This is a genomic window from Kitasatospora sp. RG8, from assembly GCF_017813315.1.
Lineage (GTDB): Bacteria > Actinomycetota > Actinomycetes > Streptomycetales > Streptomycetaceae > Kitasatospora.
In genome coordinates this window covers 1-57174 of record NZ_JAGIYX010000043.1, presented here as the reverse complement: position 1 = coordinate 57174, position 57174 = coordinate 1, and the positions used below count along the sequence as shown (strand labels likewise).

The 57174-nt window shown below is 73.6% G+C and carries 46 protein-coding genes and 1 pseudogene (1 of these 47 only partly in view); 21 read left to right on the top strand and 26 right to left on the bottom strand.

What is annotated here, in order from left to right; translation table 11 throughout:
- Both J5Y04_RS37675 and J5Y04_RS37670 read right to left on the bottom strand, forming a co-directional pair.
- Positions 1-807, bottom strand: the 5' portion of a protein-coding gene (locus J5Y04_RS37675; protein ID WP_209417044.1) for a carbohydrate ABC transporter permease. The gene continues 177 nt to the left of window position 1, outside the view; 807 of the gene's 984 nt are visible here — the first part of the coding sequence; it begins with the start codon at positions 805-807; its stop codon lies beyond the left edge, outside the window.
- Positions 804-2150, bottom strand: a complete 1347-nt coding sequence (locus J5Y04_RS37670; protein ID WP_209417043.1) for an ABC transporter substrate-binding protein — start codon at positions 2148-2150, stop codon at positions 804-806. Before J5Y04_RS37670 ends, J5Y04_RS37675 begins: the two co-directional genes overlap by 4 nt.
- 340 nt (positions 2151-2490) lie before the next feature.
- Between J5Y04_RS37670 and J5Y04_RS37665 the strand changes: the two genes are divergently transcribed.
- The gene (locus J5Y04_RS37665) at positions 2491-4461 is read left to right on the top strand and encodes a DUF2264 domain-containing protein (protein WP_209417042.1); all 1971 of its coding nucleotides are present in this window, start codon (positions 2491-2493) and stop codon (positions 4459-4461) included.
- Between the two features lie 9 nt (positions 4462-4470).
- Positions 4471-5256: a sugar phosphate isomerase/epimerase gene (locus J5Y04_RS37660; RefSeq protein WP_209417041.1), complete on the top strand. Its 786-nt coding sequence runs from the start codon at positions 4471-4473 to the stop codon at positions 5254-5256.
- A gap of 168 nt (positions 5257-5424) precedes the next feature.
- Here the strand turns inward: J5Y04_RS37660 and J5Y04_RS37655 are convergent, their stop codons facing one another.
- Both J5Y04_RS37655 and J5Y04_RS37650 read right to left on the bottom strand, forming a co-directional pair.
- The gene (locus tag J5Y04_RS37655; RefSeq protein WP_209417040.1) at positions 5425-6576 is read right to left on the bottom strand and encodes a substrate-binding domain-containing protein; all 1152 of its coding nucleotides are present in this window, start codon (positions 6574-6576) and stop codon (positions 5425-5427) included.
- Between the two features lie 273 nt (positions 6577-6849).
- A complete protein-coding gene (locus tag J5Y04_RS37650; RefSeq protein ID WP_307853511.1) occupies positions 6850-7521 on the bottom strand; it encodes a TetR/AcrR family transcriptional regulator in 672 nt (223 codons plus the stop codon).
- A gap of 97 nt (positions 7522-7618) precedes the next feature.
- On the opposite strand from J5Y04_RS37650, the gene J5Y04_RS37645 reads away from it, so the two are divergent.
- The 4 genes from J5Y04_RS37645 to J5Y04_RS37630 all read left to right on the top strand — a co-directional run bounded on the left by J5Y04_RS37645 (position 7619) and on the right by J5Y04_RS37630 (position 13182).
- Positions 7619-8440 (top strand): SDR family oxidoreductase, encoded by an 822-nt coding sequence (locus J5Y04_RS37645; RefSeq protein WP_209417039.1) that lies wholly within the window; start codon positions 7619-7621, stop codon positions 8438-8440.
- Positions 8441-8539: 99 nt separating this feature from the next.
- Positions 8540-9406, top strand: coding sequence for a haloalkane dehalogenase (locus J5Y04_RS37640; RefSeq protein WP_209417038.1), 867 nt, complete (start codon positions 8540-8542; stop codon positions 9404-9406).
- Between the two features lie 255 nt (positions 9407-9661).
- Positions 9662-10603 carry a carbohydrate kinase family protein gene (locus J5Y04_RS37635; protein WP_307853510.1) on the top strand — a complete coding sequence of 314 codons (942 nt, stop codon included), beginning with the start codon at positions 9662-9664 and terminating at the stop codon, positions 10601-10603.
- 296 nt (positions 10604-10899) lie between these two features.
- Positions 10900-13182, top strand: coding sequence for a trehalose-6-phosphate synthase (locus J5Y04_RS37630; protein ID WP_209417037.1), 2283 nt, complete (start codon positions 10900-10902; stop codon positions 13180-13182).
- 52 nt (positions 13183-13234) lie between these two features.
- Here the strand turns inward: J5Y04_RS37630 and J5Y04_RS37625 are convergent, their stop codons facing one another.
- Together J5Y04_RS37625 and J5Y04_RS37620 are read right to left on the bottom strand one after the other, a co-directional pair.
- Complete coding sequence (locus tag J5Y04_RS37625; protein WP_209417036.1) at positions 13235-14029, bottom strand: alpha/beta fold hydrolase; 795 nt, start codon at positions 14027-14029, stop codon at positions 13235-13237.
- A gap of 287 nt (positions 14030-14316) precedes the next feature.
- A complete protein-coding gene (locus tag J5Y04_RS37620; RefSeq protein ID WP_209417035.1) occupies positions 14317-15078 on the bottom strand; it encodes an SOS response-associated peptidase in 762 nt (253 codons plus the stop codon).
- A gap of 197 nt (positions 15079-15275) precedes the next feature.
- On the opposite strand from J5Y04_RS37620, the gene J5Y04_RS37615 reads away from it, so the two are divergent.
- The 4 genes and pseudogenes from J5Y04_RS37615 to J5Y04_RS44085 form a co-directional block, all read left to right on the top strand.
- Positions 15276-17660 carry a tetratricopeptide repeat protein gene (locus J5Y04_RS37615; RefSeq protein ID WP_209417034.1) on the top strand — a complete coding sequence of 795 codons (2385 nt, stop codon included), beginning with the start codon at positions 15276-15278 and terminating at the stop codon, positions 17658-17660.
- Positions 17661-17804: 144 nt separating this feature from the next.
- Entirely contained in the window at positions 17805-18101 is a 297-nt protein-coding gene (locus J5Y04_RS37610) for a hypothetical protein (protein ID WP_209417033.1), read from the top strand.
- A gap of 69 nt (positions 18102-18170) precedes the next feature.
- Positions 18171-18407, top strand: a complete 237-nt coding sequence (locus J5Y04_RS37605) for a hypothetical protein (protein WP_209417032.1) — start codon at positions 18171-18173, stop codon at positions 18405-18407.
- 33 nt (positions 18408-18440) lie between these two features.
- A pseudogene (locus tag J5Y04_RS44085) lies at positions 18441-19052 on the top strand (tetratricopeptide repeat protein); the annotation flags it as partial.
- A 104-nt stretch (positions 19053-19156) separates the two neighbouring features.
- Here the strand turns inward: J5Y04_RS44085 and J5Y04_RS42570 are convergent.
- Positions 19157-20383: a hypothetical protein gene (locus tag J5Y04_RS42570; protein WP_245206253.1), complete on the bottom strand. Its 1227-nt coding sequence runs from the start codon at positions 20381-20383 to the stop codon at positions 19157-19159.
- An 85-nt stretch (positions 20384-20468) separates the two neighbouring features.
- Complete coding sequence (locus tag J5Y04_RS37595) at positions 20469-21785, bottom strand: M64 family metallopeptidase (RefSeq protein ID WP_307853509.1); 1317 nt, start codon at positions 21783-21785, stop codon at positions 20469-20471.
- A gap of 153 nt (positions 21786-21938) precedes the next feature.
- Here J5Y04_RS37595 and J5Y04_RS37590 point away from each other — a divergent pair, with 153 nt between their 5' ends.
- Complete coding sequence (locus J5Y04_RS37590; protein ID WP_209417030.1) at positions 21939-23312, top strand: helix-turn-helix transcriptional regulator; 1374 nt, start codon at positions 21939-21941, stop codon at positions 23310-23312.
- 44 nt (positions 23313-23356) lie between these two features.
- Here the strand turns inward: J5Y04_RS37590 and J5Y04_RS37585 are convergent, their stop codons facing one another.
- Complete coding sequence (locus tag J5Y04_RS37585; RefSeq protein WP_209417029.1) at positions 23357-24220, bottom strand: LysR family transcriptional regulator; 864 nt, start codon at positions 24218-24220, stop codon at positions 23357-23359.
- 244 nt (positions 24221-24464) lie between these two features.
- Between J5Y04_RS37585 and J5Y04_RS37580 the strand changes: the two genes are divergently transcribed.
- Positions 24465-25322 carry a DMT family transporter gene (locus J5Y04_RS37580; protein ID WP_374106201.1) on the top strand — a complete coding sequence of 286 codons (858 nt, stop codon included), beginning with the start codon at positions 24465-24467 and terminating at the stop codon, positions 25320-25322.
- Positions 25323-25353: 31 nt separating this feature from the next.
- Here the strand turns inward: J5Y04_RS37580 and J5Y04_RS37575 are convergent, their stop codons facing one another.
- Positions 25354-25788 carry a hypothetical protein gene (locus J5Y04_RS37575; protein WP_209417028.1) on the bottom strand — a complete coding sequence of 145 codons (435 nt, stop codon included), beginning with the start codon at positions 25786-25788 and terminating at the stop codon, positions 25354-25356.
- Between the two features lie 357 nt (positions 25789-26145).
- On the opposite strand from J5Y04_RS37575, the gene J5Y04_RS37570 reads away from it, so the two are divergent.
- Entirely contained in the window at positions 26146-27093 is a 948-nt protein-coding gene (locus J5Y04_RS37570; protein WP_209417027.1) for a cyclase family protein, read from the top strand.
- 4 nt (positions 27094-27097) lie between these two features.
- Here the strand turns inward: J5Y04_RS37570 and cydB are convergent, their stop codons facing one another.
- From cydB to J5Y04_RS37555, 3 genes are all read right to left on the bottom strand, one after another.
- Positions 27098-28111, bottom strand: a complete 1014-nt coding sequence (cydB, locus tag J5Y04_RS37565) for a cytochrome d ubiquinol oxidase subunit II (protein ID WP_209417026.1) — start codon at positions 28109-28111, stop codon at positions 27098-27100.
- Positions 28112-28119: 8 nt separating this feature from the next.
- Positions 28120-29502 carry a cytochrome ubiquinol oxidase subunit I gene (locus J5Y04_RS37560; protein ID WP_209417025.1) on the bottom strand — a complete coding sequence of 461 codons (1383 nt, stop codon included), beginning with the start codon at positions 29500-29502 and terminating at the stop codon, positions 28120-28122.
- A gap of 119 nt (positions 29503-29621) precedes the next feature.
- Positions 29622-30575, bottom strand: a complete 954-nt coding sequence (locus J5Y04_RS37555) for a 2-hydroxyacid dehydrogenase (RefSeq protein ID WP_209417024.1) — start codon at positions 30573-30575, stop codon at positions 29622-29624.
- Positions 30576-30925: 350 nt separating this feature from the next.
- On the opposite strand from J5Y04_RS37555, the gene J5Y04_RS37550 reads away from it, so the two are divergent.
- The 4 genes from J5Y04_RS37550 (at position 30926) to J5Y04_RS37535 (ending at position 37002) form a co-directional block, all read left to right on the top strand.
- Entirely contained in the window at positions 30926-32506 is a 1581-nt protein-coding gene (locus tag J5Y04_RS37550; RefSeq protein ID WP_209417023.1) for a GMC oxidoreductase, read from the top strand.
- Positions 32507-32570: 64 nt separating this feature from the next.
- On the top strand, positions 32571-33947 hold the full coding sequence (zwf, locus tag J5Y04_RS37545) for a glucose-6-phosphate dehydrogenase (RefSeq protein ID WP_209417022.1): 1377 nt from the start codon (positions 32571-32573) through the stop codon (positions 33945-33947).
- A gap of 165 nt (positions 33948-34112) precedes the next feature.
- A complete protein-coding gene (locus J5Y04_RS37540; RefSeq protein WP_209417021.1) occupies positions 34113-35090 on the top strand; it encodes a DUF389 domain-containing protein in 978 nt (325 codons plus the stop codon).
- Between the two features lie 91 nt (positions 35091-35181).
- A complete protein-coding gene (locus J5Y04_RS37535; protein ID WP_209417020.1) occupies positions 35182-37002 on the top strand; it encodes a glycoside hydrolase family 15 protein in 1821 nt (606 codons plus the stop codon).
- Positions 37003-37116: 114 nt separating this feature from the next.
- On the opposite strand, the gene J5Y04_RS37530 is transcribed toward J5Y04_RS37535, so the two are convergent.
- The 3 genes from J5Y04_RS37530 to J5Y04_RS44080 all read right to left on the bottom strand — a co-directional run bounded on the left by J5Y04_RS37530 (position 37117) and on the right by J5Y04_RS44080 (position 40766).
- Positions 37117-38358 (bottom strand): glycosyltransferase, encoded by a 1242-nt coding sequence (locus tag J5Y04_RS37530; RefSeq protein WP_209417019.1) that lies wholly within the window; start codon positions 38356-38358, stop codon positions 37117-37119.
- A 205-nt stretch (positions 38359-38563) separates the two neighbouring features.
- Positions 38564-40141 (bottom strand): alpha/beta fold hydrolase, encoded by a 1578-nt coding sequence (locus J5Y04_RS37525; RefSeq protein WP_374106202.1) that lies wholly within the window; start codon positions 40139-40141, stop codon positions 38564-38566.
- On the bottom strand, positions 40038-40766 hold the full coding sequence (locus J5Y04_RS44080; protein ID WP_374106200.1) for a serine hydrolase: 729 nt from the start codon (positions 40764-40766) through the stop codon (positions 40038-40040). The genes J5Y04_RS37525 and J5Y04_RS44080 overlap by 104 nt, the downstream gene beginning before the upstream one ends.
- Before the next feature lie 406 nt (positions 40767-41172).
- On the opposite strand from J5Y04_RS44080, the gene J5Y04_RS37515 reads away from it, so the two are divergent.
- The gene (locus tag J5Y04_RS37515; protein ID WP_209417017.1) at positions 41173-41856 is read left to right on the top strand and encodes a DUF6215 domain-containing protein; all 684 of its coding nucleotides are present in this window, start codon (positions 41173-41175) and stop codon (positions 41854-41856) included.
- A 46-nt stretch (positions 41857-41902) separates the two neighbouring features.
- Here J5Y04_RS37515 and J5Y04_RS37510 read toward each other — a convergent pair whose 3' ends face one another.
- Together J5Y04_RS37510 and J5Y04_RS37505 are read right to left on the bottom strand one after the other, a co-directional pair.
- Entirely contained in the window at positions 41903-42763 is an 861-nt protein-coding gene (locus J5Y04_RS37510) for a YhjD/YihY/BrkB family envelope integrity protein (protein ID WP_307853508.1), read from the bottom strand.
- 540 nt (positions 42764-43303) lie between these two features.
- Positions 43304-44122: a DUF4389 domain-containing protein gene (locus tag J5Y04_RS37505; RefSeq protein WP_209417016.1), complete on the bottom strand. Its 819-nt coding sequence runs from the start codon at positions 44120-44122 to the stop codon at positions 43304-43306.
- A 323-nt stretch (positions 44123-44445) separates the two neighbouring features.
- On the opposite strand from J5Y04_RS37505, the gene J5Y04_RS37500 reads away from it, so the two are divergent.
- From J5Y04_RS37500 to J5Y04_RS37490, 3 genes are all read left to right on the top strand, one after another.
- Positions 44446-45036, top strand: a complete 591-nt coding sequence (locus J5Y04_RS37500; protein ID WP_209417015.1) for a hypothetical protein — start codon at positions 44446-44448, stop codon at positions 45034-45036.
- Between the two features lie 78 nt (positions 45037-45114).
- Positions 45115-46236, top strand: a complete 1122-nt coding sequence (locus J5Y04_RS37495; RefSeq protein WP_209417014.1) for a serine hydrolase — start codon at positions 45115-45117, stop codon at positions 46234-46236.
- A 101-nt stretch (positions 46237-46337) separates the two neighbouring features.
- Positions 46338-47114, top strand: a complete 777-nt coding sequence (locus J5Y04_RS37490) for a MerR family transcriptional regulator (protein ID WP_209417013.1) — start codon at positions 46338-46340, stop codon at positions 47112-47114.
- A gap of 267 nt (positions 47115-47381) precedes the next feature.
- On the opposite strand, the gene J5Y04_RS37485 is transcribed toward J5Y04_RS37490, so the two are convergent.
- From J5Y04_RS37485 to J5Y04_RS37450, 8 genes are all read right to left on the bottom strand, one after another.
- Positions 47382-48917, bottom strand: a complete 1536-nt coding sequence (locus J5Y04_RS37485) for a carboxylesterase/lipase family protein (protein WP_209417012.1) — start codon at positions 48915-48917, stop codon at positions 47382-47384.
- Between the two features lie 345 nt (positions 48918-49262).
- Positions 49263-50957, bottom strand: coding sequence for an Ig-like domain-containing protein (locus tag J5Y04_RS37480; protein ID WP_209417011.1), 1695 nt, complete (start codon positions 50955-50957; stop codon positions 49263-49265).
- A gap of 101 nt (positions 50958-51058) precedes the next feature.
- A complete protein-coding gene (locus J5Y04_RS37475) occupies positions 51059-52090 on the bottom strand; it encodes a hypothetical protein (protein ID WP_307853507.1) in 1032 nt (343 codons plus the stop codon).
- Positions 52091-52698: 608 nt separating this feature from the next.
- On the bottom strand, positions 52699-54195 hold the full coding sequence (locus tag J5Y04_RS37470) for an IPT/TIG domain-containing protein (protein ID WP_209417010.1): 1497 nt from the start codon (positions 54193-54195) through the stop codon (positions 52699-52701).
- Positions 54196-54483: 288 nt separating this feature from the next.
- Positions 54484-54906, bottom strand: a complete 423-nt coding sequence (locus J5Y04_RS37465) for a hypothetical protein (protein ID WP_307853506.1) — start codon at positions 54904-54906, stop codon at positions 54484-54486.
- A 26-nt stretch (positions 54907-54932) separates the two neighbouring features.
- A complete protein-coding gene (locus tag J5Y04_RS37460) occupies positions 54933-55319 on the bottom strand; it encodes a hypothetical protein (RefSeq protein ID WP_307853505.1) in 387 nt (128 codons plus the stop codon).
- A 294-nt stretch (positions 55320-55613) separates the two neighbouring features.
- On the bottom strand, positions 55614-56633 hold the full coding sequence (locus tag J5Y04_RS37455; RefSeq protein ID WP_209417052.1) for a bile acid:sodium symporter family protein: 1020 nt from the start codon (positions 56631-56633) through the stop codon (positions 55614-55616).
- Between the two features lie 215 nt (positions 56634-56848).
- On the bottom strand, positions 56849-57174 hold a 326-nt coding region (locus J5Y04_RS37450), incomplete at its 5' end, for a hypothetical protein (protein ID WP_374106199.1).

Below are 57174 nucleotides of genomic sequence, written 5' to 3'. Positions count from 1 at the left end.
GCCGGGTGAGACGTCGTGCAGGATCATCGGTTCGGTGAAGAGCTGGAGCGAGCCGATCATCGTGAACAGGCCGACCATCACGACGGAGGCGCGGATCAGCGGGATCTTGATGCTGAGGGCGGTCCGCAGCGGGCCGGCGCCGTCGACCACGGCGGCCTCCAGCACCTCGCGGGGCACGGCCTGGAGGGCGGCGTAGAAGATCACCATGTTGTAGCCGGTCCACTCCCAGACCGCGATGTTGACGACGGCGGGGAGCGGGAGGCCGAGCAGGTCGATCTTCGGGCCGACGGCGTCCAGGGCGCCGATCACCGGGCTGATGCCGGGGGTGTAGAGGTACATCCAGATCAGCGCGGCGATGATCCCGGGCACCGCGTGCGGCAGGAAGAGCGCCAGCTGGAAGAAGCGGCGGCCGCGGGCCAGGGCCGAGTCCAGCAGCAGGGCGAGCACCAGCGAGAGGCCGATCATCACCGGGATGTAGACCAGACAGTACTCGGCGGTGGTCAGCAGGCCGTCGCGAAAGGCGTGGTCGCCGAGCGCCCGGCCGTAGTTGCCGAGGCCGGTGAAGACCGTCTCGGCGCCGCCGAAGCCCAGACCCGAGCGGTGCTCGGTGAACAGGCTCAGGTAGACGGCGTACCCGATCGGGACCAGCGTGCAGGCGGTGAACAGCGCCAGGAACGGGGTGAGCAGCACCGCCGCCGCCCCGTGCCGCCCGGGCCGCCTGACGGTGGCGGCCCGGCCGGGGGCTTGGGGGGTTTCGGGCACTTCGGGGATTCCGGGGGTGGCCGCCCGGAGGGTGGTGTCGCTCATCCCTGGGCGACCTTGAGCCCGCGGTTCTTCAGCTCGGCGACGGTGGCCTGCTGCGCGGTGTCGGCGCTCTGGGCGAGGCTGCCGCCGGCGGTCAGCCTGGCGAAGCCGTCCTTGAGCGAGGTGTTGGTGGCGCCCATGGTCGGGCCCCACGTCCAGGACGGCTTGACGGACTTGGCGGCGTCGCCGAACAGGGCGTAGACGTCCTGGCCGCCGTAGAAGTCGGTGTTGAAGGCGGCCTTGGCGACCGGCACCAGCTCGGGCGAGGCGGGGAAGGAGGACGAGGTGCCGGAGGCGATCCGGGCCTTGACGCCCTCGGGGGTGGTGGTGGCCCAGGAGGCGAACTCGACGGCGGCCTTGGCCTTCTTGCTGTCCTTGGAGACGGCGAAGGTGGTGCCGCCGACCATGCCGCTGGCCGGGTTGCCGTCCCAGGTCGGGACGGGCGCGACGGCCCACTTGCCGGAGGCGTCGGGCAGGGTGCTCTTCAGCACGCCGCCGCCCCAGGAGGCGCCGAGGTAGCCGGCGGTCTCGCCCTTCTGGAGGGAGGCCGTCCACTGTTGGCTGAACGACGGCTGGACCCGGACCAGGTCCTCCGCCATCAGCTGCTGCCAGTAGTCGGCCACCCGCTTGGTCGTGGCGCTGCTGATGTCCACCGTCCAGGCCTCGCCGGAGGTGCCGAACCAGTGCGCGCCCGCCTGCCAGGCGAACGCCTCGAAGGTGCTCGGGTCGTCGGGGAAGAAGGTGGCGATCCGGGTGTCCGGCTGGGCCTCCTTCAGCTTCTGCGCGGTGGCGCGGAACTCGTCCCAGGTCTTCGGCGGAGTGAGGCCGGCCTTGTCGAAGAGGTCCTTGCGGTAGTAGAAGGCCTGCGGGGCGGCGTCCAGCGGCAGGGCCCAGTTCTTGCCGTCCAGCGTGGTCAGCTCGACCGGCTGCGGGAGGTACTTCGCCTTCAGGGCGGCGGGGACGAGGCGGGTGATGTCCTGGACCGCACCCTGGCTGACGAAGTCGGGCAGCTGCTGGTACTCGGTGTTGAAGACGTCCGGGGCGTTGCCGGCCTTCACCGCGTTCGCGATCTTCGCGTAGCCGCCGGCGACGCCGGAGGGGATCTCCTCGAAGGCGACCTGGACGTCGGTGTGCGAGGCGTTGAAGGCGGCGACGACGTCCTTGGTGCCCTTGGCCCAGCCCCAGAAGGTAATGGTCACGGGCTGGCCTTTGCCGCCGGCCTCGGCGTCCTGGTCCTGCTTCCCGTCACTGCCGCAGGCGGCGAGCAGGGTCACGGACAGGGCGGCGGCGGTGGCGGCGGCGGTGAGTCGGAGGGCTCTGCGGGGGTGGCGTGCGGGGGATGGCATGGCACAGCTCCTGGATGGGGGATGGCAGACGCCGGAGGGGGCCCACGGACCCGGGAGATGGCCGGGCGGGGTGACGCCATCCTGGGCTGGCATTCGATCAGAGTCAAGGCATTTGGATCGAACGATCGGAAACGATTCGGTCTCGACGGTCCGGTCTAGCAGCCCGTAAATGCTCGCTGATCTGGTGAGTTGAAGGCGTGGAGGTGCATCCGGGCCGATCCTCCCGCGCGATCGAATAACGATCGATGACTCATTCGATGGTCATTCGACCCAGTGGATTGACTCCCGATCGAGAAGTTCCTAGATTCGGCCCGCCGACCCAGCGACGGAGGACACCGCCATGCAGCTCCCACCCGAGGACCGCCGCACCAGCCCGTACACCGGGTGGACGAGGGCGCACTGGGAGGCCGTCGCCGACGCCCTGCTCGCCGCCGTCCGCCCCTACGCCGGGCCCGGCCAGGCGCTGATCAACCTGCCCGGACCGCGCCCCGGCGTCTCCGGCAGGCGCGCCGACGGCCTGGAGGGCTACGCCCGCACCTTCCTGCTCGCCGCCCTCCGGGTCGCCGGCGCCCGCGGCGCCGACCCCGGCGGCCTGCTGGAGCGCTACGCCGAGGGCCTCGACACCGGCACCCGCCGCCCCACCGCCGAACGCGACCTCGCCGACGGCGACGACCGGTCCTGGGGCGTCATCGCCGACCGAACCCAGCCGATGGTCGAAGCCGCCTCCATCGCCACCGCGCTGCGGCTCACCCGGCCCTGGCTCTGGGACCGCCTCGACCCCTCCGTCCGCGAACGCGCCGGCGGCTGGCTCGCCGAAGCCCTGCACCGCGCCCCCGTGGACAACAACTGGTGGCTCTTCCCCCTCACCGTCGGCGGCTTCCTGGCCGAGGCCGGCATCGAGACCGAGGCCGCCGACGCCGCCGTCGACCGCGGACTCGACCGGATCGAGCAGTGGTACGCCGGCGACGGCTGGTACACCGACGGCCGCCCCCGCGCCTTCGACCACTACAACGGCTGGGCCCTGCACCTCTACCCCGTCCTGCACGCCCACCTCGCCGGCGACCACGACCTCACCGCCCGCTACGGCGCCCGGCTCGCCGCCCACCTCGACGGCTACACCCGGCTCTTCGGCGCCGACGGCGCCCCCGTCCACCAGGGCCGCTCCCTCACCTACCGGTTCGCCGCCGCCGCCCCGCTCTGGGCCGGCGCGCTCACCGGCCACACCCCGCTGCTCCCCGGCGCGACCCGCCGGCTCGCCTCCGGCGCGCTGCGCCACTTCGTCGACCGCGGCGCCGTCGGACCGGACGGCCTGCTCTCCCTCGGCTGGTACGGCGCCTACCCGCCGCTGGTCCAGGAGTACTCCGGCCCGGCCTCCCCGTACTGGGCGAGCAAGGGCTTCCTCGGACTGCTGCTCCCCGCCGACCACCCGGTCTGGACCGACACCGAGCTGCCCGGCCCGGCCGAGACCGCGGACGCGGTCGTCCCACTGCCCGGGCCCGGATGGCTGGTCCAGTCCACCGCCGCCGACGGCCTGGTGCGGCTGCACAACCACGGCAGCGACGACCAGCCGCCCGACGGCGTCCTGCCCGACCAGCCGCTGTACGCGCGCTTCGCCCATTCGACCGCCACCGGGCCGGTCACCGGCACGGCCGACAACCACTTCGCGCTGCTGGCCGCCGGTCGGGCGAGCGAGCGCGGCCCGATCACGCCGCTGGGCGTCGGCGCGGGGTGGGCGGCCTCCGAGCACCGGCCCCGGATCGACGGACGCGAACTCCCCGGCGTCACCGTCACCTCGCTCACCCTCGCCCACGGCGCGGAGGAGGTCCGGGCCCACCTGGTCACGGGCGCCGCCCCCGGCACCGAGGTGCGGCAGAGCGGCTGGGCGGTCGCCGGGGAGCAGGTGGCCGGCAGCACGGAAGGACCGCTCGCCGGCGCCCGGGCCGACGGCGGGCCGGGCCGGCCGGGCGCGTTGGCCGCGGAGCTCAGGGCCGTCCACGGCTACCACCGGGTCGGCGTCGACGAGGCGCCCGACGGGACGGCCTTCGGACCGCGCGCCGCCGTCCCCTTCGCGACCGGCACCACCGGGGACGGGCCCGCCCTGTTCGTCTGCGCGAGCCGGCTCGCCGCCGACCGGACGGCGGGGGCGGACGGTGCGGAGGCGAGGCCGGGGGCGGGCGGCACCGCGCTCGGGTCCCTCGCCGTCCGGGCCGAGGCGGTGGACGGCGGCCACCGGATCACCGTGCGCTGGCCGGACGGTGCCGCGCACGAGGCGCGGCTCGGCACCCGTTCCGCCGCCGTCCGTCCCGTCTGAGGAGCCGTCGTGCCACTTGCCTACTCCACCCTCGGCGTGCCCGGACTCCCGCTCGTCGAGGCCGCCCGGCTGGCCGCCGAACACGGCTGGCAGGGACTCGAACTGCGCTGCGCCGACGGCGAGACCGTCCACCCGGCGATGACCGCCCACGAGCGGCGCGCCGCCGTGCACACGCTCGGCGCGGCGGGAGTCACCCCGATCGCACTCGCCTCCTACGTCGGCGTGGCCGCACCCGGCGACGACGCTCCGGTGCTCGCCGGGCTGCGGACCGCGCTGCGCCTGGCGGCCGACCTCGGCGCGCCCGCCGTCCGGGTGTTCCCGCACGGCGGCGACGGACCGCCGGGGGAGGCGGACGCCCGGGCCGTCCGCCGGCTGACGGCGGTGGCCGCGCAGGCGCAGGCGCTCGGGGTCCGGGTGCTGGTCGAGACCCACGACTCCCACCGCGGCGGGCGCCGGCTCGGCCGCCTGCTGGACCGGGTGGCCCACCCGGCGGTCGGCGCGCTCTGGGACCTCATGCACACCCACCTCGCCGGCGAGACGCCCGCGCAGTCGTACGCCGCGCTCGCCCCGCACCTCGGGCACGTCCAGGTCAAGGACATCGCCGGCGCCGGGGACCTCACCCCCCTCCCGCTCGGGGCGGGCGTCCTGCCGGTCGCGGACTGCGTGCGCCTGCTCCCGCCCGGGGCCTGGGTCGCCTGGGAGTACGAGGCCCCCTGGCACCCCGCCGCCGCCCCGCTCCCGCCGCTGCTGGGCGCGGGCGCGGCACTGCTCGCGGGGCTGCGCGCGGGAGGTTGACGGGGCGGCGGCTGGGAGTTGACGGGCGTTGACCGCCGGGGCGGGGGCGCCGCCGCCCGCCCGTGTGCGCGCCGGTGCCGAGAGCGGGGCCGGCGCCGAGGACGGGGCCGAGGACGCGCGGACGGGCGTTGCCGCCCGGGGCGGTCCTGCCGGGTCAGTCCTGCCGGGTCAGTCCTGCGGGGTGAGGGCGCCGCAGGAGGCGCGGACCTTGAGGGTGGGGAGCAGCCCGATGTGATGGGCCGGCAGGTCGGCCGGGCCGAGCCGGCGCAGGAGCAGGTCGAGGGCGACGGCGCCGACGGCGCGCTTGGGCGGGGCGACGGCGGTCAGCGGCGGAGTGGTGAGGGCCGCGAACACGTCGTCGTAGGAGACCAGCGCGATGTCCTCGGGGACGCGCAGGCCGCGGGCGCGGAGCAGCGGGGGGAGCTGGATGGCGTCGCGGTCGTTGTGGACGAGGACGGCGCGCACGCCCTCCTGCGCGCCGATGGCGAGCTGGTCGGCCACCCACTCGGGGTCGGTGGGGGTGAGCGGGCTGCTGCCCGGGTGGTGCAGGTCGAGGGGCGGCCGGGCTTCGAGACCGAGCGTCCGGACGGCCTCGGCGTAGCCGGTCCGGACCTCGTGGGCCGTCCAGGTGTCGTTCCGGGCGGCCAGCAGCACGGTGCGGTGGCCGAGCCCGGCCAGGTGGCGCAGGGCGAGCAGGACGCCGTGCCGGTGGTCCGAGCCGACGGCGTCGAGCTCGGCGGCGGCGCTGCCGGGGGCGGCGCGCCGCTCGACCAGCACGGCCGGGACGGGCAGCCCGCTGAGCCAGTCGCTCTCCTCGGCGGGGCCGCCGGGCAGCCAGTTGGGCGTCAGCAGCAGGCCGTCGACGCCGGACTCCAGCGTGCGGGCGACCTGGCCGCGGTCGTCGCGGGCCTCGTACGGGGAGATGCCGAGGACCAGGCGGGCGCCGGCGGCGGTGGCGGCCGAGCGGGCGCCCTCGATGATCTCGTCGAAGTACGAACCGACGGTCGGCACCATCATGCCGATGACCCGGCCGCGGCCGTCGGGCACACCCGCCGCCCCGGCGGCCGCTCCGGTGACGCCGGCCGGCCCCGCGAGACCGGGCAGTCCGCCGCCCGCGGAGCCCGCCGCGCCGGTGTCCGGCAGGGTGGCCGAGCCGTGCGAGCGCCGCAGCAGACCGGCCTCGGCCAGGGTCGCGACGTCCCGGCGGACGGTGACCGTCGGCATGTCGAGGCGCGTCGCGAGGTCCGCCACCCGGACGGTGCCGAGCTCGCGCACCACTTCGAGGATGCGGGCGCGACGATTCTCCGCCGACACGGCCATGACGTCTCCTTCTGGTGCTCGACGAACGCTCGATTGTCGATCGAATCGTATCGCACGATCGAAAAGCGATCAAAAGGCTGGTGGGGAGGTACTGGTGGTGGACCGTGCTGCGCAGTCGGCTGACCGCGAACCATATCGGACGGCCGGTGTCCTGTCCGCTCTGCCTGTCCCGTCTGCTCTGTCGGCCGTGTCCGCCGCGCCAGTCTGCCCGCGTGCCTGCGTGTCCGCCCGCCAGTACCGCCGGGGCCTGACGGGCGGGCGGATCCGGGGGCGTCAGTCCTGGGCGTCGATCGACCGGATCAGGCGGGCCCCTTCGCGGGTCATGATCTCGGGGTCGCGCAGGGCGTTGGAGAGCAGGGACATGCCCTGGTAGCCGGCGACGAGGGTGACGGCGAGGCCCTCCGGGTCGGCGGCGCCCAGCTGCCGGTACTGCTCCTCCACCCACCGTAGGAGTTGCCGGATGACCTGGCCGACCGCGACGTCGAGGCCGCCGTCCTCGCGCTTGTCGAGTTCGACGGCGAGGGTGCCGGTGGGGCAGCCGTAGCGGGCGGCCGTGTCGCGCTGTCCGACCCAGGCGGTCACCAGCGCCTTGAGGCGCTCGCGCGGGTCGGCGAGCCGGTCGAGCTCGGCGGTGAGGGCCTCAAGGTGGCCGGTGTGCTCGGAGAGGGCTGCGCCGACCAGGTCGTCCTTGGTCTTGAAGTAGTAGTACACGTTGCCGGTCGGGACGTCGGCGGCGCGGGCGATGTCGGCGATGGTGGTGCGTTCGACGCCCTGTTCGTGCAGGACCCGCGCGGCGGCGGCCGTCAGTCGCTGCCGCTTGTCGGCGGCGGTCCTCTTGGCACCGCTCTTCTTGGCAGCGCTCTTCTTGGTGCCGATCGCCTCGGTACCGGTCGCCTCGGCGGCGGTCTTCGAGGAGGGCTGCCGGGAATCCATTGAGTCAGTCACCCGACTAACTGTAGACCGGCGCCGGTCGTGGCTGCTACGGTTTCGGCTCGACGGAGTTAGTCAGGCAACTAACTCACAACTGATCGGGGAGGCCGACATGATCGTGGTGACAGGTGCGACCGGGAACGTCGGGCGGGCACTGGTGCGGATGCTGAGCGAGGCCGGGACGCCGGTGACCGCCGTCGCCCGGCAGATCACCGGTGCCGACGTGCCTCCGGGCGTGCGGGCGGTGGCCGGCGACCTCGCCGAGCCCGACGGCCTGCGGGCCGCGTTCGCCGGAGCCCGGGGGCTGTTCCTGCTGGTCGCGGGGGAGGACCCGGACGGCATCCTGGCGGTGGCGAAGAGCGCCGGGATCCGCCGGGTGGTGCTGCTCTCCTCCCAGGGGGCGGGCACCCGCCCGGAGGCGTACCGGCACCCGGCCCGGTTCGAGGAGGCCGTCCGCGGATCCGGGCTGGACGGGACGATCCTGCGGTCGGGCGGGATGGCCACCAACGCCTTCGCCTGGGCCGAGTCGGTCCGCACCCGGCGGGCGGCCGAGGCGCCGTTCGGTGACGTCGGCCTGCCGTTCGTCGATCCCGAGGACGTCGCCGCCGTCGCGGCCGCCGCCCTGAGCGGGGAGGCCCACCTGGGCGCCACCTACACGCTGACCGGCCCCGCGCCGACCACCCCGCGCGAGCGGGCCGCGGCGATCGCGGCCGCGCTGGGCGAGCCGGTCGACTTCACCGAGCAGACCCGCGAGCAGGCCCACGGCCTGATGTCGCGGTTCATGCCGCTGCCCGTGGTCGAGGGCACCCTGGCCATCCTCGGCGAGCCGACCGCGGACGAGCAGCGGGTGAGCCCCGACGTCGAACGCGTGCTGGGCCGGCCCGCCACCACCTTCGCCGCGTGGGCCGTCCGCAACGCCGCCGCCTTCCGGTGAGTAGGCGCTCCCGTCGCGTGCCGCCCGCCCTCACCGTTCACCCCGCCCCACTCCGCCTCGCCCTTCCCACCCCGCCCCGCCCCACCAAAGGACAGCAGCATGCCCGTTCAGCGCATCCTCGACTCGACCATCCACCACCGGGAGTCCGGCACCGGGACGCCGGTCGTCTTCCTGCACGGCAACCCCACCTCGTCCCACCTGTGGCGGCACGTCATGCCGGCCGTGGGGGACGGCCGGCTGCTGGCTCCCGACCTCATCGGCATGGGCGGGTCCGGCAAGCCCGGCATCGACTACACCTTCGCCGACCACGCGCGGTACCTGGACGCCTGGTTCGACGCGCTCGGGCTCGACGGCGTGATCCTGGTCGGGCACGACTGGGGCGGCGCCCTGGCCTTCGACTGGGCCGCGCGCCACCCCGGCCGGGTGCGGGGCGTCGCGTTCACCGAGACCATCGTCAAGCCGATGGCCTGGGAGGAGTTTCCTGAGGGCGGGCGGGAGCTGTTCCGGGCGATCAAGACGGAGGGCGTCGGCGAGTCGATGATCCTCGACGACAACCTCTTCCTCGAACAGGGCCTGCCCGGCACCGTCGCCACCGCACTCGCCCCGGGCGACCTCGACGTCTACCTCAAGCCGTACCCCACCCGCGAGAGCCGGCTTCCGCTCCTTCAGTGGCCGCGCTCGATGCCGCTGGGCGGCGAGCCCGCCGAGGTCGTCGCGCGCATCGAGGCGTACGACCGGTGGCTCGCGGCCAGTGCCGAGGTGCCCAAACTGATGATCAACTTCGCCCCCGGGCCGGGGACGATGGTGCACGAGGACACCATCGCGTGGTGCGAGGCGAACATCGCCGGCCTGACGGTCGAGAGCTTCGACGCCGTCGCCGGGCACCACACGCCGGAGGACCACCCGCTGCTGATCGCCGGGGCCGTCGCGGCCTGGGCGGACGGGCACGGCCTCCGTGACCGGTAGGCGAGAACGCCGTCCGGCACCCGCCGGAGGTGGAGCGTGACGCTCCCGGCGCGGGGCCGCCCACGTGGTCGAGCCGTCCCGGGCCGCGTCGAACAAGCCGTCCGGCGCGTCGGGCGTGGCGAACCTGGTGGATAGGGCACGGGGAATCCCGGTGCGTCGGGCACGGGGAATCCGGGGAGGGGTGGACTGTCGGTTGACGGTCAGCGGCGGGAAGGCGACGGGCGGATGATGTGGAGCGGGCAGGGGGCGGGGCCGGTGGACCGGGCACAGGCCGCGGACGGTACGCCGGGGCGGCGTGAGGTGCTGGTCGTCGGCGCCTACTTCGCCGATCTGGTCTTCAGGGGCCTGGCCCGGCCCGTCCGGCCCGGGACGGAGGTGTTCGCGGAGGCGCTCGACCTGGTGCCCGGAGGGGCGTTCACCCCGGCGATGGCCATGCACCGGCTGGGCCACGACGTGGTCTGGGCCACCGACTTCGGTACCGACCTGTTCAGCGGGCAGGTGCTGGCCGCCGCTCGGGCGGAGGGGCTGGACGAGACCGGGTTCCGTCACCACCCCGGCCCGCTGCGCAGCGTCACGGTCGCGCTGTCGTCCCCCGGCGACCGGGCCATGGTCAGCTACCAGGACGCGACCGCGGCTCAGCCGCTGGCCGGCCTGTTGCGCGAGCACCGGCCGAGAACGCTCATCCTGCCTCAACTCCAGTACGGACCAGACGTGCTGGGCGCTCTCCGGACGGCCCGACAGCTCGGGACGGAGGTGTTCATGGACTGCCAGGACATGCCCGGCACCCTTGACACCCCGTACGTCCGCGAGGTGCTCGCAGCGGTGGACGTCTTCGCACCCAACGAGGGCGAGGCGTTGCGGCTGACCGGTGCCGGAACGGTGGACGAGGCCCTGCACCTGCTCTCCGGGCTGGTCCGCACCGTGGTGGTCAAGCGCGGCGGCGAGGGGGCGTGCGCCGTCCGCGACGGGAAGCGGTACGACCTCGACGCCGTCCCGGTCGAGGTCGTGGACACCACCGGCGCGGGCGACTGTTTCAACGCCGGTTTCCTCCACGCCCACCTCGCGGGAGGGGAGCTGCCCGACTGCCTCGCCGCCGCCGTCGCCTGTGGCGCTGCGGCGACCAGCGGTCCGGGCTCCGGCCATGCCCCCGACGCCGCCGGGCTGCGCGAGTGGCTCGCCAGACTGCCCCACCGCTGACCGACCCCACCGCTGACCGTTCCCACCACTGACCCGCCCGCCATCAGTCGTAGTGCCATCGGTCGTGGCGCCATCAGTCGTGGCGCCACGCGCCGTCGCGCCACCGCAGAGCGCCCGGCGCACGGACGGGCGGACGGCGCACCACCGGCGCGCGACCCCGTGCGTCGCACACCGTGTCACGCCCGATTCACCCGGTGATGGGTTCGTGTTAGCGTCCGATGATCCTGATCTGAGCTGCGCCCCGGTCCGACGGCCGGGGCGCAGCTCCACATGGCGATCGGCGAGGGGGCGGCAGCATGGCAGCACCGGAGACGAATCGGCGGACGGCAGGGCGGAGGACCGCGCACGCGGCCGCCGCACCGCCCCAACAGGGGCGCCCCGAAAGGATCCTGGTCACCGACCTGGACGGCACCCTGCTCGGTGGTGACCGGGCCGACCGCCGCCGGCTGCACGCCGCACTGGCCCGGCATCCCGAGGTGACCGTGGTCTTCGCGACCGGCCGGGGGCTCTCCTCGGTGCGCGAGGCCCTCCGGGATCCGCTGGTGCCCCGGCCACGCTGGATCATCGCCGACGTGGGGGCGAGCGTCATCGACGGCACCGACCAGACCCCCGTCGCGGGCCTGCAACGCCGGCTGCGCAGCGGCTGGCCCGGGGCCGAGCGCGTACGGGCCGCGTTACGCCGGTTCCCGGCGCTGGTCTACCAGCACGGTGTGGTCCAGGACGGCCGCTGCTCGTTCCACCTGCGCCCGGAGGAACTGACCGGCGAACTCACCGACGCCGTAGGAGCCCTGGGCTGCACCTGGCTCTACTCGGCGGAGCGCTACTTCGACGTGCTCCCGACCGGTGCGAGCAAGGGCAAGGCCCTGGCTGCGCTGGCCGCCGAACAGTGCTGGCCGATGGAGTCCGTCCTGGTCGCCGGTGACTCCCTCAACGACCTGTCGCTGTACGGGCTCGGCGCGCACGGCGTGATCGTCGGCAACGCCGAACCAGCCCTGCTCGCGGCCGTCCCCGAGGGCCCCGCCGTCCACCGGCCCGACCGGCCGGGCGCGGCCGGCATCCTGGCGGCCCTTCAGGACCTCGGCTGGGTGGAACGCGACTACCCGCTCGTGGTCGGCTACCACCGCCCGCCGGTCCACCTGACCTCCGGCGGTTGGAGCCCGCCCGCGAGCCCCAACGGCATCCTGCCCACCCTGCGCAGCCTGTTCGCTGCCAACCCTCAGGCCGTCTGGGCCACCGCCGCCGTCCTCGGGCCGCACGCGCGCCCCGCCCGCCTGGAGGGGCACGGTACCGGGCTTCCGCTCTCCTTCGTGCCGCTGAGCCCCGCGGAATGGGCCGCCTACTTCCACCGCGCCTGCAAGGAGACGCTCTGGCCGGTCCTGATGTCACAGCCCCAGCGGCTGCGCTTCGACCCGGCCACGTGGGCCGGCTACCGCGAGGTGAACGCGCGCTTCGCCGACCACATCGCCGCCCGTGCCGCGCCCGGCGCCACGGTCTGGCTGCACGACTACAACCTCTGGCTGGTCCCCGGGCTCCTCCGCCCGCTCCGCCCCGACCTGCGGATCGGCCTGTTCCACCACACCCCGTTCCCGGCACCGGAGATCTTCGCGGCGCTGCCCACCGCGGCCGAGGTCCGCGCCTCCCTGAGCCGCCTGGACTGGGCCGGCTTCCACACCGAGACCTTCGCCGGGCACTTCCGGGGGGCCCTCGCCGGAGCCCCGGGCACGCCTAGGGTCGGCGTCCACCCGCTCGGCATCGACCGCGAGGCCGTCGCCGCAGCGGCCCGCGCCAGCGCCCGCACCGCCGCTCGTACCGCGGCTCGTACCGCCGCCCGCGACCGGGCCCGCGCCCGGGTACGGGCACGCACCCGCAGGCCCGGAGGCGGGACGGCCGGCGGACCGCTCGTGCTCTCGGTCGAACGCCTCGACTACGCCAAGGCCCCGGTCCAGAAGGTCGAGGCCGTCGCGGCCCTGCTCGCCCGCCGCCCCGAACTGCGGGGACGGCTGCGGTTCCGGCTGGTCTGCCCGCCTCCCGAACCCGGCATCACCTCGTACGACGCGACCCGGCGGGCCCTGGAACGTCGCATCGCCGAGGTCAACGGGGCCTGGGGAAGGAACGGTTGGCAGCCGGTGGAGTACCTGCCGCAGAGCCTGCCGTTCACGGAGGTGGTCGACCACTACCTCGACGCCGACGTGTTCTGGGTGACGTCCCTGCAGGACGGGATGAACCTGGCCGCCAAGGAGTTCATCGCCGCCCACCGGGCCGTCGGCCGCTCCGGGGTCCTGGTGCTCTCCCGCCACGCCGGCGCCGCCACCCAGCTCGGCAGCGCGGCACTGCTCACCGACCCCCACTCACCGGAGGACCTGGCGGACACCCTCCACCGGGCGCTGGCCCTCGGGCCGGAGGAGCGCCGCCTCCGGCTGGCACGCCTCGCCGATCTGCTCGGCGACCACCACCCCGCCGACTGGGCCGCCGAGATCACGGCGGCGATCCGCGGGGACGACCTCCCGGCCGACCCCCCAGCCGACCTCCCGGCCGGTCGCCAGGAGGACGCCGACGCCCTGGCCGTCGGCGCACGGTGACGTGGCTCTGCCACGGTGCTCGGTCACATCGCTCCGCCCACGCCGCGCGGGCTCAGCGGCGGCCGGGCCCGGCCGCCGCCAGTGCCGCGGCGACGACCTCCGCGATCCGCCGCGGCTCCTCGTTGGGCAGGAAGTAGCTGGTGCCCCGGATCGTGACCACCGTCGCGTTCGGACAGGCGTCCAGCGTGCGCCGCTCGTCCGGGGTGAGCGCGCCGTCGCCCTTCTCGGCGTGCACGACCCAGACCGGCACCCCCGTGCCGCACAGACGCGCGGCCGGCTGCTCGTGCGCGCCGAGGTGGTCGAGGTAGCCGCTGAGGATCCCGCGCATCACGTGCGGATCGTTGCGGCGAAGGTCCGCGAGCAGTTCGGCCCGGCGCTCCGGCGGCACGCGCATGCCGCGGGAGGCCGGACCCATGAGCTTCAGCAAAGCGGCGGACGGCAGCGCGCCCAGCACGTCGCCGAGGCGGCAGAACGCGCGGAAGAACAGGGGCTCGTCCTGGGGCGAAAGGCTGATGCCCAGCAGTACGGCGGGCCCGGTGAACGTGCCGGTCGCCAGCAGCTCCACCGCGACGGTGGCCCCCATGCTGAACCCCACGACCACGTCGCAGGCCTGCTCCCGGGCCAGCCGCCCGACGTGCCCGGCGAGGGTACCGATGGCGAAGTCCTCGGGCGGCGCGGTTCCGCAGTGGCCCGGCAGCGTCACGGCGACGAGCCGCGTCCGGGCGAGTGCGGGTTCGGCCATCAGCTCGGCGTACGAGCCGGCGGCGCACAGCCCGCCGGGCAGGAGGAGCACGCTCTGCGCCGCGTCGTCGGGCCCGGAGGTGAGGACGTCCCACGCGATGTCCATCGGGTGTCCTTCCTCCGCGCGCCGGACGGCGGTGCGGTCCACCGCGATGCGGTCCCCGCCGTGCGGCCCCCAGGCGTGAGCCGGGCGGGGCCCTGCGGCGCTACCGGAACAGGGGCTTCCCCTTCATCTTGACCGCCAGGACGTCCGCGGGCCAGCCGGTCGACCCGGGCCGGCCGCTCAACGCGGACACCCGTTCAACCCGGGCCGGCCGCTCAACCCGTCCGCCCGGTCGACCCGGGCCGCGGACCTGCCTCGTCTCCCGCCGGCCTCGTCTCCCGCCGGCTCCGTCACCCGCCGTCCGCGTCGCCGTGTCCCACCGGGTCGGGCACGGCGTCCAGCAGCGCGGCCCCGTTGTTGCGGACGCTGTTCACCGCGGTGGAGACCGGCCGCACCGCAAGCTCGTTGCCGGCCGGGGTGTGCAGCAGCCGCCGGAGCCCGGCCGGGTCGGTGTGCTCGGGGTCGAGCCAGGCGTCCAGGTCGTCCGCCGCGATGGTCAGCGGCATCCGGTCGTGGACCCGGCCGGCGGCGTCGGTGGCGTCGGTGGTGATGATCGTGGTGGTGGTGAGCCACGCCGCCGGGTCGTCCTCGGGGACGGAGCGGTCCCGCCAGAACTCGTAGAGCCCCGCCATCACCAGCGGCCCGCCCTCGCGGGGGTGGAGGAAGTACGGCTGCTTGAAGGCCTTGCGGCCGTCCGCGGCGGGCACGGGCACCCACTCGTAGTAGCCGTCGGCCGGGATCACGCAGCGCCGCTTGGCGAAAGCGGTACGGAACGCGGGCTTCTCGTGGACCGTTTCGGCCCGGGCGTTGATCAGCCGTGCCCCGCCGGCCGGATCCTTCGCCCAGGACGGCACGAGCCCCCAGCGGACCGGGCGCAGCCCGCGGGCAAGTTCACCCGTCTCGTGGTCCACGCGCTCCAGCACCGTCCACACCGTGTCCGTGGGCGCCACGTTCCAACTCGGCGCCAGCGACTCGACCGGGGTCCAGCGGGTCACCCCGAACAGTTCGACGAGGTCCTGGGGTGTCGAGGTGGAGACGAATCGGCCGCACATACCCGCCACTCTGCCACCGTCGGGCGGCCGGGGCGGTCCATTTCGGCAGGTCCACCGTGTCGCGACCGGTGCGGAACCCGGCCCGACCGACCGGCCGCCCCGGCCGACCGCCCCGGCCGGCCGCTCCGGTTGCCCCGCCGCCCCGGCCGTGGCCGTTCACTCCCCGGAGTCGAGGAGTCGGAGTAGCGTGTCCGGTCATGGACGCCGGATTGCTCTGGACGGCCGGGGGAACGCTCGCCGGATGTTTCGCATTGGGGCTCACCAGTTGGCAGTTGCGACTCCAGATCCGCGAGCGCCGGCCGGGCCGGACGTCCGGGGAGTCCGAGCAGCGGGCCCTGCCCGGCCCGGCCACCGTGCCGGTCCTGGCACCCGTGCGGAGCCTGCCGGCGGAGATCCGCGGGCGGCAGGAGCAACTGCGCGAACTCGTCGGCCTGGCCGAGAAGCCGGTCGGCCGGGTGGTCGTCCTCGCCGGCCTGGGCGGGATCGGCAAGTCGACGATCGCGGCGGCCCTGGCAGAGCGCGTCCAGGCCGGGATCCGCCGGCACGTGTGGTGGGTGTCCGCCGCCGAGCCGGGGAGCCTGATCGCCGGGATGCTGGCGGTCGCCAGGGTCCTGGGTGCCTCGGTGGCCGAGCAGGAGGCCATCGCCTCCGGCACGCCCCAGGCACCGGACGCCCTGTGGGCCGTTCTGGAACGGGAGAAGCACCGCTGGCTGCTCGTCATCGACAACGCCGACGCCCCGCAGGCGCTCGCCGTGCCGGGCGCCCCGGCCGGGTCCACGAGCGTCGCCGACGGGACGGGCTGGCTGAGGGTGCCGCGCACCGGCCTGGTCGTCGTGACGACCCGTCAGGTCGACGCCGCGACCTGGGGCAGGGGCGTCCTGATGCGCAGGGTCGAGCGGCTGGGCCCGGCCGACGCCGGGCGCATCCTGCGCGACCTCGCCCCGCACGGCGGGACGGAGGAGGAGGCGGCGAGCCTGGGCGAACGGCTCGGCGGTCTGCCGCTCGCCCTGCACCTGGCCGGCAGCTACCTCGGCTCGGACTTCGCCCTGACCAGGAGGTTCGCCGACTACCAGCGGGCGCTGGACGGTTCGCCCCAGTCGATGGACCTGCTGACGCCGGATCCGGACCTGAGCGGCGACGCCAGGTCCACCGTCATGTACACCTGGGAGACGTCCCTCGACGCCCTGGCCCGCTACGGCGTGCCCCAGGCCCGTACCCTCCTCAGGCTGCTCTCCTGCTTCGGCGCGGCGACGCCGATCCCCGACGACCTGTTGCAGGTGGGGCTCCTCGCCCGGCTGCTCCCGGCGGAGGCGGCGACGCCGACGGAGCAGGTCATCTGGCTCGAACAGGGCATGCGCGGGCTCATCCGGCTCGGCCTGGTGAGCCGGCTGCCGGTGTCCTCGGAAGACGGCGACGACCGTGCCCTGATCCTGCACCCCGTGGTCGCCGACGTCAGCCGCGCGCACCTGGCGGCCGACCGCAGGGCCGGCCGCCAGGTGGCCGGGGCGATCGGCTCCACGGCCGCCGACCTGATCACCGAGGCGCTGGCGAAGCTCGAACAGGACCGGCCGTCGGACTGGCCGGCCTTCCGCCTCCTGGCACCGCACTTCCGGGCTCTGCTGAACACCACCGCGGACAGCCTCGGCCCGCGGGACCTCACCCGGATCGCCCGGTCCGCGGGCACCCTGACCGACTATTACGAGTGGAGCGGGCCCGCCGCGTTGGGCGAGGAGGTCGCCCGCGCTGCCCTCGCCGCCGTGAGCCGGCTCCCGGCCGGCGACCAGGAGGTCCTCGGACTCCGCTACTGGCTGGGCCGGAGCCTTTCCCTGCAAGGCCGTTGGCAGGAGGCCGACACCGGGCTGCGGCTGCTGCACGCCGCCCAGGTGGAGCACCTCGGCGCCGAGGCGCGGGACACGCTGCGGACCGAGGGCGAACTCGCCCGCATCGTGGCAGACCTGGGGCGTTACCCGGAGGCCGGTGCCGCCCTCCGCTCCGTCCTGGCCGCCCAGGAACGCACCCTCGGAGCCCGGCATCCGGACACGCTGGACACCTACCACGCCCTGGGCCGGGTGGCCGCGCGCCGGAAGCGCTGGGACGAGGCCGAGGCGATGTTCCGCACCGCCTGTGACGGACGGGCCGCCGTGTTCGGCATCGACCACCCGGCCACGCTGGCGAGCCGCAACCGCCTGGCCTGGACGGTCGGGCAGCAGGGCAGGCGCCAGGAGGCGGAGGCCGAGCTGCGGACGATCCTCGGCATCCGTCGCGCACTGTTCGGGGACGAGCACCACGACACCCTCGCCACGCGAGAGCGGCTGGGCTGGGTGGTCGCCCTGGACGGCCGGCTGCCGGAGGCCGAGGAGGAGCTCGGCGCCGTCGTCAGCGCGAGGACGCGGCTGCTCGGCGCGGACTACCTCGGAACCCTCAACGCCACCGTCCTGCTCGCCCAGGTGATCGCCCGGCGCGGGCGCCCCGCGGAGGCCAGGGCCATGCTCGACGGCGTCCACCAGCGGCAGGTGCGCCTCTTCGGGGCGGACCACCCGCACACCCGGGAGACGTACGAGCTGATCGGGGGCCTGGGTTGACGCGCCGCGAGGCCGGGCCCGGGCACTCCCGACCCGCTGATGCGGGGGTGGAAATGAGGCAGTGGTCCCATGCCTGCGGAGCGTCGGCGGCGCGATACTGAAGGGACGGGACGTATCCCGGGCCCCTCGCGAAGGGAGATGCACATGTATGCGCATTGGGGCACCTTCAACAAGGCGGCGAGCCTCGGCGTCGGCCTGAGCTTCGCCCAAGACGCGCTGCAGGCACAGGGCTTCCAGGTGTGGGACCTCGCGGGTGACGGTGACTACCAGGTGATCGGCGGGACGGGCGATGTGATCGCCAACGTGGTCTGCGTCCCGCAGCAGGGGAACCTCTGGGTCACGGTGAGCGCGTACTCGCCCGACTCCGGGCTCGCGGAACGCACCAGGAACGACGTGAGGTCGCACATCGTCAGCGCGCAACTGATCGACGAGAACCCGTAGGCCGTGGATTCAGGTCCGGGGGACCGTCCCCGCCCCCGGCCCGGACGGTCTCCGGCGGCGCGTGCCGGCGTGCAGTTCCGGCAGGTGGTCGTCGAAGCAGGGGCGGCGGCGGGCGAGTTCGCGCCGGAGGCCTGGCCCGCCGCGTTGGGCGAGGAGGCCGCCCGCGCTGCCCCCGCCGCCGTGAGCCGGCTCCCGGCCGGCGACCAGGAGGTCCTCGGACTCCGCTACTGGCTGGGCCGGAGCCTTTCCCTGCAAGGCCGTTGGCAGGAGGCCGGGACCGGACTGCGCCTGCTGCTGGCCGAGTAGACCGAGCACCTCGGCGCCGAAGCACCCGAGGCGCTGCGGACCTCGGCCGAACGCGCCTACCTCGCAGCGGAGACGGGGCGCTACGCGGAGGCCGGAGCCGCCCTCCGCTCCGTCCTGGCCGTCCAGGAGGCCACGCTCGGAGCCCGGCACCCGGACACGCTGGAGACCTACCACGCCCTCGGCCGGGTGGCCGGTCGGGAGAAGCGGTGGAGCGAGGCGGAGGCGATGTTCCGGACCGCCTGCGACGGGCGGGCTGCCGTCTTCGGGTTCGACCACCCCGCCACGCTGGCCAGCCGCAACCGGCTGGCGTGGACGGCCGGGCAGCAGGGCAGGCTCCGCGAGGCCGACACCGAGTTGCGGAAGATCCTCGCCATCCGCCGCGGCCTGTTCGGCGAGGAGCACCACGACACCCTCGCCACCCGCGAGCGGTTGGCGTGGGTGACGGCCCTGCAGGGGCGGCTGCCGGAGGCCGAGGAGGAGCTCGGCGCCGTCGTCAGCGTCAGGACGCGGCTGCTCGGCGCGGACTACCCGGGCACGATGAACTCCACCGTCCTGCTCGCCCGGGTCATCGCCCAGCGGGGGCGTCCCCGTGAGGCCGGCGCCATCCTCGACGCCGTCCACCGGCGCCAGGTGCGCCTCCTCGGGGCGGACCACCCGCAGACAGGGAGACGCACGACCTCCTTGGGAACCTGGACTGACCTCCCCGCCACGTGCCGGGGCCGGCTCGGGCTCCGCGTCCCGCCCCGTCTTCACATACCGGCGGCCTGGAGCGTGTTCCTCGCCATCCAGGCCTGGACCTCGGGGTCCTGCTCCAGCTTCCGGAGAAGTTTGGGGAGGGTCTGCCGGATGGCGTCCATGTCCGCCGTCACCTGGTCACGGGTGGGGCCGGGGGAGGGTCCCTCCCGGGCCGGGTCGAGATGGACGAGGCAGAGTACGCGGTTGAACTCGTAGAGGGGCCATCCGTTCTCCAGCGCCGGACCGCGGCGTTCGATGGCCGTGGAGAGCTCCGCCAGGGCGGACTGCCAGTCAGGGATGCTCTGGTCCTTCAGTGCATAGCCGAGCTGCCCGTGAGGCTGGTGGAACTTGTTCTCGGCGTCCACCTTGATCAATGCGCGGAAGACCGGGATGGTCTGGGCCATCCGCACCTTGTCGGTCTTCCATGTGGACCGTCGCCGCACGCGGGCACTGCCGAAGATCCGCAGTTGGGCTTCGGGCGTGGCCTTGTCGATGGCATCCTCAAGGTCCTGCTGCGACACCGCCGGAGTCCCCGGTGGGGGGTCCAGCACACGCCCGACGAGCAGATGGGCCAGGGCGTCCGCGTGAGCCTGGTCCTGAATCCCCTGCTGGATGGTGTCGGCGACGTCCGACACGATCTTGCGGTAGCTGCCGCGGAAGTAGTCGGTCACCGCGGTGTAGGTCCAGAGGTAGGACTTCAGGAATCCGAACACGACAAAGATGATCATCAAGGATCCGCCGACCACCCGCGCCGCCGCCCCGCTGCCCAGGCCTTCGCTCACCGTGCGGATCAGTCGGCCCAGGGCCCCCGTCGAGTTGCCGAGCTGAACCAGCCCGACGCCGATGATGATCTTGGTGAGCCAGTCGGAGACGTCTTCGAGATTGGTGTTGGGACGGTACCCCCTGTCGCCGTCGGCCTCCGCATCCCCACCGTTCTCGTGCGGCCCCGCCCTGGTGCTCCGGGGTATTCCGAAGAGGAATCCGAGCAGCGCGCCGGTCAGCCCCGAGGCGATGGCGACGAGGACCCCGGTTCCGAGGGCGCCCCAGAAGGACTTCTCGCCTAACTCTGCGCAGTAGAAGACCAGGGCGATCAGTGCCGCCAGGGGAAAGATGTCCCAGGCGTCGAAGATCTGGCCGCCGGCCTTGCCGTCGTGCCTGTCGCTGGTGTCGTGATCGCCCATTTCCATCACCTTGCGGCCCTCGTGGGCGACGCGGTGGCGGGACCAGGCGATGCCGCCCATGGCTGTACGGACCCTGCTTCCAGCATGCGCGGGCCCGGCCGCCGATGTCACCCCCCGCGGGCGGGGCCCGCGGGGGGTGAAGCCGTCAGCGGGTGACGTCCCAGGAGAGCGCGTCGGTGAGCGAGCGCCGCAGTTCCGGGTCGGCCACGGCGGTGGTCGGGTCGGTGGCGACGGCGGTGAGGCGGTGGCGCAGGCGCTTCGGGCCGGTGAGGTGGAGGTCGGAGACGGCGATCGCCGCGCGGTCGCGCAGGGACGTGATCTCGCGGCCGTCGAGGTACCAGCGCAGGCGGGTGCCGGGGGCGGGGAGGTCGACGGTGAGGCGGTCGGCCGGGGTGAGGAGGGTGGTGGTGGGGGTCGGGCTGGTGAGGGTGGTGGCGTAGCGGTAGAAGCCGGCGATCATGGCTTCGCGGCCGGGCAGGTTGAACTCGCGGCCGAGTGACCGCATGATCGAGTTCTCGGTGGGCCGGTAGAGGCCGGCGGGGTAGTAGCCGCCGCCCTCGTACGCGCCGACCGTACCGCCGTCGGGCGAGGTCCGGCCGAGCCACCGGTACCACTTCGCGCGGTCGCGGCGCAGCCGGTCGGCGGTCAGCGTGGTGATGTTGGACTCGGCGGGTTCCTCGCCCTGGTAGGTGCCCTGGCCGTCGTAGGAGTACTCGTCGGCCAGCTTCCCCAGGGAGTGGCCGGTCTCGTGGACGGCGACCTGTCCCGAGCGTTCGTTCCCGCCGGCGACCGTGGCGATGCCGGAGTAGCCGAGCGGGGAGACGACGTCGTTGTTGCCGGCGCCGCCGTACTTGGCACTGTTGGCGACGACGAGGACGAGGTCCGCCTGCGGGGCCTTGGCGGCGTAGCGGTCGACGGCGTCGGTGTCGACGCAGAGCAGCCGCTCGACGCCGTCGCACCAGAAGTAGGAGCCGAGGGCGGTCTGCCGGACGGTGGAGCGGTCCGGGTCGCCGGAGACGCCCGACTCGGCGGAGACCGCCTGCACGGCCCAGACGTTGAAGAGCGCGCGGTAGGTCGCATAGGGCTCGACGGCGGTGATCTCCCGCCACTTCTCCGCGGCGTCGGCGAGGAACTTCTGCTGTTCGGCGGCGGTGTAGCCGTCGCCGATCACCACGACGTCCAGCTTGGTGGCGGTGTCCCCGCCGTGGACGACCGGGGTGACGGTGCCGTCGCCCTCGGCGGGCCCGGCCAGCGACTGCGGGGCGGTGTACGGGGAGGCGGCCGGCACCTGGGCGCGGCTGATGCTGCCGTCCTCGGCGAACACCTCCACCTGGTGGCCGGCGCCCGGGCGCGCCGGTGCCGACGCGGTCGTGAGGGCGGTAGCGGGGACGGACCAGGAGCAGAGGGCTGCCAGGCTCATGACACTGGCGAGGGCGGTGGCGGTGAGTCTGCCGGGACGCACGGGGGACCTCCGGGGTGGTGGGGGCGTAAAGTGCGGACGAGGGACATAAGTCGACGGCTAATCAGACTTAATCGATGATTTAATCTAGGACACCGCCGCGTCCACGACAATGGGGCGGGCGGGATCAGCGGACATCCACCGAAGGGGGCGGCCATGACCATGGGGAGCGAACCGGACGGAGTCGGGCCGCGCGTCCAACGGCTGCGCCGCGAACGGGGGCTGACCCAGCGTGCGCTCGCCGAGCCGGCCTACACCGCGGCCTACGTCTCCACCGTCGAGTCCGGCCGGGTCCAGCCCTCCGAGGCGGCCCTTCGGCACCTCGCCGAACGCCTCGGCGTCACCTTCGACGAGCTCGCCACCGGCCGGCCCGCCCACCTGCTGCCCGAACTGAAGCTCGCACTGACGGAGGCCCAGAGCACGCTGGCGGACGGCGACACCACCGAGGCGGCCCGGCGGTTCGCCGCCGTCCTGGACCGTGCCGCCCGGCACGACATCGCCTCCCTCCGGCCGGCCGCGCTGCTCGGCCTCGGCGACTGCGCACTGGAGGCCGGGCACCTCGACGACGCCCGGTCGCACTTCGAGGAGGCGGAGCGCCTCCTGGCCGGCGAACCCCTGCCCCGCCGCGCCGCCGCCATCCGCGGCCGGGCCGTCGCCCACCTGCTCGCAGGCGAACTGCGCTACGCGTGCTACCTGCTGGAGACGGCCATCGACCAGCTCAACCGCAGCGGCCTGCACGACCCCGACGCGCTGCTCCTGCTGTACTCGGCCGCCATCGGGCCGTACACGGACATGGGCGCCCACGGCCGGGCCGCCCAAGCCGCGGAACTGGCCCTCGCCCTGGCCCCCGGCGCCACCGACCCCGCGCTGGTCGCCGGGCTGCACCGCAACGTGGCCCGCACCCTGATCGCCGACGGCCGGGCCGCCGAGGCCGACGCCTCCCTCGCCAAGGCCCAGGAGCTCTACCAGCGACTGCGCCTCACCTCCGACCTCGCCAAGTGCCACTGGATGCGCGGCTACGTCCACGCCCAGGCCGGCGACCTCGCCGGGGCGGAACACGAACTGCGCACCGCCCGCGCCATGCTCGCCGCCCGGCACGCGGAGCTCTTCACCCACCAGGTGGACGTCGAACTCGCCGACGTCCTGCGCCGTCGCGGACGGCACGAACAGGCCGGGGAGCTGCTCCGCAGCCTCCTCGACCGGATCGGCCCGGACCGCGGCGCCGTCCACGCCGCCGGGGCGCACCGCCTGCTCGGACTCATCGCCGAGGACCGCGACGAGCCGGAGACCGCGGAGGAGCACTACGTCACCGCCCTCGCCCTGCTCGAACGGGCCGGAGCGGCGGGCGACCTCGCCGACCTCTGCCGCCTCCTCGGCGACCTGCTGCGCCGCACCGGCCGCGTCGAACAGGCCCTGGACGTCTACCGGACCGGCCTCGGCCACCGCGCGGCCCCGGGCACCACGACACTGGGCCCCGCGCCCGCCGGCCCGCCGATCCCGGCACCCGCCCCGCTCGTTCCGGAGCCGTAGGCCCGCGCCGGACCGTCCGCCGCACCCGTCGCAGGGACCTCGGTTCAGGTCCGCACGTCGGCGAGGACCTGGTGGGCGAGGGCCAGCAGGTCCGGGACGGCCGGGTGTCCCGGGCCCTCGCGCCACGCGAGGACGACGGGGACGGCCGGTGCGTCCGCGAGCGGGCGGTAGACCAGCGAGGGGTGGGTGTGGTTGCCGGGGGTGGCCGAGGTGGAGACCCCCACGGCGCGTCCGGCGGCGATGGCGATGAGCCACTCGTCCGTGTTGGCGACCTCGATGGTGGCGACGGGCCGGGCCGTCGGCGGCCACAGGTCCGCCGTGGTGGTGCCGGAGACGGTGTTGAGGGCGACCGGATGGGCGGCGAGGTCCGCCAGGGTGAGCGCGGGCAGCGCGGCCAGCGGGCTGTCCGCCGGCATGACCACCACCCGTTCCTCCGTCAGCAGCAGCTCCGTGCGGAGCCCGGCCGAGGTGACGGTGCCGCGCAGCAGCGCCGCGTCGACCCGGCCCTGGGTGAGGCCGGCCGTGCGGTCGTCGACGCGGAGCAGCTCCAGCGGAGTGCCGGGGTGCGTCTCGTCCCAGCGGCGCAGCAGCGGGACGGTGTGGACGCCGAGCGCCGCCCAGGTGTGGCCCAGGCGCAGCGGCCAGCCCCGCAGGCCCCCGGGGTCGAGGGCCGTCTCGACGGCGGCGACGGCGGCGCGGGCCTTGTCCCGGAAGGTGTGGCCCTCGGCGGTCAGTTCGAGGTGGTGGGTGGAACGGTCGAAGAGGCGGGTGCCGAGGTGGTCCTCAAGCCGGCGCAGGGTGCGGGAGAGCGCGGGCTGGCCGAGGTGGAGACGGGCGGCGGCGCGGGTGACGTTGCCTTCCTCGGCGATGGTGAGGAAGGCGCGCAGGTGGCGCAGCTCGATGGTCATGCCTCAGGAGCATAACCCTGGCGGAGTCGGCATTTCCCAGGGAGTGGCGGGATTCCTAGCGTGAGGTGCATGACCTCCTCCCCGCAGAACTCCACCTCCCCGCAGAACTCCACCTCCGCACGGAGCACCACCTCCACTCTGAGCGCCACCTGCCCGCCGAACGCCGCCTCCGCTCCGGACACCGCCTCCGCCCTGCGCGGCGCCCCGCGCCCCGCGCCCCGCCGCCGCGCCGACGGCTGCACCGGTGATCCGCCGTCACGCCGCGGGGCGCGGCACGCTCGGCGGCGTCGGCCTGATGCTGGCCGGAGCGGTCTCCGTCCAGTCCGGCTCGGCCTTCGCCGCGCTGCTTTTCCCCCGGGCCGGGGCGCTCGGCGCGGTCGCGCTGAGGGTGACGTTCGCCGCGTTGCTGCTGCTCGTCGTCGCGCGGCCCCGGCTGCGCGGCCACTCGCGCGCCGACTGGGCGGTGGCCGGTGGGTTCGGGCTGGCACTCGGCGGCATGAACGTCCTCTTCTACCAGGCGATCGACCGGATTCCGCTGGGGGCGGCGGTCACCTTCGAGGTGCTCGGGCCGCTGCTGCTCTCGGTCGCCGCCGCGCGCCGCGCCGCCAGCCTGCTCTGGGCAGGTCTCGCGCTGGCCGGAGTCTGCCTGCTGGGGCGCGGCGGCTTCGGCGAACTCGACGTCGCGGGCCCGGCCTTCGCGCTGGGCGCCGGCGCGATGATGGCGGCGTACATCGTGCTCAACGCCCGGGCGGGCGCCCGCTTCCCGCGGCTGGACGGCCTCGCGCTCGCGATGGCGGTCGCCGCGCTGGTCAGCCTGCCGCTCGGGCTGGCGGAGTCCGGAGCGAGGTTGCTCGAACCGGGGGTGCTGGGCCTGGGCCTGGTGATCGCGGTGCTGAGCTCGGGCGTGCCCTACACCTTGGAGCTGCTCGCCCTGCGGCGGCTGCCGGCGGCCACCTTCGCAGTGCTGACCAGCCTGTCGCCGGCCCTTGCGGCGCTGGCCGGCTACCTGGTGCTGGACCAGGGGATGTCGTTGCCGCAGTGCGCCGCGATCGCGCTGGTGGTCACGGCGAGCGCGGGCGCGGTCCGTACGGGCCGGGGCTGAACCGGGCGCGCCGCCGGCCCGGTGACCAGCGTCAGACCCGCATGCCCTGGACGTGGCGGGGTTCGACGGCCAGGCCGAAGATCACGAGAAGGGACAGGGCCATGATGAACAGTGACCAGAACGGGAACGTGGACAGGAAGATCATCTGGCCGATCACGGCGAGTGACGCGAGCACGATGCCGGTGATCCGCGCCGCCCGGACGCCGAGGAACACGCCGAGGCTGGCCAGGATCTGGGCGATGCCCAGGACGACGAACATCCAGCCCCAGGCGGTGTAGTTGAAGATGAGCAGCCGGTTGCCGTGGTTCGCGGTCGTCTCGTAGTAGCCGTGGTCCAGCACCGCGACGAAGCCGTCGATGATGTTGCACAGTCCGCTCAGCATCAGCAGGATCCCGGCGTACGCCACCCAGTGCGAGCGCTCCATCGGCGGGACGTTGCTGTTCGAGGGCAGGGGTTGTGACTCCATGCATCCATCAGAAGCAGTCGGATGGGACGCCGCAACGACTGGTGAGCCGTTGGTGTCCCGTCGCCCGCGGCGGAGCGCGACCGGACCGCGACCGGAGTGCGGCCGGGGCGCGACGCCGGTGCGGCCGCGGCGTTCGGGCGAGGGGATCCGCCGGGAGGCGTGCAGCGGGTCGGGTGCGAGGGGGCCGGGAGGCGGATAGCGTTCGCCGGGGGCCTCCCGGACCACACGGAGATTTGACGATGGACCGCTACCCGCCGGACGACTCCGGCTGCGCGACCGCCCGGTGCGGGCCCCTCGCGTCGGCTCTGCCCGCACGCTCCGGGGCCGGTGCCCTCGGCACGACGGGGGGCCGGTGAGATGGCCGACCGGCCGGAGGCGTTGCGGCTCGGCGCGGCCGAGTTCCGGGAGCTGTACGAGCGGGTGCGTCGCATCGCCACGGGCGGGACGGGCGGGGCGGGCGGCCGCGGCGCGCTGGAGACCTTGACACCGGAACGGGTGGTCGCCGCGGCGCGCGAGGTCCGGTCGGGGCTCCGGGTGAGTCTGGCGGCGCCGGTGGAGACGCACACCGGACCGGACAACCCGGAGCCCGCCGGCCACCGCATGACCGGAGCGGTCGCCGGCGCCATCGAACCGGGTGGCCTGCAGTTCGCCCGGGACCACTTCGACATGAACGTCCACGGCGACGCGGACAGCCATCTCGACGCGCTCTGCCACGTGATCTACGACGGCACCCTGTACGGGGGCACGGACGCGTCCAGCGTGACGCCGCAGGGCGCCGAGGCCCTGTCCGTCGCGCTGGCCCGGGACGGCATCGTCGGCCGGGGCGTACTGCTGGACATTCCCCGGCTCCGCGGCGTGTCCTGGCTGGAGCCGGGCGAGCAGGTGAGTGCCGCGGAGCTGGCCGAGGCCGAGGCCGCCCAGGGCGTGCGGGTGGGGGAGGGGGATCTGCTGTTCGTCCGGGTGGGTCACCGGCGCCGGCGGACGGAGCTCGGCCCCTGGGAGTCCGCGACGGCCCGGGCCGGGCTGCACCCCGGGGCGATGGAGTTCCTGGCCGAGCGCCGCGTCGCGGTGCTCGGCGGCGACGGCAACAACGATGCCGCACCGAGCGCCACCGAGGGCGTGGACTTCCCCGTCCACGTGCTCGCGGTGCACGCGATGGGGGTGCACCTGCTGGACTACCTGCAGTTCGAGGATCTGGCGCCGGTGTGCGAGCAGGAGGGGCGCTGGTCGTTCCTGTGCGTGGTGGCTCCGCTGCGGCTGCCACGGGCCACCGGCTCGCCGGTGAATCCGATCGCGGTGCTCTGACCCGTCACTCCGAGGTGCGGGACGGGCCGAAGTCCTCGGCGGAGATGCGCAGCCGGAAGACGTGGTAGGTCCAGCCCTGGTAGACGAGCACCAGCGGCAGGAAGACGATCGCGACGACGCTCATCACCTTCAGCGCGTAGTTGCCGGAGGCGCTGTTCTGCACGGTCAGGTCGAAGGCGGGGTTGGTGCTGGACACCATCAGCCTGGGGTAGAGGTCGACGAACAGCGACAGGATGGTGGTCGCGATCGTGACGGCCGTGGCCACGAACGCCCAGCCGTCGTGGTGGCCGGTGACTAGCCAGGCGGCGGCGAGGACCGCGAGCATGGCGACGAGGTCGAGGATGTCCGGGAGCACGCCCTTGCCCGCGGTGGAGTGGGTCCACGGCAGGAAGGCCAGCACGGCGAGGACGGTCAGCGGTGCGATCCGGCGGGCCAGCAGCTTGGCCCGGCCCTGCACCGTGCCGGTCGTCTTGAGGGCGATGAACGTCGCGCCGTGCAGCAGGCAGAGCAGTACGAGGGTGACTCCGGCGAACACCGAGTACCCGGAGAAGAGGTCTCCGAAGGAGCCGGTGAACTCCCGGTTCTGGTCGATCGGCAGGCCGTGCAGCAGGTCGCCGAGCGCGATTCCGATCAGCAGCGGCACCAGCACGCTGCCACAGGTGAGCAGGGTGTCCCAGGTGCGGCGCCAGCGCACACCGCCGGCCTTGCCGCGGAACTCGAACGAGACGCCCCGCACGATGAGCCCGGCCAGCAGCAGGATCAACGCAAGGTAGAGCCCGGAGAACATGGTGGCGTACCAGTCGGGGAACGCGGCGAACATCGCCGCGGCGGCGACGATCAGCCACACCTCGTTGCCGTCCCAGAGCGGGCCGATGGTGTTGATCGCCGCCCGCCGGCCGGCCTCGTCGCGGCCGACGACGGTGTGCAGCATGCCGACGCCGAGGTCGAAGCCCTCCAGTACGAAGAAGCCGGTCCACAGGACGGCGGTGACGATGAACCAGAACGTGGCGAGCGCCATCGGGGGCCTCAGTAGCTCAGGGCCGGGACCGGGGCGTCCTCGGCCGGTGGCGGGGACAGTTCCTTGCGGGCGTACCGGGTGATCAGTACGACCTCGACCACCGCGAGCACCGCGTAGAGCAGGAAGAACACCAGGATGCTGGTGGCGACCTCGCCGGTGCTCACCGACGGGGAGACACCGTTGCGGGTGAGCTGGATGCCCTGGACGATCCACGGCTGACGGCCGTTCTCGGTGAGGAGCCAGCCGGCGGTGTTCATCAGGAACGGCAGCACCGCGGTCCAGACCGCCACCCGCTGGAACCACTGCGAGCCGCTGAGCCGCTTGCGCCACAGCAGCCACAGGCCCCAGAGCCCGACCAGCAACACCACGACGGCGAGGTAGGCCATCACCCGCATCGACCAGTACTGGATGAAGATGTTCGGGACGTAGTTGCCGGGCCCGTACTGCTGCTCGTACTGGGCCTGGACGGCGTTGAGTCCCAGCACCTGGCCGTTCCAGTGGTTGGTGGCCAGCAGGGACAGCAGATGCGGGACGGCGATGATCCGGGTCGGCGTCATGTCGTTCTTCCCGCCGCCGATCTGGAACAGCGAGAAGGAGCAGGGCTGGCAGGTGTCCCACTGGGCCTCGGCGCCGGCGATCTTCATCGGCTGGTACTTGCCCTCGGTGACGCCGAGTTCGCTGCCGACCAGCATCGCGACCAGGATCACCGGGACCAGCACCACCAGGGCCAGCCTGGCAGTGGCGTGGAAGGCGAGCGGGGACGAGCCCTTGCGCAGCTGCCACGCCGACACCGCCAGCATCACGCACGCTCCGGTGACCACCGAGGCGAGGATCACGTGCAGGTACCCGCGCAGGAACACCGGGTTGGTGAACAGCGCCCAGACGTCGTTGAGTTGGGGCCGTCCGGTGGACGGATCGATGGTGTAGCCGACCGGGTGCTGCATCCAGGAGTTGGCCGCCATGATGAACGCCGCGGACAGGACGCCGCCCAGGGCCACCGCCCAGATCGTCGCCAGGTGCACGCGCGGCGGCAGGCGGTCCCAGCCGAACAGCCACAGCCCGAGGAAGGTCGACTCCAGGAAGAAGGCGGCCAGGCCCTCCATCGCCAGCGGCGCACCGAAGACGTCGCCCACCGTGCGCGAGTACTCCGACCAGTCCATCCCGAACTGAAACTCCTGCACCAGGCCGGTCACCACGCCCACGGCGATGTTGATCACCAGTAGGACACCGAAGAACCTTGTGAGTTGCAGGAGTTCGGCCCTGCCGGTCCGGTGCCAGCCGGTCTGCAGCAGGGCGGTCAGGAATCCCAGGCCGATGGTGACCGGAACGAACAGGAAGTGGTAGACCGAGGTCATGGCGAACTGCAGTCTGGCCAGGTCGAGTTGACTCATGTGGTTCCCATCGCAGGGCGCTTGGGCATCAGTCAACCACGCACCCGCGCCGCCGGCGGGGCGGCGCCGCCGGGGTTAGCCCCGGCGGGCGGCGGCCGATCGGAGCAACGGAGAGGCCGTCAGCCTGCACCCGTCACGATCACGTTGGCCGGCGGATCGCCCGCCGCGTACCGCGACACCTGCGCGCGGACCAGGGCCAGGGCACGGGGCCGGAAGGCCGAGGTGGTGGCCGCGGCGTGGGGACTGATCAGGGTGTTCGGCGCCGTCCACAGCGGATGTCCGGGCGGTAGCGGCTCGGGGTCGGTGACATCGAGCGCCGCGGCCAGCCGCCCGCTTCGCAGCTCCGCCAGGAGCGCGTCGGTGTCCACCACCGCGCCCCGGCCGACGTTCACCACCAGCGCGCCGTCCTTCAGCCGGGCGAGGACCGCCGCGTCGACCAGGCCCCGGGTCTCCGCGGTGAGCGGCAGGGTCAGCACCACCGCATCGGCCTGCGGCAGCAGGAGGGGCAGGCGCCCCAGGGGCTGCACGGGCCCCCGCGGTGACTGCCGCTCCGTGCGCGCCACCCGGAGCACCCGGCATTCGAACGGCGCGATCCGTGCTTCGACGGCCGCACCGATCGCGCCGTAGCCGAGCAGGAGCACGGTGCGGTCGGCCAGAGCGGGCCGGAACCCGGTCACCCACTGCTGCGCCTGCTGTGCCCGCACGAGATCGGGGATCCGGCGCAGCGCCGCGAGGAGCAGGGTCACCGCGTGCTCGGCGGTGCTCGCCTCGTGCACTCCCGTGGCGTTGCAGAGCGTGACTCCGGGCGGCACATGCGGCAGCAGATCGTCCACACCGATGCTGAGCGACTGCAGCACCCTCAGGCCGGGAAGCCGCGGCAGCAGGTCCAGGGCCGTGCGGGTGAACGTGTACGGGATGACGAAGAACTCGACGGCCGCGAGCCGGGGGCCGGCCGGCTCCTCGCCCGTGCCGTCCCACACGGCCGCGGACCAGCCCTCCGGCAGCCCGCCCAGCTCCGCCGGGGTGAACGGCAGCAGCAGCCGGGGACCGGCGGACGGCTTCGCGGCGCTCATCGGACCTGACTCCTCTCGGGTGCCCCGAGCGATGGTGGAGGTGCGCCGGCGCCCGGCAACCGTGCCGCAACGGAGTCCGGCGACCTCATGACCAGCCTAGGGAACGACCCGTGGTGGACGCCTCCGCCGGCACGGCCGCGACCACGGCCGCAGTGCTGCGAGCCGCTCGGACGGCCGCCTCCCGCCCGCTGAGGTGCCGCCCGGCCTGAGCCGTTATAGCTTGCAAGTGACAGGACTTGTCCTGCGCGTCGGTGGCCGTGCCGCGAGGACGCCACCCCGAGCCGAGTGCCCGAAGGCCGGACGAGCCGGGCACTGCCAGGGCAGGCAACGACTCCAGATCGGATTCCGCCGTGGTCGGCGACCAGCACTACGACGTCATCATCATCGGCACCGGCGCCGGCGGCGGCACACTGGCGCACCGGCTGGCGCCGACCGGCAAGCGCATCCTGCTGCTCGAACGCGGCGACTACCTGCCCCGCGAGCGCGACAACTGGGACTCCACCGCGGTGTTCGTCAAGGGCAAGTACCGCGCCCCCGAGTACTGGTACGACAAGGACGGCAACGCCTTCCCGCCCGAGGTCAACTACTACGTCGGCGGCAACACCAAGTTCTACGGCGCCGCGCTGTTCCGGCTGCGCCCCGAGGACTTCGGCGAGCTCCGCCATCACGACGGCATTTCCCCGGCCTGGCCGATCGACTACCAGGACATGGAGCCGTACTACACCCGGGCGGAACAGCTCTACCTGGTGCACGGCCGGCACGGCGAGGACCCGACCGAGGGCCCGGCGAGCGGCCCGTACCCGTTCCCGCCGGTCGAGCACGAACCGCGCATCCAGCAGCTCAGCGACGACCTGGAGAAGCACGGCCTGCACCCGTTCCACCTGCCGATCGGGGTGAACCTCACGCAGGACGAGCACGGCCGGGCCGTCCACGGCAGCGCCTGCATCCGCTGCGACCGGGTGGACGGGTTCCCCTGCCTGCTCGGCGCCAAGTCCGACGCCGAGGTGATCTGCGTCGACCCGGCGCTGAAGCACGACAACGTCACGATGATCACCCACGCGAACGTGCGCCGGCTCACGACCGACCCGACCGGGCGGACGGTCACGGCCGTGGTCACCGAACTCGGTGACGGCGGCACGGCCGAATTCGCCGCGGACGTCGTGGTGATCGCCTGCGGTGCGGTCAACTCGGCGCTGCTGCTGCTCCGCTCGGCGAGCGACCGGCACCCGGAGGGGCTGGCCAACAGCTCCGGCGTGGTCGGCCGGCACTACCTGCGGCACAACAACCTGGCCCTGATGGCGGTGTCGAAGGAACCGAACCCGACCGCCTTCCAGAAGACCCTGGCCCTGCACGACTGGTACCTGGGCGCGGACGACTGGGACTTCCCCCTCGGCGGGATCCAGATGCTCGGCAAGTCCGATGCCGAACAGATCCACGGCGAGGCACCGCGCTGGGCCGGAGCGGTGGCGCCCGACATGCCGTTCGAGGTGCTCGCCCACCACGCGGTCGACTTCTGGCTGTGCGGCGAGGACCTGCCGAACCCGGACAACCGGGTGACCCTGGACGCCGACGGCAACGTCCACCTGACCCTCGACGAGAAGAACAACATCAGCGGGCTGAAGCGGCTGCGCCACAAGCTCCAGGGCATGCTCGGAAAGCTGGGTCTGCACGAGCACCATCTGCTGCCGCACAGCCTCTACCTGCACAAGGGCATGCCGATCGGCGCCACCGCCCACCAGGCCGGCACCGTCCGGTTCGGCACCGACCCCGCCTCCTCCGCCCTCGACGTCAACTGCAAGGCCCACGACCTGGACAACCTCTACGTCGTGGACACCAGCTTCTTCCCGAGCATCGGCGCGGTGAACCCGTCGCTGACGGCCATCGCCAACGCCCTGCGCGTCGGCGACCACCTGGCCGACCGGCTGCGGTGAGCCGGGGCGCAGGCAGCCGGCGCACACAGCAGGCATCCGGCGATCGCACACAGGAGAGCCCGAGATGACGACACGACAGACGGACGCGCTGGTGATCTTCGGCGCAACCGGCGACCTGGCCAAGCTGGAGACCTTCCCGGCGCTGGTCGGGCTGGTCGAACGCGGAGTCCTGGACGTCCCGGTGGTGGGCGTGGCCAAGGCCGGCTGGGGCCTGGAGCAGTTCCGCGCCTACGCCGAGGCCTCGCTCACCCTCAACGGCATGGACCCCGCGTCCCCCGCAGCGGTCAAGCTGCTCGGGCTGCTGCGCTACGTGGACGGCGACCTCGGTGAGGACGCCACGTACACGGCGATGTCCGAGGCCATGGGCAGCGGGGGTCGCGCGCTGTTCTACCTGGAGGTGCCACCACCGCTCTTCGGCCGGATCGCCGACGGCATCGCAGCGGCCGGCCGGGCCGAGGGCGCCAAGATCATGGTCGAGAAGCCCTTCGGCAACGACCTCGACAGCGCCCGCGCGCTCAACGCCACCATGCACCGCCACTTCCCCGAGGACTCGATCTACCGCGTCGACCACTGGCTCGGCCTCGACCCGGTCGAGAACGTCCTGTTCGCCCGGTTCGCCAACTCGGTGATCGAGCCGCTGCTCAACCGCACCCACGTCGAGTCCGTGCAGATCACCATGGCGGAGGCGTTCGACGTCTCCGACCGCGGGCGCTTCTACGACCGCACCGGCGCCGTCCGCGACGTGATCCAGAACCACATGCTCCAGGTGCTGGCCACCGTACTGGCCGACCCGCCTTCCGGGCCGGGGCTGTCGGCATGGCGGGACGCCAAGGCCGAGGTGGTCTCCTCGCTGCGGCCGCTCACCCCCGACCACATCGTGCGCGGGCAGTACGAGGGCTACCTGGACGTGGACGGGGTCGACCCGAAGTCCACCGTCGAGACGTACGCGGCGATCCGGCTGGCCGCCGACTCCTGGCGCTGGGCCGACGTACCGATCCTCATCCGGGCCGGAAAGTGCCTCCCGGTGACCGCCACCGAGGTCAGTATCCGGTTCCGCCGCGCCCCGCACGACGTGTTCGGCCTGCGCCCGGCGCCCGCGACGAACCGGCTGCGGTTCCGCATCTGGCCCGAGACCGCGGTCGCGCTGACCCTCGCGGGCAAGACACCGGGCGGCGGCTGGCAGGCCAAGCACGAGGAGCTGGCCTTCAGCGAGGTCCCGGGATCGGACATGCGTCCCTACGACAGGCTGATCGGCGCCGCGCTCGACGGCGACCGCTGGCTCTTCGCCCGGCAGGACACGGTGGAGTCCGCCTGGCGGATCGTCGACCCGGTGCTGGACGACGTCGTTCCGGTCCGTCCGTACGCCAGGGGCACCTGGGGCCCGAAGGAGGCGGACGCCCTGCTGCCGAACGGCGACACCTGGGACGACCCGGCCGGCTGAGCACACCGCCGACCGGCCGGGCGACCGCTCGCGTGCCGCACCGGCCGGTGCGCCGCCGCGCCCGCGCCCGTTCCTGGGCCCGGGCCCGGCGGCAACCGGATGAACGGCGCAACGACCCTCGCGCTGCTCCTGCCGCCCGCACCGGAAGGATGTTCAGCTGGGTGGATGGATCTGGTCCATCTGAGACTGGTGACGCCGCCCGCGCTCACCGAGCGGACGCTCGCGCTGCTGACCGCCGACCGTCACGTCCTCAACCTGGTGGTGCTGGAATCCGCGGCCCGCGCGCCGGACGGCGACGTCGTCGAGTGCGATGTGGTGAAGGGCCCCGCGAACGAGCTGCTGCGCCACCTGCGGGACCTCGGAGTCGACCGACAGGGTGCGATCGCGATCGAGGACGTCGGGCTGCTGTTCTCGCACCGGGCCGAGCGGCTCGAAGCCGACGAGCCGATTCTGCTGGCCCACGCGCCGTTCTGGGCCTCCGTCGAGGCCGGCATCCGCGCCGGGGGCACCTACCAGCCCTCCTTCTACCTGCTGCTGGTGATCGCCGGCCTGATCGGCGCGGTCGGCATCATGACGAACTCCCAGATCCTCATCGTGGCGGCGATGGTGGTGGGCCCCGAGTACGGCGCCATCACCAGCGTCGCGCTGGGCCTGGAACGGGGTAACCGGCGCCGGGTGGGGCAGGGCGTGCGAGCGTTGATGCTCGGCTTTCCACTGGCCATCGCGGTCAGTTTCGCTTTCGCCGCACTGGCCCGGGGAGCCGACCTGCAGTCCAAGGCGTTCCAGGCCGGTCTGCGACCGGTGTCGAACCTGATCGACACCCCGAACGCCTTCTCGCTGGTGGTCGCCGTCCTCGCCGGAATCGTCGGCATCGTGTCCCTCACCGAAGCCCGGAGCAGCGCGCTGCTCGGCGTCTTCATCTCCGTGACCACGATTCCCGCCGCCTCGGACGTGGCCGTCTCGCTGGCCTTCGCGGACTGGCACGAGGCATGGGGTTCCCTGCTCCAACTCCTGCTCAACGTGGTCGTCCTGGTGGTGGTGGGAGTACTGGCCCTCCGGGCGCAGCGCCGGGCCTGGGGCCGGGTGATCCGGCGTACCGGGGGTGGCGCCCCGGGCGGCAGGAGCCGGCGCGGCGGGGGATAGTGGTGTCCGGGGGTTCCGTCCGACAGGTCATCGCCGAGGACAAGCCCCGGGGACAAGCCGCCGGGGGACGCCGAGAACAAGCGGAGACACCATGGACCGCTACCCGCCCATCGCCGACCACGGCCTCGTGGGAGATCTGCAGACCGCCGCCCTGGTGTCGGCCGGGGGAGTCGTCGACTGGTTCGCGGCTCCCCGGTTCGACTCCCCGAGCATCTTCGCGGCCCTGCTCGACCACGACCGCGGCGGCTACTTCCGGTTCTCCCCCGAGCATCCGGACGCCACCTGCAAGCAGATCTACTACCCCGACACGGCCGTGCTGGTCACCCGTTTCATGTCACCCGACGGCGTCGGCGAGGTCGTCGACTGCATGGCACCCGACACGTCGCTCACACCGACCGACCGGCACACGCTGATCCGGGTCGTGCGGGCGGTCCGGGGGAGCGTGCGCGTCGTCCTGGAGTGCCGGCCGCGGTTCGACTACGGCCGGGCGGACCACGAGCTCCAGCTGGAGTCCGGCGCCGCCGTCTTCCGGGCACCCGGGCAGGTCGCGTACCTCCAGTCCACGTTCCCCGTGACCCGGGACGGTCGGGACGTCCGCGGGGAGATCGCCCTCGACGCCGGGCAGGAGGCGGCCGCCGTCTTCACGGTGTGCGACCCGGACGGCGAGCCGCCGGCCCCGTTCCACCCGGCCGAGCTGGCCGACCGGATCACCGCCATCGGCGAATGGTGGCAGGAGTGGCTGCGCGGCTCCCGGTACCGCGGTCGCTGGCCCATCATGGTCAACCGGTCCGCCATCACCCTCAAGCTCCTCACCTACCACCCGACCGGTGCGCCGATCGCCGCCGCCACGATGGGGCTGCCCGAGCAGATAGGCGGCGAGCGCAACTGGGACTACCGCTACACCTGGGTCCGGGACGGCTCCCTGTCCGTACGCGCCCTCCTGGACCTCGGCTTCACCGAGGAGGCGACCCGGTTCGTGAAGTGGCTGGGCACCCGGCTGCACGAACGCGCGGACCTGCCCGGCGAGCGGTTGCAGATCATGTACCGGGTGGACGGCGACCCGGACATCCCCGAGGAGATCCTCGGCCACTTCGAGGGCTACCGCGGCTCCGCGCCGGTCCGGGCCGGGAACGCCGCGATGGACCAGTTGCAGCTGGACATCTACGGCGAGGCGCTGTACGCCCTGTCCGAGATCCGCGAGGTGGGCAGCCGGACGGACTACCACGGCTGGAAGGTCCTCTCCTCGGCGATGGACTGGCTCGCGGACTCGTGGGACCGCCCGGACGAGGGCATCTGGGAGACCCGCGGCGGGCGCAAGGACTTCTCCTACAGCCGGGTGATGTGCTGGGCCGCCCTCGACCGCGGCCTGAAGCTCGCGCACGAGTTCAGCCGCCCCGCCGACATCGACCGCTGGCGCAAGGCCCGCGACGCGATCATCGAGCAGGTGATGGAACGCGGCTGGAGCACCAAGCTCAACGCCCTGGTCCAGCACTACGAGGAGGACGTCCTGGACGCCTCGCTGCTGCTCGTGCCCCGCGTCGGCTTCCTCGCGCCGCAGAGCGCCAGTTGGCTCTCCACGCTGGACGCGATGGACCGCACCCTCGTCTCGGACAGCCTGGTGTACCGCTACGACCCGGCGGCCTCCCCGGACGGACTGCGCGGATCCGAGGGCACGTTCAGTCTCTGCAGCTTCCTGTACGTCGACGCGCTTGCCCGGGCGGGCCGGGTCCGCCAGGCGCGGTACGCCTTCGAGAAGATGCACACCTACGCCAACCACGTCGGACTGTTCGCCGAGGAGATCGGCCCGAGCGGCGAGCAACTGGGCAACTTCCCCCAGGCGTTCACCCACCTGGCACTGATCATGGCGGCCACCACGCTGGACGAGGCGCTGGACAAGGCCCGGAACCGCTGACAGTCGCAGCGCACCGGACCCGGAGGGCCGGGCCGACGCCGTGGTACCGGCTCGGCACGGGGCCGGGTGGCCCGGCCGACCCCCGTCCGGACGGGAGCCGGCCGGGCCTCGGTCTCACCCGCCGTACGCCGCGTCGATGTGGGCGAGCACGGGGGCGGCGCCGTCCTCCGCGGCGATGCGGCGGGCGAGTTCGACTGCGCGGCGGTGGCGGCCCGGCTCGGTCACGCAGGCGGTGATCGCGTCGGCGAGGGCCTCGGCGGCGAGCCCCTCGAACGGCAGGGGCCGGGGAGCGACCCCCAGCCGGTGCAGCCGGGCCGCCCAGAACGGCTGGTCGGCCATGACGGGTACCGGGACGGCGGGCACCCCTGCCCGCAGACCGGCACCGGTGGTGCCCGCCCCGGCGTGGTGCACGACGGCGGCGGTCTGCGGGAAGAGCCAGTCGTGCGGGACGTCCCCGATGGCGAGGACGTCGTCGCCACCGCCGCCCAGTCCGGCCCACCCCGCCTGGACCACCGCGCGCACACCCGCCCGCTTCACCGCAGCGGCCACCAGGTCGCTCAACCGTTCCCCGTGACCCGGTGCCATGCTGCCGAACCCGATGAACACCGGCGGCGGACCGGCCTGGAGGAAGTCGGCCAACTCGGCCGGGGGCCGCCAGCCGTCCGGCCGGGCCGGCCACCAGTAGCCCGTCACCTCGGCCTGCGACGGCCAGTCGGCCGGGCGCGGCACCACCGACGGGCTGAAGCCGGCGAAGACCGGCCGGATGCCCGCAGCCGGTCCCGCCGGTGGTCCCGCGAGTGGTTCCGCCGGTGCGCCTGCGGGCAGGCCGAGGCGGGCACGCAGCCGGGCCACGGCACCGGCGAAGAGCCGGTCCCGGCGCCCCACCACCTCCAGGCCCGCGGCCAGGTTCCCCTCCGGCCCCAGGTCGTCGGTACCCGGCGTGCCGGGCAGGGGGAACTCCCTGGTGGCGAGCGCCGGTGTGAGGTGGGTGCCGATGACGGGGACGCCGAGGGCCTCGCCGACGACGTGGCCGAGCGGTGCGGGGGCGAAGGCGGTCAGCACCAGGTCGGTGCCGTCGGCCACGGCCTCCGCCACGCCGTCGGCGAGCCCGTCCACGTAGGCCCGGTTCAGCGCCCGGACCTCCTGCGGGGAGGCCGCCCGGGACCAGGACCGGATCAGGTCCTGCGGGTCTCCCGGAAGGGGCCGATGGCCGAGGCCGCACCCGCCGACGAGGGCGGCGAAGGACGGATGAGCGGCCACGGTGACCTCGTGACCGGCGTCCAGCAGACGCCGTCCCAGGCCGGTGAACGGCGCGACGTCTCCCCGCGATCCGGCAGTGATGATCAGAATCCGCATGCGGTGATTCTCCTCGACGGACGCCACCCCGATCACCGACACCGGGCGCGCACCCGAAGACCGGCCTGAACCACCCCCGCGAACGGCCCGAAGCACCCGCGAACGGCCTTGGACCACCCGCGAACGGCCGCGAGCAGCCGCGACCGGCCGTCAAAAGGCCCCGGCCGTCCGGGCGGTGGGACCTCCGGACGGCTGGGGCGCCCCGCTACCTGGTGCAGGTCCGGTCCCCGCTCGGCAGCCTGCCCCCTGCCAGATAGGCGTTGACCGTGTCGTCCACGCACGCGTTGCCGTACAGGCCGTAGAGCGCGTGCCGGTTGGCGCCCTCCAGCGTCAGCAACCGGGAGGCGGGCAGCAGCCCGTGCAGCGCGACGCTGTCCCGGTAGGTGGTGCGCGGGTCGCCGGTCGCGGCGACTATCAGCACCTTGGCGTCGCGCCGCACTTCGGTGCGGGCCTCGCGCGGGCGGTCCCAGAAGGCGCACGGGTTGATGTTGTGGACCATCGGGCCGAACAGCGGGTGCTCGCCCCGGCTGCGCTCGATCTCCCGCCAGTACGCCTCGGGGTCGCGCGGCGCAGTGGCGTCCGCACAGATGACCGCCTGCTGGGAGCTGCCGGTCGGCGACGCGTCCCCGCTGAACGCGAACCGCAGCGTGGCGGTGAACGCCGCCGACGGCCGGGCCGGCCGCCCCGCCGCCGCCTCGGCGAGCACCGCGATCTGCTCCGCCAGGCCCCCGCGCGCGGCGTCCGTGTCGTCCGCGAGTCCGGCGAAGAGCAGGAAGGGCACCCGGGTGTCGTCGAGCAGGAACGTGTCGGCCCCGCTGCCGACGGCCAGCGGGGCGCGCGCCGACGCCTCGACGAGCCGCCGGATGCCCGCCGTCACCTCGTCCGCGGTCCGGCCGAGCCCGTAGGTGTCGTGGCGGACCGCCGTCCAGGCCGCCCAGCCGGCGAGCGCCTGCTCGTTCTCCGCCAGCAGGTTCGGCAGCAGCACCGGCCCGTACGTGCGCGGGTCGAGCGCCCCGTCGAGGACCACCCGGTCGTAGCGGCCGGGGAACATCTGGGTGAACACCGTGCCCAGGTAGGTCCCGTACGAGACCCCCAGGTAGGAGATCCTCCGCTCGCCGAGCGCGCCGCGGATGACGTCCATGTCGCGCGCCGTGTTGCGGGTGCTCGCGTGCGGCAGCAGAGGTCCGGCCGCCGCCCGGCACTTGGCGGCCAGGTCCTTCTGGAGGGCGACCTGCCGCTCGAAGCTCGCCCGGCTCAGGCCCGCCGAGACGAGATTGGTGCCGACCGGCCAGCCGCAGTCCAGCGGGGTGCTGCGGCCGACGAATCGCGGGTCCATGCCGATGATGTCGTAGCGCGCGGCGGTCTCCTTGAGCGCCGCACGGACGCGCGGCGGGCTCCCGAGGGTCTGGCCGCCCGGACCGCCGTCGTTGAGCAGCAGCGGGCCGATCCGGTGGCGGGTGTCTGTGGCCTTGATCCGGGAGATCGCGACGGTGATGGTGCGGCCCCGGGGGTCACCGTAGTCGAGCGGCACGGTCACGTCGGCACAGGTCGCGCCCGCCTGCTCCAGGCCGGCGCCGACCTGGTCGTCCGGGCCCTGGACGCAGCTGCGCCAGTCGAGGGCCTGGTCGTAGTAGCGCTCCAGGCCCGGGGTGGTGGAGGCGGCGAGGTCCGGCGAGGCGTCACCGGCAGCGGACGCGGACGTGGACGCGGAGGTGTCGGCGGCGACGCCGCCGGGAGCGGCGGGCGCGGCCTGGGCGGTGGGGCCGGTCGCGGCGGACACCACCGCCAGGCAGGCCGCGAAGGCGAGGCCGGCGGCCGTGGCCCGGCGGACGGCCGGCTGCCCGGCCGCGGTCCATCCGGGGGCGGGCTGTGCGGGGGTTCGGCGGTCGATCATGACGTCTCCTCAGTGGTGTCGGATCCGCCGCCGGCCGCGCAGAACGCGGCGGTCGCGACGGCACGGTGGTCCTTCTCGGCCTGCGGGCTCCCGGGGACCTGGTTGAGCGCGAGGGCGAGGCTGCGCCCGCCCGCCCGCCCGGCCCGACCGCGGCGAGCGACCGGTGCCCGCCCGGCAGCGTGCCGCCGTGTCCCCACCACCACCCGCCGCACTCCAGTGGGCCGGCGACCAGTCCGAGCCCGTACCGGGCGCCGGGCCAGAGGAGTTCCGGATCGGCGGGCACGGTGCGCTTCATCTCGGCGAGCCGGCGCGCGGGCAGCAGCCGGCCGCCGAACAGCCCACGGAGGAACCGGTCGACGTCGGCGGGCGTGGAGACCAGCGCCCCGCCCGCGCCGCCGAAGCTCGTGTCCCACTCGGTGCCGTCGGCCGGCGGGGCGCCCTCGGGGGAGGCGGGATCGACGTAGTAGCTGCGCGAGGGCGGCCCCGACGGCCGCGCGGGTCGCCGCGCACCCACCCGGCTCGGCGGCCACCGCCGAGGCCACCGGGGTGACCGCCAACACCGGGGCGGCCACGGCCACGGCGAGCGCCGTGATCCACGGCGTCGGACGGCTTCGGCCCCGGAGGCTCCCGGGCCAAGGGAATTGATGGTCTGTCATGGTGTCCACGCTAGGAACCGGTCACCCGGAGATCACGACAGCACACCCCCGGAGACCGCCGGGGGACATCCCGACCCGTCACGTTCCCTTTCGGGCAGGAGGTACCGGCCGCGCGGACCGGACACGGCCCCCGCACCCCCCGCCCGCGGTCGGGACCCGGCCGACCGGCCCGTTCCGACGGTCGGCGGCACACGACCTCTGGGCTAAGATCACGCAGCCCGTACGGGCACGCATCAGCGGGGGACAGGGGCGGGGGACGAGCAGGTGACCGACGATTCCGTGGTGGCCGACACCGGCACGAAGGGCGCGGCCGGCCAGGTCGTGACGGCGCTGGTACTGGTGGGGGGCGCCATCGCCCTCGTGTGGGGGCTGGGCGGGGTCGGCGACTCCCCGGCGCGGGACGAGAAGCCCGCCGCGTGCAACGCGCCCAAGGAGACGGACGCGCCCGAGTACCCGGCGCTGTGCGCCGCGCTCAACCGCCCCGACCTGCCGACGCTGCTCGGCACGCCGACCGAGCACGTCTCGGTCGCGCAGTCCGGGGGCGGGCCCTTCACCTTCCCGGACGGGACGAAGATGTACGACGCCTCGGCACAGGTGCAGCTCGGCCCCGTCAACGTGCGCATCACGGACAACCGCAACCTCTCGGTCCAGGACGTCGCGTCGTTCGCGAAACCGCCGGCCCTGCCGACCTCGGTGCTCGGGCGTCCCGCGGCGACCTACGCGGACCACACGATGGCGATCGCCTTCAGCACGAACGGCAAGTCCACCAGCGGGCCCGGCGGCATCGCGCGGCACCTCGTCGTCGCCAAGGACCCCAAGGCCGGCGGCGGCTCCTTCGAGCTCACCATCTGGCGCCAGGACACCGCGCTCCCGGACGAGACTGCCCTGTTCCGGATCGCCGAGCAGGTGCTGCCGACGGTCCGGGGGTGGGTCGCGGGGACGGCGTAGCGCACCCCGGCCCCGGGTGCGCTGCGCCCGGCCGACCGTCGGCCGCTCAGCGCCGCCTCGTCAGGCGGTCCACGACGGTCTGGCCGCGGGTCGTCTGCCAGCGTGACCGCGCCTGCCGAATGACCGTGTCCCACTCCTGGCGGACCTCGTTGTCCGGAGGGCGCTCGCCGCGCCCGATCCTGTCGAGCTCGTCCTGCACCTCCCTGCCGAGCGCTGCCGAGCCCACGGTCGCGAACATGGCCCCGAACAGGGCCGAGAGCATGGCGAAGACCGCCCCGATCGCGCCGTAGCGGTCCGTGTAGGAGTTGAAGAGGTGCGGCAGGTAGACGGTCAGGCCCACCGAGTAGCCGGACAGCAGTACCGCCCCGATGATCCCGAACGGCAGAAGGTCGAGCCGTGGAATCCGCCCGGCGGACAGGAGCCGACCGCTCCAGATGAGAAGGGCCGCTGTCAGCGGCGCCTCCACGACGGCTGCTCCGAGCCCCAGCGGTCTGCGGCCGATGGCCGCCTGGACCCAGCCGCTCAGCGTGGCGTACACGGCCAGCACGGCGATCCACTTCAGGCCGTTCACCGTGTTGCGGACACTCAACGGCTGTAGTTCCCAGCCCTGTTCGAAGAGCCTCTGGGCAGCCCGCGCGAAACTCAGCACCGAGACGAGTAGGAAGGCGACCCCGAAGAGTCCCACCGAGCTCCAGTCGCTCGACGAGGAGAACAGGTGGCGTACGGCTTCGGCGCCGTCCCCGGTGAGGTCGTAGCGGTCGACGATGCGGTCGGCGACGTCCTTGCCGCTCAGGCGGACCACGAGACCGCTGAGGAGGATGGCCAACGGCACCAGCGCCGTCAGTGCGGCGGAGGCCAGGGCCATCGAGCGGTCGAAGCCGACGAGTCGCTGGAACCGGCCGACCACGCGCAGCGCGAACGCCGGGCGGAGCCAGAAGGTCGCCCACCTCAGGACGGTCTCGCGGCTGATCCGTGTCGTTTTGGCCCTCCGGTGTTCGGTGGCGGGGTGTTGCCGAGGGAAGCCGGGCGGGTGCGGCGGGTGCCCGGACGGGACCCTCGGGCCGGAACGGCGGACCGCCGCCGGAGCGATCCTCTCGCGGCGGGTCCTGACCGGGGCCCGCAACCCGCCGGGTGAGTGCCGCCGTCTGCTCACACAGGGCGGTGATCTCGCCCCGCAGGGAGTCGAGTCTGCCTTCGGCGGGCCGGTCGACGGACTCCCGGGGGGCGGCCGACGGACCCCGGGGGCGGCCGACGGAGCTCCCGGGCCCGGCCCGCTGCGACGCCGAGGGCGCCGTGACGGTTGCGGGGACACGAGGCCCGGTGTCCTGCCGGCGTCCACGCCCGTTGCCCCCGCCCGGTGTCCCTGCGTGGCTCCCGCCCTCGGCGTGGTGCCACCGGGGCCGGTGGGTCCGGGGGAGCGCACCGGGGCGGGCGCGGGCGACCCGGCTCAGGAGGCGAGCGGGCCCCCGGACTGCGGCGGGCCCGGTACGAGCGGGCCGGTGACCTGCTTGGTGTCGTCGTCGTCCGAGGTGACCGCCGTGGTGATCGAGCTGGTTCCCCCGGCGATCACGCCGATCAGGATGAACGCGACCAGCAGGCCGCGCCCGGCCCCGCTGAGGACCAGCGGGCGGGTCGCCGAGACCGGGCCGCCCGGCACCGAGCCCGGCTCCTCGCCGAACAGCCGCTTCGGGTAGGCGGAGGTGAGCATCAGCAGGTACGCCATGTAGCGCATCCGGTAGCGCAGGATCGCGGCCGTCGCCTCGAACAGGGGTTGCGGCATCCGGCCCAGGATCAGCACCACCAGCCAGCTGATGAACGAGACCGTCCACCACCCGGCGTACAGCACGCTCTGGATGATCATCGCAGGGATCGCCAGCACGATCCGGAAGAACACCGCGAGCCGGTTCAGCTCACCGGGCCGCAACTCCACCCGGACCGGATGGTCGGGCGTGTGGAACGCGAACGGCGGATAGCGGTCGTGGGTGAGCAGCAGATAGGCGTTGACCCGCGTCTCGTACGGGACGAAGCCGGTCAGGTAGTCGGAGGCGAAGACGGGCAGCCGACCCAGGACCAGGGCGCCGAACCAGCCCAGTACGGCGATGAAGAAGGCCACCACCGACAGCACCCAGACCACCACGAACTGGGGGATCAGCAGGATGATCCGCAGGGCCACGGTGAGCCGGTTCTGCATCCCCGGTGCGGGCATGTCCAGCACGGGCAGCCACTCCGTCTCGAACGGTGCGGGTGCGGGGGGAGCCTGCCACATCCGGGCCTCCAGGTCTCGACGCCAGGCACGGTGGTGGACCGGCCGTGTGCTCCGAAGATCGCAGCCGACCACCGCCTCCGCGCGCTGCGCTGCGCCGGCCGGGGGAGCGGGCGTCGATGTGTGCACGTCCGGCCTCGGCGCGATCCCGCAAGAACTCCGGACGGTCGGAGACCGCCCAAGGCGGAGCAGTTTCGGGCATCGCGTCGTACGGCGGGGCACCGGACGGCAGGATCACCCCGGGGCAGGACCACCCGACGGCGGCGGACCGCGCCGTCCGCATGTCATGCCTCGGCCATGCAGTGCTCACGTGCGGGGGTGCCCGGTTGCCGGCGAACGACGGCCATGACGGCCATGACGGTCACAGCCACGACGGTCACAGCCACGACGGCTACGACGGTCATGACGGCTACGACGGGCACAACGGTCACAGCGGTCACCACGACGGGTTCGACGTCCGCCGGGCCGAGCTCGACGGTGATGACGACTGCGAAGGCGACGGTCTCCACGGCTTCGGAACGGACCACGACGACCTCTCCGACTTCGACGCCTTCCTCCGGGTCTCGGCCGAGCTGACCGGCTTCGACGAGGCCGAGCTGCGCGCCACCGGCATGGCCCGCGAACACCACCGCACCCTGCTGGACCGCCGCGTCCGGGACGAACACGCCCTGATCCAGCTCTGGTACCTGGGCGCCTGGCCGGGTGAGCCGCCCTCCTCGGCCCGCGCCCACGACCAGGGGCTGACGTGGCGTACCTTCCACGGCGCCGCCCCCGGCCCCACCAGCGCCTCTGCTCCCCCCGCCCCCGCTACGGACGTGGACGCCACCCCTGCCGGCACGCCCGCAACAGGCGCGCCACCCGGCCCACGAGCACCCGGCCCACGGGCGGCGGGCCGGGAGCCGGGTCAGGAGGGTTGAGGTTGACCTCGGGTCAGGGTGGAAGCTCGTCGCAGCGGCACGAAGCCGCTCCGAGCACAGCGGATCTGAAGGAGCACCATGTCCATCACCCATTCCGGTCAGGGGCAGGATCGCCCGGAGTTGCAGAAGGCGATCGAGGAGATCGTCGAGTCCGGGTTCGTCGGAGTACAGCTGCGGGTGAACGACGAGCAGGGCGAGTGGGTCGGCAGCGCCGGGGTGCGCGAGCTGGGCCGCAGTGCCAGGACGCTGACCGACGGGCACTTCCGGATCGGCAGCACCACCAAGAACTTCGTCGCGACCTCGGTGCTCCTGCTGGTGGCCGAGGGCAGGATCGGTCTGGACACGCCGGCCGACGACTACGTCCCCGGGTTCGGGCTGGACCGGCGGATCACGGTGCGGATGCTGCTCCAGCACACCAGCGGGATCTTCAACCACACCGGCGAGCTCAACGAGGACGGGACGTTCGAGCCGGGAGTCCCCTGGCGGGGCAAGGAGTGGGTGGAGAACCGGTTCAGGACCTACCAGCCCGAGGAGCTGGTGCGGCTGTCGATGTCCAAGCCCGCGCGGTTCGCGCCCGGGACGCGCTGGAGCTACGCCAACACCAACTACGTGCTGGCCCGGCTGGTGGTCGAGAAGGTCACCGGCCGTCCGTTCGCCGAGGAGCTGCGCCGGCTGGTCCTGGCGCCGCTGGGGCTGACCGGAACCGTGGCGCCGGGCACCTCGCCGGAGATCCCGGAGCCGCACAACCACTGCTACTACCGCTATGACGACGCCGGGCAGGAGAGGACGGTCGACATCACCCGGGAGAACCCCTCGTGGGTTTCGGCGGGTGGCGACATGATCTCGACCACTCGGGACCTGCACACGTACTTCTCCGCGTTGATGGGCGGCAGGCTCCTGCCGGCGGGGCTGCTGGCCGAGATGCGCACGCCGGAGGCGACGGTCGGCTACGGCCTGGGGGTGTTCGCGCAGGACCTGGGCGCGGGCGGCGGTACCGTCTTCCACCACAACGGCGGCATGGCGGGCAGCGGGGCGCTGATGTACAGCTCACCCGACGGCGGCAGGACCCTGACCGCCGGGCTGACCTGTGTGGGCGACGCCGACCTGTCGATCGCCACGGCGTTCCAGAGCGCCCAACAGAGGCTCGTCAACGAGGTGTTCCGCGGCGGGCAGGCCGGTCCGGCCCAGCCGGCGGGGTGACCACCTGCGACGCGCACGCCAAGAGGAGCGGGGACCGCCTCCGCAGCCGCATCGGACGGTGTGCGTTGTCGCGGAGTCAGAGCACGAGGCAGGCTGGGGAGATGAAGAGCGGAATCACGATCGGGCAGGCGGCGGCGTTCGTCGGCGTCACGGTGAAGACGGTGCGGCACTACCACAGGCTCGGTCTGGTCGAGGAGCCGGAACGCGACGGCTCCGGATACCGGCGGTACGGATCGGACGAGTTGCTGCGGCTCGTCCAGGTCCGGACACTGGCCACCGCCGGCGTACCGTTGGCCGAGATCGGGCCCCTGCTCGACGCCGACGCCGATCGGTTCGCGGCCTCCCTCGCGGACGTCGAGCGGCGGCTGACCGACCGGATCGCGGAGTTGACCGCGCGTCGTGACACGCTGCACCGGCTCGCCGACGGCGACCGCGCCCTGCTGCCCGACCGCGCCTGCGCGGTCCTGGAGCGGATGTCCGGCCTCGGCTTCGATCCCGAGTACGTGGCCGGGCAACGCGAGGCCCTGGTGCTGATCCGGGCACTGGTGCCGGAAGGCTTCGACGGCTTCCTGACCCAGCTCGAACACTCCCTCGGCGACCCCGCGTACATCGACCTGGCCAAGCGCGGCTGGGAGGCGGAGGCCTGGGACCCGGACGACCCGAGGATCGAGGAACTCGCGACCGCCATGGCCGAGCACTACCTCGCCAACCACGCGCGGCTGGAGAACCCCACCAGCCGGCAGGCCTGGGCGAACGCCTCCGCCCAGTACCGGCTGATCAACGACCATCGCATGGACCAGGCGCCGATCGCGGCCCGGCTGACCGCACTCACGGAGGCGAGACTCAGATCCGCAGGGGTACCCGTCCCCCACCGGTGACGGGAGCCGGATGCCACGGCAGGGCCGGATCGAGCAGGTCCTGGTGCAGGTCGGCGCCGAAGGCACCGTCGGAGTGCAGGGCGAGGCCGGCCCCGGGAAGCCGAGGAGACGCCGGGGGAGCGGGAGCCGGGTCCTGCGGACCTCGTACCGCCCACCCGCGGGGTGATCGTCGGGTGCCGTGCGAGGTCCGAACTCCCTGCTGCTCCGGCCGCTCCTGCACTCCCGCTACGGAACTCCCGCCTCCGTACTCCCGTTGCGGCACTCCCGCTACCGCTCGGCCAGTGGGAGCGCCGGGAAGGTGTGGTTCTGCCAGAGCAGCCGGGAGGTCTCCTCCGGGTAGGCCGTGACGGCCGGTCGTGCGTCGAAGAGCTGGACGAGGCGTTGCCGGACGTCGTAGGCGGGCCACCCGGGGTCGCCGTCGGCGGCGAAGGCCGTCCACGCGGCGCGGATCCGTGCGGACAGCTCCTCCGCCTCGGGGGAGGGGGCCTCGCCGATCAGCAGGGCGGGCTGCCCGCTGCTCAGGTTGCCGAACACGAGCGGCACGTCCAGGCCGTGGCAGGCACCGAGTGCACCCCCCAGGCCCGGGGCGGGCCAGGTCAGCTCGTAGACGTGGGTCCGGCCGCCGGCGGTGGTGTGCGCCTGCGCGAGTCGGAGGGACGCCATCCGGAACAGCCAGTCGGCGTTGACCAGTTCGTACAGCTCCTCCGGGCCTGCCGACGGGAAGCCCTCGCGGTACCGCTGCGCGCCGTCCGGGCCGGGGGCGAGGGTGCGCAGGGCGGCGTCGGCCTGCTCCTGGGTCACCTGGCCGAGCACGCCGTCGATCAGGCTGAACAGCCGGTGCTCGTCACGGACGTGGCCGACGAGGAGATCGACGTCCCGGGCGGCGCCGTCGGCCAGTGCCTGCCAGGGCGTGGTCGGCAGGACGTCGCCGTCGACGACGGGCGCGAACGGGATCGGCCGGTACGCGATCGGCCCCCAGCGTTCCCGCCACTGCTCGATCTTCGCGGACACCGCGTCGCCCGCGGCGGGCAGCCGGGGCGGGGCCACCGTGGACAGGTCGGCCACCGTGGGCCGCAGCCCCAGCTCGGTGGCGCAGGCGGTGGCGATGTCGGCGGCCAGTTCGGGCGAGAAGAACGTCCCCGGCAGGCTCTGCGCGACGGCCCGGCGGAACAACCCGGCCGCCCGGGGCATGGCCAGCAGCGCGGCGACCGATCCGCCGCCCGCCGACTGGCCGAAGACCGTGACCCGGTCCGGGTCGCCGCCGAAGGCCCGGATGTTCTCGCGCACCCACCGCAGGCCGGCGACCTGGTCGAGCAGGCCCCGGTTCGCGGGGGCGCCCTCGATCTGCGCGAAGCCCTCCAGACCCAGGCGGTAGTTGAGGGTCACGAGGACGACACCGCCGGCGGCCAGGCGGCCGCCGTCGAACTCCGGGAGGCTGGACGTGCCGATCACGTACGCGCCGCCGGGGATCCACACCATGACGGGGAGACCCGCCCCCGGGACCGGCTCGGGCGACCAGACGTTGACCGTCAACCAGTCGTCACCCGCCGCCTCCTGCGACGGCGCTTCCATGCCGAAGACCCCGGCCTGCGGTGGCGGTGGCCCGTACGACACGGCCGCCCGCACCCCCGCCCAGCCCCGTACCGGCCGGGGTTCGGCGAAACGGAGCGCACCGACCGGTGGCTCGGCGTACGGGATGCCCCGGAAGACCGCCAGGCCGGCCTCGCGGCTGCCGCGCAGGGCACCGGCCGCCGTACGGACTTCGGGTGCGGCCTCGGACGGCCTCGGTGCGGTGGCGGTCACTGCGGGCTTCCTCTCCGGCAGGTGGAGCGGCCACGTCGCCGCCCGGCCCCGCAAGGGACCGGGTGCGCATCGTCCGGAAGCCGCCGGAGGTCATGCGGCAGCTCGTCCGGATCTGTCCCGAGGACGGTACCGTCCCGGGTCCGCTCGTCGGAAGCGAATTGGCCCGGCGGTGGGCCCCGGCGGTGGGCCCCGGCGGTGGGCCCGCCGCGAGGGCCGGCGCTTCCTCGGCGCAGGGCCCTGGCAGCAGGCGTCGACGTCTGCTGCCCGGGCCCGGGTGGTGCCGTCCCCTGTGACGGGACGGCACCACGCCGACCCGCGCCGGCCGGGCGGGGCCCCGGGCTCAGGTCACTTGCACTGCCCGCTGCGCGGTCCGGTCACGGTGTTGCCGGACTGCTGCAGGGTGGGTGCGTTGCCCGCGCAGCGCAGCGGCGCCCCGACCTGGTTGCCCTCGAACTCCGGGACCAGGTCCTCGGGGAGCAGGCCGCTGCCGCTGTTGTCGTTGATCGTCACCGGCGCGGACATCGTGTTGGACGATGCCTTCAGGCCGCCGGTGTTGCGCTCCAGGGTCAGCGGGGCATTGAAGGCGTTGCCCGCGCAGTCCGTCCGCTCGCCGCCGCCCAGCAGCACGAAGCCGCTGGTGCCCGTTAGGGCCACCGGCGCGGCGAGGGCCGAGTGGCAGACGGTGACCGCGAGGGCGCCGTTCGCGGCCACCGGGCCGTTGATCTGCGCACCCGACACCGCCAGCGCTCCGCCGGGCCGCACCTCCACCGGGCCGTTCTGCCGACCGCCGGGAGCGATGCACAGCGACTGGCCGGCGGCCACGGTCAGCGGGCCGTCGTGGTCCGTGGTGCACGGCCCGCTGAAGCCGACGGTGACGTCGGTGGGCGCGGCCGTGGCGCCCGCCGTGAAGGCGGGGTCGCCGCCGTAGGTGGCGGTGATCGGGTGCGCCCCGGGCTGGAACTTGCCGGTGGTGAAGGTCGCCCTGCCGCCGTTGAGCGGCACGGTCGCCAGCGTGGCCGTCCCGTCGGAGAAGGTGACCGACCCGGTCGGGGTGCCCGCGCCCGCGCCGGCCGGGGCCACGGTGGCCGTCACCTGGACGGAGTGGCCGAACAGCGGGGTCGCGGTGTCCGCGCCGAGCGTGACCGAAGTCCCGTACCGGAAGGTGATGACGGCCTTGCCGTTGCCGTGGTTGACGCCCTGGAGGAGCGAGACGTCGGTCGCCGACGGCACCGCGTAGCTGCTGCCGCCGCCACCGCCGGCGCCCGGGAAGTAGCCCGGGTTGCCGCCGCCGGAGCCGCCGCCACCGCCGTGCCAGCCGCCGCCGCCACCGCCGCCGCCCGGGCCGCCCCCACCGCCGTTGCCGCCGGCGCCCGCGAGGCCGGAGCCCAGCGGGCCGTTGCTCTGGCCGCCGTCCTGGCCGGTCTCGCCGCCGCCCGCGCCGCCCCGGAGGCTGGGACCGCCGTTGCCGGCGCCGCCGCCGCCACCCGCGACCAGGACGCGGTCGTCGCCGCCGAACGCGCCCACCCGCACGTCCAAGCCGCCGCCGCCCGAGCCTCCGCCGCCGTGGGCGCCGCCGCCGCCGCGGCCGTGCCCGGTGCCGCCGGGGCGGGCGAACTCACCGTGCCGGGAGGAGCCGGGGATGCCGGCCGCGCCCACGGTGAGCTGGAGGGTCTGGCCCGGGGTCACGGGCAGGGTCGCGCGGGTCTCGCCGCCGAGGCCGCCGGGCGCTCCGTCGGCCGCGGGGTGCGGCGTGATGAAGCCCGCCGCGCTGCCGCCCTCGGCGCCGTACAGGTCGACGGTCACCGCTGTCACGCCGTCCGGGACGGTGAAGGTGTCCGAACCGACGGAGTCGTAGGTGCAGGTGGGTTGCGGTGCCGTGGTGAAGACGCCACCGGTGCCGCAGGGCGCGGCCGCGCTCGCTGTGGCCGCGGACGCGGTGAGGGGCACGATCGCGGCGGCGACGAGGCCCGTGGTGCCGGCCGCCGAGATCATCCTGGATCTGAATATCGTCCGACGGGGCTTCGGATCGTTGTTGCTCATGGAGTCGACGCTTTCTCTCCGGTCCTCGGGGAGACCGGGGTGACGGGAGGGGGATCCGCAGGCGGGACGGGCCCGCCTGCGGACCGGGTCCGACCGGTGGCTCAGACGCCGTCGTTGGCGCAGAGCGCCCAGACGTCCGAGTAGGTGTTGGGGGAGCCGGCACCGCCGGTGTGGGTGTAGGCGGTCCAGTACGCGGCCGACGTGGTCCCGTCGCCGACGGGGTTGCCGCTGTTGTCGCTGGGGAAGCTGCCGTTGAGGTGGTCACCGCCCGAGCCCGGCCCGGTGAAGTCGGTGGTCGTGACGCTGCCTCCGCTGATGGCGGCGCCGCCGCTGACCAGCTTGCCGTCGTTCCCGCAGCCCACGGTCACGGTCTGGCCCGTGGTCGCCGAGGTCGGGCCGCTCACCTCGCTGTAGTGGACCTTCACGGTGACGCCACCGACGTTGATGCCGTTTCCGCTGCAGATCGCGTACGCGTACGTGGTGTTGGTGGTGCCGCCACCGCCGCCGTTGTAGCCGACCGCCGTCCAGGAGTCGGGGTTGCCGTCGCCGTCGGCCGCGGCCTTCAGGCCGTAGTCGTGCGCGGAGTTGTTGAAGGTGGGGAAGCTCGCGATCGGCTTGAGGCTGCCGACGTCGGCCGGGGTGGTCCGGGCGCCGCCGCCGAGCAGGACGGTGTTGGCCGGGCAGGTCGCCGTGACCGCGAGGGGTGCCGACGAGCTGGTCGGCCCGGCGGCCTTGTTCATGAGGGTCTGGGTGTGGTTGATCAGGTTGCTGGTGAAGCAGACCGCGTACGGGGTGGACGAGAACGAGCTGTTCACCGCGCCGCCGCTGCCACCGATGCCGAGCCAGTGCGTGTTGTCGGTGCCGACGACGCCGGTGGAGCCGGTGTACTCGGTGGAGCCGTCGGGGCTGGGCCCGGTGCCGTTCACGTGGTTGCCGTTGGACGACGTACCGGTACCGATGGCCTGGTTGATGCCGCCGCCGGAGGCGAGACCGCTGCTGCAGTCCGCGTGGGTCGAGATCTCGGAAAAGGTGGTGGCGGGCCCGGCGGTGGCGCCGGGGGTCTTCACGGTCACGCCCACGGTGTTGGCGTACGCGACCCCGGGCACCGCCAGGGCCAGCAGGGCGGCTGTCACCAGCGCCCTTCCGGCCACCAGACGCGGCAGGAACTGGTCCTCATCGGACTCTCCCTCTCTGATCTACAGCGCTGCACACGGGAGGAGGCAGCGCGGACGAAAGCCGTACAGGAGAAGACCGACCGCGGCGGGGTGCGGCCGTCACGGGTCCGACGACGGCTGGGGAGCCTGGGGAGTGGGGAGGCGGGACCCGTACGAGCCGGCGCTCAACGCGGCTCGCAGAGGCGGACTCTAGTAGTCCGGAGGCAGCCGCAGATACGGGTGAATCACACAGGAAGGACTGGTGGATGCTACAGCTGACGGCCTTTCGTCCTCGAACCTGCGGGAGCCTGCTTCGGCGCCGTCGTGCCGTCAGGCCCCCGCCGTGACAGCAGACGGGGGCGCGGCCTCATGAGTGCCGCGCCCCCTGGGGCGATGTCTTCGCGCGTGCCCTGCCTGCCGTCGAGGGTGGGGCACGGCCGGGCCCCGCAGGCTCCTGGTGCGGATCGTCCGCCCGGTGCTGCATCGGGGCCGGGTCGGGCCGGCTGCGGCCGGTCAGGCCTTCTTGAGGTCGCACCCGGTGCCGGTGACACAGGTGCTGTGCGGGGCGCGGCCGGACGGCCCCGGTGTCAGCCGGGGTAGGTGAACTCGTCGACGGGGACGGCGGGGGACAGGTAGCCGTTCACCAGTACCCTGACGTCGACCGTCTTGCTGAAGGGGGCGCCCGACGAGGGCGCCGTGGCGGTGATCTGGGTCGGCGAGACGAACGCGGAGGTCGCGGGGTTCTTCCCGAAGTACACGGTGGGATTGGCGGCGAAGCCCGTGCCCGTGATGGTGACCGTCTGCCCGGTTTTTCCGTTGTTCGGGGAGATGCCGGTGACCAGGACGGGCTGCGGCCCGCCGTAGGCGAACTGCCCGGTCGGGACGGACGGGGACGTGCCCAGGCTCCCGGTGACCCTGACGTCGACGACGCCGACCCCCTCGGGGGCGGTGGCGATGATCTGGGTGTTGCTGACGACCTTGCTCATGCACGGGACCGGGCCGAGGTCGACGACACTGTCCGGCCCGAAGCCAGTCCCGGTGATGGTGATCTGGGTGCCCGCGGTCCCGACGTTGGGACTGATGGCGTGCACCACCGGTCCGGTGGGCACCGGCGGCGCCTTCAGCAGGCCCAGGTAGGTGGAGTTGGCGTGCTGGTAGGCGACCTGGGCCAGGAAGTCCTCGGTCGAGCTCTTGACCACGGCGGGGTCGAAGGTGTCGTAGTTGGGGTTCAGGGGCGGCATGACGTTGTTCGGCTGGACGTAGACGTTGGGTCCGGTGAGGGCCTCGATCTCCGGGATGAGGACGTCCTTGACGTCGGCGGGCGCGACCGGCCCGTGGGTGGCGGGGTACCACTTCTTGGCCGTGTTCAGGTCGGCCCAGGCCCGGGGCACGATGTCGTAGTTGTTGACGTACCCCTGGTTCACGTTCCACTGCACGGAGTTGAAGCGGTCGGCGAAGTCCTTCAGCCCGGCGGTGGGGGCGGCGAAGGTGATCACCCCGAACTGCGGCGCGAGGCCGCCCCAGTTCTGGGCCTGGAGGTACAGCGCGAGCACGGAGGCGATGCAGCCGCCCAGGCTGTGGCCGATCACGGTGACCGTCGCCCGCGGGGGCGCGTCCGTCAGGAGCAGGGTGAGCGCCCGCAGGAGGTTGGCACCCGCCCCCGGGGACCCGTCGGTCATGCCGGCGACCTGGGTGAACGCCGTCATGGCGCCCTTCGAGATGGAGACCGGCGATCCTCCGCCCACGGTGAACGGGACCACCGTGCCGACGTCGAGGTCCTCCAGGGTGTCGATCGCGTTGGCGACCGTCCCGCGCACGACCACGGCGAACGCGTTCGAGCCGGAGGTGTCCTTGGCGATGTACGCCATGTTCGCGTTGTCCGGGCTCAGCGCGAGCCAGGCCAGCTGCCACGTGCCCTTGGTCGCCAGGGCGGGGTCGGACAGTTGCTGCTTGATGCCGGTGGCGATGCGCAGCTTCTGCGTCGTCACGCTCTCACCGGACGGGCGCGGGGTCGCCCCGGTCGCCGCGAGTGCGGCCAGGGTCATGGCCACTGCGGCCGTCGGCGCGGTCGAATCTACCGTCATGATCACTCCTCTGGCGCTCATATGAGCACCTAACGAGCCAAATCGGTCGCATTCAATCTATTTTCGGTCGTGAGCGACTGGGGGTACGCGGGCCCCCGGGGGCCGGGTTTCAGGCCACTGGACCAACGTCCTCGCCGCAGGACCGGCGTGTCTGCTCCTTCCGGGACGGGCCGGCCACCGCGTCGTGCAGTGGCCGGCTGCGGCCCCGGGGCCGCGCGGGGACGCGGATGGTGCGGCCCGACCGCTGGACGTCGGGCCGCGGTCAATCCGGCTGACGGCCGGGCGGCACTACTCCGGGGAGACCTGCTGCCACCGGTCTGCCGAAGACCGGGCCATTGCGGCGTCGTACTGATCTGCATCGAAGTGGAAATCCGGGAGCCGCGGTTCGTCGCCGGGCATCTGCCCGTAGGACCACTCCACGATGCCCCCGTGCCGCTGCACGAACACCGAGAGAAAACCGCAACACCCGCCCGTGCACTCGGGTTCGCCCAGCACCACGCGCCGGCCCTTGCCCGTCGCCCACAGGGACCCGTGGCCCGTGGCGGGCAGCGCCTCGTCCGCCAGCAGGCCGCGGCCCCCTGCGCCGACGGCGTCCGCCACCACGTCCTCGCCATCGATCCGCAGCTGCAACCGGGCCGCCCACCGTCGTCCTGGCGGCAGCACCTTGACCTCAACCCGATTGAACATCTGATCATCCTGGGAACTCGTCACAGGATCCTGAGCGGAGGCCGCCCTTGCTACTCGCTCGGGCGCCTTCCGTAGAAGGGGCTGACGGTCGTGGCCGGCTTCCGCCGGACCGACCGCAGCATACCGATCGTCGTCTCGTCGGAGAGTCCCGTGGTCGTCGGCCATTCGACGCCCGAGCCTGCGAGGTCGCTGACGAAGACGATCTCCGCTGCCAGGAGGGTACGTGCCCAGTCCGCCGCGTTCAGAGGGGCGTCGTTGGAGAGTTCGTCCCGTAGTCTGCGGCACTGGTCGAGCAGATCTCGGGCGCCCGCGAACCCCATGCCGACGGCGAGCTGATCGCTGCACCGAGCCGGCCCACCCCATTCAAGGAGCGCACGCCGTAGCAGATCGATCTCGCGCTTGGTCAAGACTTCGCTTGCCACCACGTGTTCCGGCACTGCCTCAGCCTCTCCCGCTACTCATCCGAGCGACAGGACGATCACGCTACCTGGTTGTCGAGTCGTCGTCGGTAGATGAGTCCGCAGGCGAGTGAGACGAGAGCGTTGTGGAGGTCGAGGCGTCGTTCCCAGCGGACGGCGAGGCGCTTGAACGGGTGGAGCCCTTGTCGCCGGGCCTCGTCCGCACGGCCCCGTCGGAGCGTGCCTGTCGCTGTCGGCCTCTCGCTGCGGCCTGTCGGGCAGCCAGGGGAGCCCGGGCAGCCCGGGCGGGCGGTGCAGGCCCGGGCCGGCGCATCAGCCGGGGGCTCGTTGCACGTCGGGCGAGCTGATCGCTCCCTCCGGTCGGCCGGTCTCGCCCCGGTGTCGGGTGTCGAGGGGCCTGCCTCCGGAGGTGTCCGGGGCCCGGGACCAGCGGCCGGCCAGGAACGTCCCGGCGACCAGCTGGAGTTGGTGGTACGCCATCAGCGGCAGCACCAGCAGTCCGGCCTCGGGGCCGAACAGCACGGTGGCCATCGGCAGTCCGTTCGCCAGGCTCTTCTGTGAGCCGCAGAGGACGGCGGCGATCCCGGATTGCCGGTCGAGGCCGAGGACCCGGGCGCCGAGCCTGGCGAAGCCGAGGGCGGCGGCGAGCAGGGCGAGTAGCACGCCCAGCAGACCGAGCAGTGCGGTGGGCGTCGTCCTGCTCCAGATGCCCTGCGCGACCGCCGCGCTGAAGGCGGTGTAGACGACGAGCAGGATCGAGCCCCGGTCCACCGGGGTGAGCAGCCGTTTGTGCCGGGCCAGCAACCCGCCGACGCGCGGCCGTAGCAACTGCCCGGCGAGGAAGGGCGCGAGGAGCTGCAGGCCGATCCGGGCCAGGCCGTCCGGGGAGAGGGCGGCGTGCGCACCCAGCAGCCAGGCGGCCAGCAGCGGCGTCAGGACGAGACCGGCCAGGCTGGAGTAGGTACCCGCGCAGATCGCGGCCGGCACGTTGCCCCGGGCGGCGCCGGTCAGCGCCACCGAGGACTGCACCGTTGACGGGACCAGGCAGAGGAACAGCACCCCGGTCTGCAACTGCCCGGTGAGTGGAGCGGGCGTCAGCACGGCGGTGGCCAGCCCGAGCAGGGGGAAGAGGACGAAGGTGCAGATGAGCACCAGCCCGTGCAGGCGGAGGTGGCGGAGCCCGGCCAGCGTCTCGCGGGAGGACAGCCGGGCACCGTAGAGGAAGAAGAGCAGCGCGACCGCGAGGTCGCAGGCCTGCTCCGCCACCCGGGCGGCCCGGCCGGTGGCCGGGAGCAGTGCGGCGAACAGGACGGTGCCGGCGAGCGCGGCCATGTACGGGTCGAGCCATCGCGGCCAGGCTCCGGGCCACGCCTGTGCCCACACCCGCGCCCGTGCCTGCACTCGTGCCCGCACCCGCGCCTGCCTCCTGGCCCCCGAGGACTGCGCTGCGTCCTCCGTCCCTGTCGTCGGCGGCGACTGCGGCGGCGACTGGGATGGCGACTGGGGCGGTGGAGGTGGAGGAGGAGCCCGGTGCTGAAGTCCATCGCTCATCCGCCGCCCCCTGTCGCCGGGGCGGGCGGCGCGGCCAGCAGGAGATCGCCCACCAGTGCGCCGGTGCCGTCGTGGTCGCTGCCCGCCGTGCCCTTTCCGGTCTGGAGATTGGCGGTCCGGTCAACCTCCAGCAGGGAGTCCGCTTGGACCAGAGAGTCGGCCCGGATCAGTGAGTCCGCGTGCGAGTTGTCGATCACGGTGATCAGGCCGCCCTCCGCCGCCGCCGGCGGGGCGACGCCGCCGAGCGCCGCCCACGCCCCGGCCAGCCCGGCGACGGCCAGCCGCCGCCGGACCGCCGCCCGCACGGGCACGGCGGAGGAGG

What these genes read in the sequence shown, in the direction of transcription:
- J5Y04_RS37670 (WP_209417043.1), bottom strand. Translation starts at nt 2,150, where the DNA reads ATGCCATCCCCCGCACGCCACCCCCGCAGAGCCCTCCGACTCACCGCC.
- J5Y04_RS37665 (WP_209417042.1), top strand. Translation starts at nt 2,491, where the DNA reads ATGCAGCTCCCACCCGAGGACCGCCGCACCAGCCCGTACACCGGGTGG.
- J5Y04_RS37655 (WP_209417040.1), bottom strand. Translation starts at nt 6,576, where the DNA reads ATGGCCGTGTCGGCGGAGAATCGTCGCGCCCGCATCCTCGAAGTGGTG.
- J5Y04_RS37645 (WP_209417039.1), top strand. Translation starts at nt 7,619, where the DNA reads ATGATCGTGGTGACAGGTGCGACCGGGAACGTCGGGCGGGCACTGGTG.
- J5Y04_RS37640 (WP_209417038.1), top strand. Translation starts at nt 8,540, where the DNA reads ATGCCCGTTCAGCGCATCCTCGACTCGACCATCCACCACCGGGAGTCC.
- J5Y04_RS37630 (WP_209417037.1), top strand. Translation starts at nt 10,900, where the DNA reads ATGGCAGCACCGGAGACGAATCGGCGGACGGCAGGGCGGAGGACCGCG.
- J5Y04_RS37625 (WP_209417036.1), bottom strand. Translation starts at nt 14,029, where the DNA reads ATGGACATCGCGTGGGACGTCCTCACCTCCGGGCCCGACGACGCGGCG.
- J5Y04_RS37620 (WP_209417035.1), bottom strand. Translation starts at nt 15,078, where the DNA reads ATGTGCGGCCGATTCGTCTCCACCTCGACACCCCAGGACCTCGTCGAA.
- J5Y04_RS37615 (WP_209417034.1), top strand. Translation starts at nt 15,276, where the DNA reads ATGGACGCCGGATTGCTCTGGACGGCCGGGGGAACGCTCGCCGGATGT.
- J5Y04_RS37610 (WP_209417033.1), top strand. Translation starts at nt 17,805, where the DNA reads ATGTATGCGCATTGGGGCACCTTCAACAAGGCGGCGAGCCTCGGCGTC.
- J5Y04_RS42570 (WP_245206253.1), bottom strand. Translation starts at nt 20,383, where the DNA reads ATGGGCGGCATCGCCTGGTCCCGCCACCGCGTCGCCCACGAGGGCCGC.
- J5Y04_RS37590 (WP_209417030.1), top strand. Translation starts at nt 21,939, where the DNA reads ATGACCATGGGGAGCGAACCGGACGGAGTCGGGCCGCGCGTCCAACGG.
- J5Y04_RS37585 (WP_209417029.1), bottom strand. Translation starts at nt 24,220, where the DNA reads ATGACCATCGAGCTGCGCCACCTGCGCGCCTTCCTCACCATCGCCGAG.
- J5Y04_RS37575 (WP_209417028.1), bottom strand. Translation starts at nt 25,788, where the DNA reads ATGGAGTCACAACCCCTGCCCTCGAACAGCAACGTCCCGCCGATGGAG.
- J5Y04_RS37570 (WP_209417027.1), top strand. Translation starts at nt 26,146, where the DNA reads ATGGCCGACCGGCCGGAGGCGTTGCGGCTCGGCGCGGCCGAGTTCCGG.
- cydB (WP_209417026.1), bottom strand. Translation starts at nt 28,111, where the DNA reads ATGGCGCTCGCCACGTTCTGGTTCATCGTCACCGCCGTCCTGTGGACC.
- J5Y04_RS37560 (WP_209417025.1), bottom strand. Translation starts at nt 29,502, where the DNA reads ATGAGTCAACTCGACCTGGCCAGACTGCAGTTCGCCATGACCTCGGTC.
- J5Y04_RS37555 (WP_209417024.1), bottom strand. Translation starts at nt 30,575, where the DNA reads ATGAGCGCCGCGAAGCCGTCCGCCGGTCCCCGGCTGCTGCTGCCGTTC.
- zwf (WP_209417022.1), top strand. Translation starts at nt 32,571, where the DNA reads ATGACGACACGACAGACGGACGCGCTGGTGATCTTCGGCGCAACCGGC.
- J5Y04_RS37540 (WP_209417021.1), top strand. Translation starts at nt 34,113, where the DNA reads ATGGATCTGGTCCATCTGAGACTGGTGACGCCGCCCGCGCTCACCGAG.
- J5Y04_RS37535 (WP_209417020.1), top strand. Translation starts at nt 35,182, where the DNA reads ATGGACCGCTACCCGCCCATCGCCGACCACGGCCTCGTGGGAGATCTG.
- J5Y04_RS37530 (WP_209417019.1), bottom strand. Translation starts at nt 38,358, where the DNA reads ATGCGGATTCTGATCATCACTGCCGGATCGCGGGGAGACGTCGCGCCG.
- J5Y04_RS37505 (WP_209417016.1), bottom strand. Translation starts at nt 44,122, where the DNA reads ATGTGGCAGGCTCCCCCCGCACCCGCACCGTTCGAGACGGAGTGGCTG.
- J5Y04_RS37495 (WP_209417014.1), top strand. Translation starts at nt 45,115, where the DNA reads ATGTCCATCACCCATTCCGGTCAGGGGCAGGATCGCCCGGAGTTGCAG.
- J5Y04_RS37490 (WP_209417013.1), top strand. Translation starts at nt 46,338, where the DNA reads ATGAAGAGCGGAATCACGATCGGGCAGGCGGCGGCGTTCGTCGGCGTC.
- J5Y04_RS37480 (WP_209417011.1), bottom strand. Translation starts at nt 50,957, where the DNA reads ATGAGCAACAACGATCCGAAGCCCCGTCGGACGATATTCAGATCCAGG.
- J5Y04_RS37470 (WP_209417010.1), bottom strand. Translation starts at nt 54,195, where the DNA reads ATGACGGTAGATTCGACCGCGCCGACGGCCGCAGTGGCCATGACCCTG.
- J5Y04_RS37455 (WP_209417052.1), bottom strand. Translation starts at nt 56,633, where the DNA reads ATGGCCGCGCTCGCCGGCACCGTCCTGTTCGCCGCACTGCTCCCGGCC.